The sequence below is a fragment of the Bradyrhizobium sp. KZN70725 genome (genome assembly GCF_055264925.1).
This window is the reverse complement of sequence record NZ_JBUYWT010000002.1, coordinates 113935-169078: the sequence shown is the minus strand read 5'-3', so window position 1 is coordinate 169078 and position 55144 is coordinate 113935. Positions and strand designations below refer to the sequence as shown.

54 protein-coding genes (2 of these 54 running past the window's edge) are annotated in these 55144 nt (G+C 64.8%); 32 read left to right on the top strand and 22 right to left on the bottom strand.

Annotated elements, in window-relative coordinates:
• Positions 1 to 496, bottom strand: partial view of an LOG family protein gene (locus ACZBJS_RS02675; protein WP_463438310.1) — the 5' portion only. It extends 110 nt beyond the left edge of the window; the window shows 496 of its 606 coding nt (coding positions 1–496); its start codon is at positions 494 to 496; the stop codon falls past the left edge of the window.
• A 213-nt stretch (positions 497 to 709) separates the two neighbouring features.
• Between ACZBJS_RS02675 and ACZBJS_RS02670 the strand changes: the two genes are divergently transcribed.
• The 4 genes from ACZBJS_RS02670 to ACZBJS_RS02655 all read left to right on the top strand — a co-directional run bounded on the left by ACZBJS_RS02670 (position 710) and on the right by ACZBJS_RS02655 (position 5536).
• On the top strand, positions 710 to 2698 hold the full coding sequence (locus ACZBJS_RS02670; protein WP_244558752.1) for an ABCB family ABC transporter ATP-binding protein/permease: 1989 nt from the start codon (positions 710 to 712) through the stop codon (positions 2696 to 2698).
• 53 nt (positions 2699 to 2751) lie between these two features.
• Positions 2752 to 3450 carry a phosphatidylserine decarboxylase gene (locus ACZBJS_RS02665; protein WP_463438309.1) on the top strand — a complete coding sequence of 233 codons (699 nt, stop codon included), beginning with the start codon at positions 2752 to 2754 and terminating at the stop codon, positions 3448 to 3450.
• 77 nt (positions 3451 to 3527) lie between these two features.
• Positions 3528 to 4409, top strand: a complete 882-nt coding sequence (pssA, locus tag ACZBJS_RS02660) for a CDP-diacylglycerol--serine O-phosphatidyltransferase (protein WP_463438308.1) — start codon at positions 3528 to 3530, stop codon at positions 4407 to 4409.
• 407 nt (positions 4410 to 4816) lie between these two features.
• Positions 4817 to 5536 (top strand): RraA family protein, encoded by a 720-nt coding sequence (locus ACZBJS_RS02655; RefSeq protein ID WP_463438307.1) that lies wholly within the window; start codon positions 4817 to 4819, stop codon positions 5534 to 5536.
• A gap of 63 nt (positions 5537 to 5599) precedes the next feature.
• On the opposite strand, the gene ACZBJS_RS02650 is transcribed toward ACZBJS_RS02655, so the two are convergent.
• Positions 5600 to 6232, bottom strand: coding sequence for a TerC family protein (locus tag ACZBJS_RS02650; RefSeq protein WP_076826466.1), 633 nt, complete (start codon positions 6230 to 6232; stop codon positions 5600 to 5602).
• A 179-nt stretch (positions 6233 to 6411) separates the two neighbouring features.
• The gene (locus ACZBJS_RS02645) at positions 6412 to 6705 is read right to left on the bottom strand and encodes a hypothetical protein (protein WP_076826731.1); all 294 of its coding nucleotides are present in this window, start codon (positions 6703 to 6705) and stop codon (positions 6412 to 6414) included.
• Positions 6706 to 7025: 320 nt separating this feature from the next.
• Here ACZBJS_RS02645 and ACZBJS_RS02640 point away from each other — a divergent pair, with 320 nt between their 5' ends.
• Positions 7026 to 7853 carry an SDR family NAD(P)-dependent oxidoreductase gene (locus ACZBJS_RS02640; RefSeq protein WP_057017274.1) on the top strand — a complete coding sequence of 276 codons (828 nt, stop codon included), beginning with the start codon at positions 7026 to 7028 and terminating at the stop codon, positions 7851 to 7853.
• On the opposite strand, the gene pdxR is transcribed toward ACZBJS_RS02640, so the two are convergent.
• Entirely contained in the window at positions 7831 to 9285 is a 1455-nt protein-coding gene (gene pdxR, locus ACZBJS_RS02635) for a MocR-like pyridoxine biosynthesis transcription factor PdxR (RefSeq protein WP_316394881.1), read from the bottom strand. The two genes, ACZBJS_RS02640 and pdxR, sit on opposite strands and share 23 nt — an antisense overlap.
• Before the next feature lie 88 nt (positions 9286 to 9373).
• On the opposite strand from pdxR, the gene ACZBJS_RS02630 reads away from it, so the two are divergent.
• Positions 9374 to 9781, top strand: a complete 408-nt coding sequence (locus tag ACZBJS_RS02630; RefSeq protein WP_316394883.1) for a cupin domain-containing protein — start codon at positions 9374 to 9376, stop codon at positions 9779 to 9781.
• The gene (locus ACZBJS_RS02625) at positions 9778 to 10248 is read left to right on the top strand and encodes a carboxymuconolactone decarboxylase family protein (RefSeq protein ID WP_168855732.1); all 471 of its coding nucleotides are present in this window, start codon (positions 9778 to 9780) and stop codon (positions 10246 to 10248) included. The genes ACZBJS_RS02630 and ACZBJS_RS02625 overlap by 4 nt, the downstream gene beginning before the upstream one ends.
• Positions 10249 to 10264: 16 nt before the next feature.
• Here the strand turns inward: ACZBJS_RS02625 and ACZBJS_RS02620 are convergent, their stop codons facing one another.
• Together ACZBJS_RS02620 and ACZBJS_RS02615 are read right to left on the bottom strand one after the other, a co-directional pair.
• Positions 10265 to 11605, bottom strand: a complete 1341-nt coding sequence (locus ACZBJS_RS02620; protein ID WP_316394886.1) for an MFS transporter — start codon at positions 11603 to 11605, stop codon at positions 10265 to 10267.
• A gap of 92 nt (positions 11606 to 11697) precedes the next feature.
• Positions 11698 to 12711 (bottom strand): methyltransferase, encoded by a 1014-nt coding sequence (locus ACZBJS_RS02615; protein ID WP_316394888.1) that lies wholly within the window; start codon positions 12709 to 12711, stop codon positions 11698 to 11700.
• Positions 12712 to 12736: 25 nt separating this feature from the next.
• On the opposite strand from ACZBJS_RS02615, the gene ACZBJS_RS02610 reads away from it, so the two are divergent.
• Positions 12737 to 13000 (top strand): hypothetical protein, encoded by a 264-nt coding sequence (locus ACZBJS_RS02610; RefSeq protein ID WP_316394890.1) that lies wholly within the window; start codon positions 12737 to 12739, stop codon positions 12998 to 13000.
• A gap of 79 nt (positions 13001 to 13079) precedes the next feature.
• The gene (locus ACZBJS_RS02605) at positions 13080 to 14693 is read left to right on the top strand and encodes a winged helix-turn-helix domain-containing tetratricopeptide repeat protein (RefSeq protein WP_463438306.1); all 1614 of its coding nucleotides are present in this window, start codon (positions 13080 to 13082) and stop codon (positions 14691 to 14693) included.
• Between the two features lie 110 nt (positions 14694 to 14803).
• Here the strand turns inward: ACZBJS_RS02605 and ACZBJS_RS02600 are convergent, their stop codons facing one another.
• The 3 genes from ACZBJS_RS02600 to ACZBJS_RS02590 all read right to left on the bottom strand — a co-directional run bounded on the left by ACZBJS_RS02600 (position 14804) and on the right by ACZBJS_RS02590 (position 17875).
• On the bottom strand, positions 14804 to 15400 hold the full coding sequence (locus ACZBJS_RS02600; RefSeq protein ID WP_076826478.1) for a DUF2889 domain-containing protein: 597 nt from the start codon (positions 15398 to 15400) through the stop codon (positions 14804 to 14806).
• A 194-nt stretch (positions 15401 to 15594) separates the two neighbouring features.
• Positions 15595 to 17151 carry an acyl-CoA synthetase gene (locus ACZBJS_RS02595; protein WP_076826479.1) on the bottom strand — a complete coding sequence of 519 codons (1557 nt, stop codon included), beginning with the start codon at positions 17149 to 17151 and terminating at the stop codon, positions 15595 to 15597.
• Complete coding sequence (locus ACZBJS_RS02590) at positions 17081 to 17875, bottom strand: TetR/AcrR family transcriptional regulator (protein ID WP_076826481.1); 795 nt, start codon at positions 17873 to 17875, stop codon at positions 17081 to 17083. The genes ACZBJS_RS02595 and ACZBJS_RS02590 overlap by 71 nt, the downstream gene beginning before the upstream one ends.
• A 95-nt stretch (positions 17876 to 17970) precedes the next feature.
• Here ACZBJS_RS02590 and ACZBJS_RS02585 point away from each other — a divergent pair, with 95 nt between their 5' ends.
• The 5 genes from ACZBJS_RS02585 to ACZBJS_RS02565 all read left to right on the top strand — a co-directional run bounded on the left by ACZBJS_RS02585 (position 17971) and on the right by ACZBJS_RS02565 (position 22222).
• A complete protein-coding gene (locus tag ACZBJS_RS02585) occupies positions 17971 to 19155 on the top strand; it encodes a lipid-transfer protein (RefSeq protein WP_463438305.1) in 1185 nt (394 codons plus the stop codon).
• A gap of 7 nt (positions 19156 to 19162) precedes the next feature.
• Positions 19163 to 19618, top strand: a complete 456-nt coding sequence (locus tag ACZBJS_RS02580; protein ID WP_076826485.1) for a MaoC family dehydratase N-terminal domain-containing protein — start codon at positions 19163 to 19165, stop codon at positions 19616 to 19618.
• A complete protein-coding gene (locus ACZBJS_RS02575) occupies positions 19615 to 20019 on the top strand; it encodes a MaoC family dehydratase (protein ID WP_076826486.1) in 405 nt (134 codons plus the stop codon). Before ACZBJS_RS02580 ends, ACZBJS_RS02575 begins: the two co-directional genes overlap by 4 nt.
• Positions 20020 to 20236: 217 nt before the next feature.
• Positions 20237 to 21064 (top strand): SDR family NAD(P)-dependent oxidoreductase, encoded by an 828-nt coding sequence (locus tag ACZBJS_RS02570; RefSeq protein WP_076826488.1) that lies wholly within the window; start codon positions 20237 to 20239, stop codon positions 21062 to 21064.
• 12 nt (positions 21065 to 21076) lie between these two features.
• Positions 21077 to 22222: an acyl-CoA dehydrogenase family protein gene (locus tag ACZBJS_RS02565; protein WP_057019698.1), complete on the top strand. Its 1146-nt coding sequence runs from the start codon at positions 21077 to 21079 to the stop codon at positions 22220 to 22222.
• A 151-nt stretch (positions 22223 to 22373) separates the two neighbouring features.
• Here the strand turns inward: ACZBJS_RS02565 and ACZBJS_RS02560 are convergent, their stop codons facing one another.
• On the bottom strand, positions 22374 to 23864 hold the full coding sequence (locus ACZBJS_RS02560; protein WP_063790157.1) for a methyl-accepting chemotaxis protein: 1491 nt from the start codon (positions 23862 to 23864) through the stop codon (positions 22374 to 22376).
• Between the two features lie 882 nt (positions 23865 to 24746).
• Here ACZBJS_RS02560 and ACZBJS_RS02555 point away from each other — a divergent pair.
• Both ACZBJS_RS02555 and ACZBJS_RS02550 read left to right on the top strand, forming a co-directional pair.
• Positions 24747 to 26408: a thiamine pyrophosphate-binding protein gene (locus ACZBJS_RS02555; protein ID WP_076826490.1), complete on the top strand. Its 1662-nt coding sequence runs from the start codon at positions 24747 to 24749 to the stop codon at positions 26406 to 26408.
• Between the two features lie 42 nt (positions 26409 to 26450).
• Positions 26451 to 27722 carry an NAD(P)/FAD-dependent oxidoreductase gene (locus tag ACZBJS_RS02550; protein WP_076826735.1) on the top strand — a complete coding sequence of 424 codons (1272 nt, stop codon included), beginning with the start codon at positions 26451 to 26453 and terminating at the stop codon, positions 27720 to 27722.
• 20 nt (positions 27723 to 27742) lie between these two features.
• Here ACZBJS_RS02550 and ACZBJS_RS02545 read toward each other — a convergent pair whose 3' ends face one another.
• Positions 27743 to 27976, bottom strand: coding sequence for a hypothetical protein (locus ACZBJS_RS02545; protein WP_057019701.1), 234 nt, complete (start codon positions 27974 to 27976; stop codon positions 27743 to 27745).
• A 42-nt stretch (positions 27977 to 28018) separates the two neighbouring features.
• On the opposite strand from ACZBJS_RS02545, the gene ACZBJS_RS02540 reads away from it, so the two are divergent.
• Positions 28019 to 28330, top strand: a complete 312-nt coding sequence (locus tag ACZBJS_RS02540; RefSeq protein WP_246786574.1) for a hypothetical protein — start codon at positions 28019 to 28021, stop codon at positions 28328 to 28330.
• Positions 28331 to 28336: 6 nt separating this feature from the next.
• Here the strand turns inward: ACZBJS_RS02540 and ACZBJS_RS02535 are convergent, their stop codons facing one another.
• Positions 28337 to 28525 (bottom strand): hypothetical protein, encoded by a 189-nt coding sequence (locus ACZBJS_RS02535; protein ID WP_016848414.1) that lies wholly within the window; start codon positions 28523 to 28525, stop codon positions 28337 to 28339.
• 296 nt (positions 28526 to 28821) lie between these two features.
• Positions 28822 to 29802 (bottom strand): NADPH:quinone oxidoreductase family protein, encoded by a 981-nt coding sequence (locus ACZBJS_RS02530; RefSeq protein ID WP_463438304.1) that lies wholly within the window; start codon positions 29800 to 29802, stop codon positions 28822 to 28824.
• Positions 29803 to 30176: 374 nt separating this feature from the next.
• Between ACZBJS_RS02530 and ACZBJS_RS02525 the strand changes: the two genes are divergently transcribed.
• The 7 genes from ACZBJS_RS02525 (at position 30177) to ACZBJS_RS02495 (ending at position 38661) form a co-directional block, all read left to right on the top strand.
• Complete coding sequence (locus ACZBJS_RS02525; RefSeq protein ID WP_016848416.1) at positions 30177 to 30950, top strand: motility protein A; 774 nt, start codon at positions 30177 to 30179, stop codon at positions 30948 to 30950.
• A 28-nt stretch (positions 30951 to 30978) separates the two neighbouring features.
• On the top strand, positions 30979 to 31809 hold the full coding sequence (locus ACZBJS_RS02520) for an OmpA/MotB family protein (RefSeq protein ID WP_028334286.1): 831 nt from the start codon (positions 30979 to 30981) through the stop codon (positions 31807 to 31809).
• 112 nt (positions 31810 to 31921) lie between these two features.
• The gene (locus tag ACZBJS_RS02515) at positions 31922 to 33820 is read left to right on the top strand and encodes a potassium transporter Kup (protein WP_038376908.1); all 1899 of its coding nucleotides are present in this window, start codon (positions 31922 to 31924) and stop codon (positions 33818 to 33820) included.
• 155 nt (positions 33821 to 33975) lie between these two features.
• Positions 33976 to 35901 (top strand): potassium transporter Kup, encoded by a 1926-nt coding sequence (locus ACZBJS_RS02510; RefSeq protein ID WP_057019704.1) that lies wholly within the window; start codon positions 33976 to 33978, stop codon positions 35899 to 35901.
• Between the two features lie 136 nt (positions 35902 to 36037).
• A complete protein-coding gene (locus ACZBJS_RS02505) occupies positions 36038 to 36367 on the top strand; it encodes a rhodanese-like domain-containing protein (RefSeq protein ID WP_016848419.1) in 330 nt (109 codons plus the stop codon).
• Positions 36368 to 36375: 8 nt separating this feature from the next.
• Positions 36376 to 37545, top strand: coding sequence for an aminotransferase (locus ACZBJS_RS02500; RefSeq protein WP_316394911.1), 1170 nt, complete (start codon positions 36376 to 36378; stop codon positions 37543 to 37545).
• A gap of 6 nt (positions 37546 to 37551) precedes the next feature.
• Complete coding sequence (locus tag ACZBJS_RS02495; protein WP_141340564.1) at positions 37552 to 38661, top strand: polyamine ABC transporter substrate-binding protein; 1110 nt, start codon at positions 37552 to 37554, stop codon at positions 38659 to 38661.
• 103 nt (positions 38662 to 38764) lie between these two features.
• Here the strand turns inward: ACZBJS_RS02495 and ACZBJS_RS02490 are convergent, their stop codons facing one another.
• The 6 genes from ACZBJS_RS02490 to ACZBJS_RS02465 all read right to left on the bottom strand — a co-directional run bounded on the left by ACZBJS_RS02490 (position 38765) and on the right by ACZBJS_RS02465 (position 43587).
• Complete coding sequence (locus ACZBJS_RS02490; RefSeq protein ID WP_057019707.1) at positions 38765 to 39700, bottom strand: lipid A biosynthesis lauroyl acyltransferase; 936 nt, start codon at positions 39698 to 39700, stop codon at positions 38765 to 38767.
• 17 nt (positions 39701 to 39717) lie between these two features.
• Positions 39718 to 40995 carry a beta-ketoacyl-ACP synthase gene (locus ACZBJS_RS02485; RefSeq protein WP_028344597.1) on the bottom strand — a complete coding sequence of 426 codons (1278 nt, stop codon included), beginning with the start codon at positions 40993 to 40995 and terminating at the stop codon, positions 39718 to 39720.
• A gap of 106 nt (positions 40996 to 41101) precedes the next feature.
• Positions 41102 to 42286, bottom strand: coding sequence for a beta-ketoacyl-ACP synthase (locus tag ACZBJS_RS02480; RefSeq protein WP_141340565.1), 1185 nt, complete (start codon positions 42284 to 42286; stop codon positions 41102 to 41104).
• A complete protein-coding gene (locus tag ACZBJS_RS02475) occupies positions 42279 to 42755 on the bottom strand; it encodes a 3-hydroxyacyl-ACP dehydratase FabZ family protein (RefSeq protein ID WP_141340566.1) in 477 nt (158 codons plus the stop codon). Before ACZBJS_RS02475 ends, ACZBJS_RS02480 begins: the two co-directional genes overlap by 8 nt.
• A gap of 9 nt (positions 42756 to 42764) precedes the next feature.
• A complete protein-coding gene (locus tag ACZBJS_RS02470; RefSeq protein ID WP_024582229.1) occupies positions 42765 to 43064 on the bottom strand; it encodes an acyl carrier protein in 300 nt (99 codons plus the stop codon).
• Positions 43065 to 43245: 181 nt separating this feature from the next.
• Entirely contained in the window at positions 43246 to 43587 is a 342-nt protein-coding gene (locus ACZBJS_RS02465; protein WP_057019710.1) for a hypothetical protein, read from the bottom strand.
• Between the two features lie 436 nt (positions 43588 to 44023).
• On the opposite strand from ACZBJS_RS02465, the gene ACZBJS_RS02460 reads away from it, so the two are divergent.
• Positions 44024 to 44650, top strand: a complete 627-nt coding sequence (locus ACZBJS_RS02460) for a ParB-like protein (RefSeq protein ID WP_057019711.1) — start codon at positions 44024 to 44026, stop codon at positions 44648 to 44650.
• Here ACZBJS_RS02460 and ACZBJS_RS02455 read toward each other — a convergent pair.
• The 3 genes from ACZBJS_RS02455 to ACZBJS_RS02445 form a co-directional block, all read right to left on the bottom strand.
• A complete protein-coding gene (locus ACZBJS_RS02455; RefSeq protein WP_316394916.1) occupies positions 44611 to 45123 on the bottom strand; it encodes an MgtC/SapB family protein in 513 nt (170 codons plus the stop codon). The two genes, ACZBJS_RS02460 and ACZBJS_RS02455, sit on opposite strands and share 40 nt — an antisense overlap.
• A gap of 8 nt (positions 45124 to 45131) precedes the next feature.
• Complete coding sequence (locus tag ACZBJS_RS02450) at positions 45132 to 45710, bottom strand: peroxidase-related enzyme (protein ID WP_076826497.1); 579 nt, start codon at positions 45708 to 45710, stop codon at positions 45132 to 45134.
• 98 nt (positions 45711 to 45808) lie between these two features.
• Positions 45809 to 47557: an ATP-binding protein gene (locus ACZBJS_RS02445; protein ID WP_137479616.1), complete on the bottom strand. Its 1749-nt coding sequence runs from the start codon at positions 47555 to 47557 to the stop codon at positions 45809 to 45811.
• A 398-nt stretch (positions 47558 to 47955) separates the two neighbouring features.
• On the opposite strand from ACZBJS_RS02445, the gene ACZBJS_RS02440 reads away from it, so the two are divergent.
• From ACZBJS_RS02440 to ACZBJS_RS02410, 7 genes are all read left to right on the top strand, one after another.
• Positions 47956 to 49848 (top strand): putative bifunctional diguanylate cyclase/phosphodiesterase, encoded by a 1893-nt coding sequence (locus ACZBJS_RS02440; protein ID WP_316394918.1) that lies wholly within the window; start codon positions 47956 to 47958, stop codon positions 49846 to 49848.
• Positions 49849 to 50028: 180 nt separating this feature from the next.
• On the top strand, positions 50029 to 50985 hold the full coding sequence (locus ACZBJS_RS02435; protein ID WP_463438303.1) for a catechol 2,3-dioxygenase: 957 nt from the start codon (positions 50029 to 50031) through the stop codon (positions 50983 to 50985).
• Between the two features lie 157 nt (positions 50986 to 51142).
• Positions 51143 to 51613, top strand: a complete 471-nt coding sequence (locus ACZBJS_RS02430) for a DUF1801 domain-containing protein (RefSeq protein WP_141340570.1) — start codon at positions 51143 to 51145, stop codon at positions 51611 to 51613.
• Positions 51614 to 51834: 221 nt separating this feature from the next.
• The gene (soxC, locus tag ACZBJS_RS02425) at positions 51835 to 53112 is read left to right on the top strand and encodes a sulfite dehydrogenase (protein WP_141340571.1); all 1278 of its coding nucleotides are present in this window, start codon (positions 51835 to 51837) and stop codon (positions 53110 to 53112) included.
• A 34-nt stretch (positions 53113 to 53146) separates the two neighbouring features.
• Positions 53147 to 53644 carry a c-type cytochrome gene (locus tag ACZBJS_RS02420; RefSeq protein WP_057020025.1) on the top strand — a complete coding sequence of 166 codons (498 nt, stop codon included), beginning with the start codon at positions 53147 to 53149 and terminating at the stop codon, positions 53642 to 53644.
• A 136-nt stretch (positions 53645 to 53780) separates the two neighbouring features.
• Positions 53781 to 54089: a BA14K family protein gene (locus tag ACZBJS_RS02415; protein WP_316394922.1), complete on the top strand. Its 309-nt coding sequence runs from the start codon at positions 53781 to 53783 to the stop codon at positions 54087 to 54089.
• 146 nt (positions 54090 to 54235) lie between these two features.
• A protein-coding gene (locus tag ACZBJS_RS02410; RefSeq protein ID WP_410469694.1) for an amino acid permease crosses the window boundary here: on the top strand, positions 54236 to 55144 show its 5' portion. 591 nt of this gene lie beyond the right edge of the window; only the first 909 of its 1500 coding nucleotides appear in the window; it begins with the start codon at positions 54236 to 54238; its stop codon lies off the right edge, out of view.

Sequence of the window (55144 nt, the reverse complement as noted above, 5' to 3'; positions counted from 1 at the left end):
CGTTGATCGGCAGCGTCGGGCGGATGAACTCGGTCATGCGCATGTGGTTGAGCAGCGAGAGCAGGGGCTCCCAGAAATTGTCGATGTTGGCGAGCAGGATCGGCTTGTGGTGACGGCCGAGCTGCTGCCAGGTCAATTGCTCGACCAGCTCTTCGAGCGTGCCGATGCCGCCGGGCAGCGCGACGAACGCATCCGAGCGCTCGAACATCAGGCGCTTGCGCTCATGCATGTCGGGCGTGACGATCATCTCCTGAACCGAGGTCAGCGCGTTCTCGCGCGCGCGCAGGAATTCGGGAATGATGCCGGTGACGGAGCCGCCGTGATCGAGCGTGGATTTCGCGACCGCGCCCATCAGGCCGATCGAGCCGCCGCCATAGACCAAGCGCACGTTGCTTTCGGCAAAGCTCTTGCCGAGTGCGACGGCAGCTTCAACGAAACGGGGATTGTTACCGGGGCCGGAGCCGCAATAAACACAGACAGTCTTGATTTGGTTCATACGTTCCTTGTGGCACTGCAGCGTAAACAGGGTCAAGACTCCCATATGGGGATGGAGAGCCAAAAAATCCCGTAAATTCCCGCGAATCGCGAACAATTTTCGTCATAAGCCTGTACGCCGCGTTCAAACGATCTATATGACGGGCACAATGGCAAACCGTGGAAAAGATGTGGCGGCGGACCGCCGCGCCGTAACCGCGCGGGCGGGCGGCTGATGGTGCCGCCGCAACAGAGTGTGACCGGCGCCGCGCAGCCCACGGCCACGTCGCCGGCCGCCGAGAAGGGGACGCTGCTCGGCACCCTCGTTCATCTGTGGCCCTATATCTGGCCCGGCGATCGCGCCGATTTGAAGACGCGCGTGATCTGGTCGGTGGTGCTGCTGCTGTTCGCCAAGCTTGCCACGCTGTCGGTGCCGTTCACCTTCAAATGGGCGATCGATGCGCTGAACGGCACCGGCTCGGCGCCGGTTGCGGCCTCGAACTGGGTGGTATGGCTGATCGCCTCGCCGGTGCTGATGACGATCAGCTACGGCGCGGTGCGCATCGTCATGGCGGTGCTGACGCAGTGGCGCGACGGCATCTTCGCCCGCGTCGCGATGCATGCGGTGCGGCGGCTCGCCTATATCACCTTCGTGCATATGCACGAACTGTCGCTGCGCTTCCATCTCGAGCGCAAGACCGGCGGCCTGACCCGCGTGCTGGAGCGCGGCCGCTCCGGCATCGAGACCATCGTGCGGATGGTGATCCTGCAGCTGATCCCGACCATCGTCGAGGTTGCGCTGCTGGCGGCGGTGCTGCTCTGGCAGTTCGACTGGCGCTACGTGCTCGCGGTGCTGCTCACCGTCGTCGTGTTCATGTACTTCACCTATATCGCGACCGAGTGGCGGATCGAGATCCGCCGCAGGATGAACGATTCCGACACCGAGGCGAACACCAAGGCGATCGACTCGCTGCTCAACTACGAGACGGTGAAATATTTCGGCGCCGAAGAGCGCGAGGCGCGGCGCTACGACCGCTCGATGGAGCGCTACGAGCAGGCGAGCGTCAAGACCTACACCTCGCTCGCCGTGCTCAACACCGGGCAGGCGATCATCTTCACCGCGGGGCTGACCGCGACCATGCTGATGTGCGCGTTCGGCATCCGCAACGGCACCCACACTGTCGGCGATTTCGTGCTGATCAATTCGATGATGATCCAGCTTTACCAGCCGCTGAATTTCATGGGCATGGTCTATCGCGAGATCAAGCAGGCGATCATCGACATCGAGAAGATGTTCGACGTGCTGGCGCGCGATCCCGAGGTGAGGGACATTCCGGGGGCCAAGCCGCTCGCGGTGTCATCCGGCAGCGTGCGGTTCGAGGATGTCCGCTTCTCCTACGAGGCGGACCGGCCGATCCTCAAGGGCCTGAGCTTCGAGGTGCCGGCCGGCAAGACGGTTGCGATCGTCGGTCCCTCCGGCGCCGGCAAGTCGACGATCTCGCGGCTGCTGTTCCGCCTCTACGACGTCTCGAGCGGCCGCATCCTGATCGACGGCCAGGACATCAAGACCGTGACGCAGGCCTCGCTGCGCTCGGCGATCGGCATGGTGCCGCAGGACACCGTGCTGTTCAACGACACCATCCGCTACAACATCCGCTATGGCCGCTGGGATGCCGGCGACGACGAGGTGGAGGAGGCGGCGCGCCTCGCGCAGATCGACGGCTTCATCCGGATGTCGCCGCAGGGCTATGAGACGCAGGTCGGCGAGCGCGGCCTGAAACTCTCCGGCGGCGAGAAGCAGCGCGTTGCGATCGCGCGCACGGTGCTGAAGGCGCCGCCGATCCTGGTGCTGGACGAGGCGACCTCCGCGCTCGACAGCCACACCGAGCACGAGATCCAGGGCGCGCTGGAGCGGGTCTCGCGCAACCGCACCTCGCTGGTGATCGCGCACCGGCTGTCGACCATCGTCGGCGCCGACGAGATCATCGTGCTGGACCAGGGCCGGATCGCCGAGCGCGGCACCCACGCGCGGCTTTTGGCCGCCGACGGCCTCTATGCCAGCATGTGGAACCGGCAACGCGAGGCCGAGGAGGCCCGCGAACGGCTCGCCCAGGTCGATGACGACGGCACCGCGCCGAATCGGCTGCCGCCGGCGGTCACCGAAACGTCGGAGGATTCCAGCCCTGATGCGGGTGAGAAACCCTTGCCGACCGCCGCGGAATAGTCGATTTAGGGCCTCTCCCGCCAAATGGGGCGGGGAAACGCAAGCGAGCTCTGATGTCGATCGCCAACTCCATCCGCGCGCAGATCCCGCCGATCCACCCCGAGGGCTATCCCTTTATCGGCGGCTTCGCTCTGGCGAGCCTGATCCTGTTCTGGATCTGGACCCCGCTGGGCTGGATCGGGACGCTGCTGACCGTCTGGTGCGCGCTGTTCTTCCGCGATCCGGTTCGCGTGACGCCGCTGCGCGACGGCATCGTGGTATCGCCGGCCGACGGCCGCGTCTCGATGGTGGTGCAGGCGCTGCCGCCGGCCGAGCTCGGGCTCGGCGACAAGCCGCTGCCGCGTGTCTCGGTATTCATGAGCGTGTTCAACTGCCATGTGAACCGCAGCCCGGTGGTCGGCCGCATCGACCGCATTGCCTACCGGCCCGGCGCCTTCATCAATGCCGAGCTCGACAAGGCGAGCGAGGACAATGAGCGCAATTCGCTCGTGATCTCGACCTCCAACGGGCGCATTGGCGTGGTCCAGATCGCAGGCCTCGTGGCGCGGCGCATCGTCTGCTTCGTCAAGGAGGGCCAGTCGATCGGCGCCGGCGAGCGCTTCGGCCTGATCCGCTTCGGCTCGCGGCTCGACGTCTATCTGCCCGAGGGCACAAAGGCGCTGGTCTCCGAGGGGCAGACCGCGGTCGCCGGCGAGACGATTCTGGCGGATTTCCGCAACGCCGATTCGGGCCGGACCTACCGCGCCGATTAACTCTGTTTCGCCAGCCCCAGCAGCCGGTTCCCGCCGCAATGGCGGAGCCGGGCGGCGCTTGCTATATTCATCAGGCCATGACGCCATTCGATCCGAATTCCAACGAGTATCGCCGCCGGCGGTTCCGCCCGATCCCGGTGCGGATGCTGGTGCCGAACATGATCACGCTGCTGGCGATCTGCGCCGGCCTCACCGCGATCCGGCTGTCGACGGAAGGGCGGATGGAGCTGGCGGTCGCCGCCATCGTGTTCGCCGCGATCCTCGACGGCATCGACGGCCGCGTCGCGCGCATGATCAAGGGCCAGTCGAAATTCGGCGCCGAACTCGACAGCCTCGCCGACTTCGTCAATTTCGGCGTCGCGCCGGGCCTGATCCTGTATTTCTGGCAGCTGCATGAATTGAACAATGGCGGCTGGATCGCCGCGATGGTGTTCGCGATCTCCGGCGGCCTGCGGCTTGCGCGCTTCAATGCCTCGATCGACGATCCGAACAAGCCGGCCTTCGCCGCCAACTATTTCACTGGCGTGCCGGCGCCTGCCGGTGCGATCACCGTGCTGCTGCCGATCTATCTCGCCTTCCTCGGCGTGCCGATGCCGCCGGCGACGCTGACGGCGTTCTACACGCTATTGATCGCCTTCCTGATGGTGTCGCGGCTGCCGGTGTTCTCCGGCAAGACCGTGAAGATGCGCGTGCCGCCGGAAATGGTGCTGCCGGTGTTCGTGTCGGTGGTGTTCATCGTCGCGCTGCTGATCGGCTATCCCTGGCATATCCTGTCGGCGGGCTCGGTGCTCTATCTGATCAGCCTGCCCTGGGGCTGGAAGTCCTACCGCGACCAGGAGCGCCAGCTTGCCGCGCAGACGCAAGCTGCGGGCGCGCCGGTGGCGGCGCGGGCCGCTGCTCCCTATACGGCGCCGGTCGCGGAGAGTGACCACGACGATCGTCCGACGCATCTGCACTGAGTGCGCCCTCGGTAGTCGACCGTCATCCTGAGGTGCGAGCCTTGCGGCGCAATTGCGCCGCCGGGCGAGCCTCGAAGGATGTACGGCCCGGCTCCTCCGAGATTGGGGCCGTCGACCCTTCGAGGGCCGCTGAAGAAGCGGCCACTTCCAGCGACAACGGTTTCGCCGTTGCGCGGGGGTGACGGTGATAGAGTGGTTTCATTCCAGCAAATATCAGCCATGAGCGTGCCTCGGTTGGGTTCGCCTGCGATCTCGGCTATAGGCTGAGAACGGCCCGCTCGAGCATGATCCGGAAAAGTGGAGACCGGTTTTCCGAAAAGATCATGCTCAAACAAAGAAATGAGATCATGATGCGTTTCCCTGGAAACGCATCATGATCTGACGCCAAAAATCAGGAGAGAAACGCCGTGACGACATCCGCTTCCGCCCCGCTTCCTGCTTCCGTCCTTGAAGCGTTGGCGCGCTACGACACGCCGACGATCTGCAACGCGATGGAGATCGTCGCGCCGGAGCGCCGTCTGATCGGCTACACCGTGAAGCCGCTGGTCTGCCCGTTCCCGACGCTGCCGCCGATGGTCGGCTACGCCCGCACCACGACGATCCGCTCGGTGCTGAAATCCGGCCTCTCGGCCGAGGAGCAGTCGAAGCGCCGCATCCAATATTACGAATATGTCGGCACCGGCTTCGGCCCGCGCATCTCTGTCATCCAGGACATCGACGGCCCGGACGTCGGCTATGGTGCGTTCTGGGGCGAGGTGCAGAGCAACGTGCACAAGGCGCTCGGCTGCCTCGGCGTCATCACCGACGGCTCGATCCGCGACATCCCGCAATGGGCGCCGGGCTTCCAGGCGCTGGCCGGCTCGATCGGCCCGTCGCACGCCTGGGTGCATGCCGAGAGCTTTGGCGGCGAGGTCCGCGTCGCCGGCATGACGGTGCGATCCGACGATCTGATCCACGCCGACAGCCACGGCGCCATCGTGATCCCCTATGAGGTCGCGGCGAAGCTGCCCGAGGCCGCCGAACTCTGCGGCCGCCGCGAGACCCCGATCCTGGACATCGCGCGCAGCAAGGATTTCTCACTGGAGAAGCTGAAGGACGCGCTGAAGCGTTCGGCGGAGATCCACTGAGGCAGCACGCGTTGTCGATTTGCAGAGCGGCGGGCCGGAGGGCCCGCCGTTTTGCTTTCGGTGTCAGGCCGGAGCCACCTTCGCGATCTCGTTCGCCCCGCGAACCGTCATGTCGATGGCGACATAGAGGATCACGGCGAGGCCGACATAGGCGATCCAGCGGTGGTTCTGCAGCAGCCGCGCGATGACGGAGGCCGCCGCGCCCATCATCGCGATCGAGAGCGCGAGGCCGAACACCAGCACGATCGGCTGCTCCCGCGCCGCACCCGCGACCGCCAGCACGTTGTCGAGCGACATTGAGACGTCGGCAACGATGATCTGCGTGGTGGCCTGCCACAGCGTCTTGCGCTGGCCCTTTGCGCCATCGGCGTGTTCGGCCGTGGTCTCGTGCGCGTCGGCGCGCAGCTCGCGCCACATCTTCCAGCACACCCACAATAGCAGGATGCCGCCGGCCAGCAGCAGGCCGACGATCTGCATCAGCTGCGTGGTGACCAGCGCGAACATGATGCGCAGCAGTGTCGCGGCACCGATGCCGATCAGGATCGCCTTGCCGCGCTGCTTCTCCGGCAGGCCGGCCGCGGCAAGGCCGATCACGACGGCGTTGTCACCGGCCAGCACGAGGTCGATGACGACGACCTGCAGCAATGCGCTGAGGGCGTCGAGTGAAAACAACTCGGGCGAAAATAGTTCGGACATGGGTCATGTTCCCCTTGAGGTCGGGGAGCGGACCCTTTCGACGAAACCGGCTCTTGCCGTCATGCGGACGGCAAATCCACCGCGACGCTTATCCGCGTCGCGGGTCGAAGCAGGGCCACTCCAACTGGGTTCCAGTCCGACATCGCAGCTTGTGGCTGCCAGAGGGGCCCGGCCTGGGATTACGGTCGTGACACCGGGCGCATTGCTGCTTCTTCCTCGAAGAACAGCGCCGCCTGATCCGGTTCGCCGAGGATCGCCGCCGCGCACCCCATGAAGGTGAACGCGCCGGCAAAATCCCACAGCGTGAGGTTCGCCACGCTTGTGCGCACGTGGATCACGCGCGCCGCAATCGCGGCAATGGCTGCCTGGACGAACAACAACAGGCTGAGCACGGGCAGCACGAGTGCGGGCTCAACCAGACGGAGCGTCAGGACGATCGGCAGCGCGGTCAGCGCGCCGAACAACAGCAGCATGCCGTACGGCTCCAGAGAGGGAGTCTTTCGCAGCATCGTGTCTGGAATGATCGAGGACATTCCGGTCCTTTACCGATCCTGACTTGTCGTTCACGTCGAGGATATCAGAACGCGATCTCCTTGACGCGCGACGCGGCGCCGCGCGACCGCCGGCCGCGCGACAAGATGTACGTATGCGGTTCCGGAGAAGGCCCGAGACCCTGGGGGTGATCTTGGACGCCATTTTGGCGCCGCCAGCGCGGTGGCATGCCATGGCAAAGTCCGCGCGGCGCCTTTATCTTTGCTGACAGCGCTGGGCGAACGATCGAAAGGCAATTTCGATGAATATGGCAGGCAAGACGGTGCTGATCACCGGTTCCACCGACGGCGTCGGCCGCTACGTCGCGATGAAGCTGGCGTCGGCCGGCGCCCGGGTCCTGATCCACGGCCGCGATACCAAGCGGGCGCAGACGCTCGCCGACGAGATCAAGCGCCTCAGCGGCCGCGAGCCGATGTTCTACCAGGCCGACCTGTCCTCGCTCGCCGAGGTCCGCGAGTTCGCCCAGCTGGTGCTCGACGACCAGGAACGCCTTGATGTGTTCGTCAGCAACGCGGGCATCGGTTCGCAAAACGAGGGGCCGGCGCGGCAGACCAGCAAGGACGGCCACGAGCTGCGCTTCGCGGTCAACTATCTCGCCGGCTTCCTGCTCGCGCATCTGTTGCTGCCGCGGCTCAAGGCGAGCGCGCCGGCGCGCATCGTCAATGTCGCGTCGCTCGGCCAGCACCCGATCGATTTCGGCGACGTGATGATCACGAAGAACTACAGCGGTGCGCGCGCCTATGCGCAGAGCAAGCTGTCGCAGATCATGTTCACCATCGACCTGGCCACGGAGCTGGAAGGCTCCGGCGTGACCGTCAACTCGCTGCACCCCGCGACCTACATGAACACCACCATGGTGCGCGCCAGCGGCGCGACGCCGATCTCGACCGTCGAGCAGGGCGGTGATGCCATCCTGCGTCTGGTCCAGGACGACGATGTGGCAGGCCGGAGCGGGCTGTTCTTCGACGGTAAGCGCGAGGCGCGCGCCCATGCCCAGGCCTATGACGCCGAGGCGCGCAAGCGGCTCAAGGCGTTGAGCCTGACGCTCACCGGGCTGCGGGCTTCCTGATCCGGCGCGAGACCGGCGCACTTTGGACGCGACCTTGGGCGCGGATCGCCTCGAACAGGCGCTTGCATGCGGCCGGAACGCCGCGATCCGGCACTGTTGCAATGCCGAGCAAGAGACCCGGCTGCGCGCGCTTCGGTGAGAAATACCAGGGCGAGAGCGGGGCGGGCGCCAGCCCGTGCGCGAGCAGTGCCCTGACGATCTCGACATCGGCGGTCTTGTCCGGCAGCGTCAGCATGACGGCGAGGCCGGCAACCCGCACATCGTTGCTCCAGCTCCGTAGCGCCGTCGTCAGCGCATCGCGCCTGTCGCAATAGGCCCGCTTGGTTCGCCTGAGATGGCGGATGTAGTGACCGTCGCGCATGAACTCCGCGGTGGACAGCTGCACCGCTGGGCCGGGAGCAGGGACCAGGCACGTCGCGACATCGGCGAACTGCGCCGCCAACGGCTCTGGCGCAACCAGGAAGCCGAGGCGCAGCGTCGGCGAGATCGTCTTGCTGAAGGAGCCGAGATGGATCACCCGGCCGGCGCGATCGAGCGAGGCGAGCGCCGGCGCGGCACGGCCATCGAGCTGCAATTCGCCGAGATAGTCGTCCTCGATGATGAAGGCTCCGGTTTGGGCGGCCCAGTCGAGCAGCTGCGCGCGACGTTGCGGCGACAGCGGCGGGCCGAGCGGCGCCTGCTGGCCCGGGGTCACGACCGCGAGCGCCGCGTCGGGGGCGTGCTTGAGACCGTGCTCGACATCGATGCCGTTGGCATCGACGGGGATCGGGACGACCTCCAGCCGGCCGAGATCGAGGCCCTTTCGCGTCAATGGAAATCCCGGGTTTTCCATCCAAGCGCGGCGGCCTTCGAGGCCGAGCACGCGCAGCGCGAGGCCGAGTCCTCCGCTGAATCCCGAGGTGATGACGATCTGCGCGGGCGAGCATTCGAGCCCGCGCGCGATCGCGAGATGCGCCGCGATCTCGCGTCTCAATTCGAGCTCGCCGCGTGGATCGACATAGCGCATCACCGCGCTCAATTCCGCCCGGACGGCGCGCGCGCGGATTCGCGCCAGCAGCTTGGCGGGGAGCCTATCCTGCGCGGGGACGCCCATCCGAAAGTGTCCCTGACCGCTCAGATCGCGAAACATCTCCACGACCGATCCGGGAGCGACCGGCGCATCGGGCTTGGCGGCCTTCCTGGGCCGCCTCGCGACGGTGGTGCCGCCCGCCTTCGACGACACGATGTGCTGGGCGTCCGACAGCTTGTCATAGGCCGCCCGCACGGTGCCGCGCGCAACGCCGAGCTGCGCGGCAAGGTCGAGCCACGATGGCAGCCGGGCGCCCGGCACCAGCACGCCGTTGTCGATCGCCGCCGCGATCGCCTTGCGGATCTGCTCGGAGAGCGGCGTCCTGGCCGACCGGTCGAGCGCGATGGGAAGCGGGTTGGGCATGGCTCGTGGTACACCAATTCGGTTCATTCTTGGTGCTTCTTTTTGGCCATGCGTGCCCGCATCTATCCGGTAGCAATGGAGGCACGAGATGAAGACCTTGATGACAACGCTGCTGGCCTGCGCGGCCCTTGCGACTCCGGCGATGGCGCAATCGGTGACGCCGAAGTTCGAGCATATGATCACGAACATTCCCGGCAAGTCGTTGATCGCGGTGGAGGTGAACTTCCCGCCGGGCGAGCCGTCGGCGCCGCATCATCACGCCAAATCGGCGTTTCTCTATGTCTACGTGCTCCAGGGCGCGATCGAGAGCCAGCTGGAAGGCGAGGCCGCGCATGTCTATCGGGCCGGCGAAAGCTTCTTCGAGCCGCCCGGCGCGCATCACGTGCTCGGGCGCAACGCGAGCGCGACCGAACCGGCGAAGCTGCTTGCGGTGTTCGTCGTCGACAGCAACGACAAGGCGCTGACTGTGTTCGACAAGGAAGGACACAAGCAATGAGCATGCGGATCGATTACAACAAGGTCGCCCCCGCGGGCATCAAGGCGCTCGGTGGCGTCTATGGCTACATCACGCAAAGCGGGCTTTCCGCGCAGCTCGTCGAACTGGTCTATCTGCGGATATCGCAGATCAACGGCTGCGCCTATTGCCTGGATTCGCATACCCGCAGCCTGCTGAAGATGGGCGTCAAGGTCGAGAAGCTTGCGGTGCTGCAGGTCTGGCGCGAGGCTGAGGCGCTGTTCGACGCCGAGGAGCGCGCCGCGCTGGCCTGGGCCGAAACCGTCACCCGCGTGGCGGAGACCGCGATTCCGGATGCCGATTACCAGGCGGCCCGCGAGGTGTTCAACGAGAAGCAACTGGTCGACCTGACCATCGCGATCGGCCTGATGAACACCTACAACCGCATCGCCATCGGCTTCCGCAACCCGCCGCAGGCTGTGGTCGAGCATTCCGCTGCGGCGGCTTGATCTTGGCAGGAATGGGTCAACTCCTGGACGGAAGCAACTCATTCGTTGCGGGCCGCATGCTCAGCAGCAGGAGTGCGCCGGAGAGCAAGTACAGCGCCATGACGAAGTACATGCCATAGATGTTGTCGCCGGTGTTCCGCACGATGAACCCGGTGATCGACGGGCTTACCGCCGGACCGAGATTTCCGAGGCTAGTGACGAGGGCAAGGCCGCCGGCCGCCGCGCCCGCTGAGAGATACTCACTGGTCAATGCATAGAAGAGCGGCGGCGCTGATACAAACCCGATGACGGCGAAGGAGAGAGCCAGGATCGAACCAACAAAAGTGCCGTGGAGCAACATGAGAAAGAACAAGCCGCCGGCGGCAATCGTGACGCAGGTCGCATAGTGCCAGCGGCGCTCATGCCGCTTGTCCGAATGACGACCGATCAGGATCATGCAGACGATACCCGCAGCGTTGGCTACTGCGTGATAGACGCCGACCAGTAGCGGATCCTTTACTCCCCAGCTATGGATCAGGGTCGGCATCCAGAATACCATCGTGTAGTTGGCGCCCAGCAGACAAAAACAGGCCAGCGACAACAGGTAGACCTTCGGGTCTCGCAGCAGCTGCCGGAACGTCCCCGAGGTCGCCTTCACGATGTTCTCTTCGTCATGCTGTAAAGCATCGTCCAGCAGCGCCTTCTCCCCCTTCGAGAGCCACGCGGCCTGGAACGGCTTGTCCTTGAGCAGGTAATACACGAGAACGCCGAGGATTGGCGCGGGCAAACCCTGGATCAGAAACAGCCATTGCCAGCCGTAAAGACCGCTGACGCCGTCGAAATACTTCAGGATCGAACCACACAGCGGACCAGCGATGAACATCACAATGGGGGGCGCCGACGCGAGGATCGCGATGACCTGCCCGCGCCTCACCGACGGGTACCAGTACGTCAAGTACAGCAGCACGCCCGGGGCGAAGCCGGCCTCAAAGACACCAAGAAAGAACCTCGCCGCATAGAACTGGAGCGGCGTCGATACAAACATCATGGCGGTCGCCGCCAATCCCCAGAGCACCATGATCCGCAACAGGGTTTTGCGCGCGCCGATCCTTTCCAGAAGAAGATTGCTGGGCACCTCAAACAGGAAATATCCGACGAAGAAGATGCCCGCGCCGAGCCCGTAGACTGCATCATCAAACGGTAGTGTCTGCTTCATCTGAAGCTGTGCGAAGCCGATGTTGATGCGGTCGAGAAAGGCGACCATGCTGGCGATCAGTAGCAAAGGCATAAGGCGCCAGTCGACCTTGGCGAACACGGCCTTGTACGCCGGGTTCTCCAATATCGGCGACGATGACTTGCTTGCAGCAGGCAGATGCATTCTTGTTCCTTCCAAAATATGCTTTTGCCTATGATGTCCTTCAAACCAGTCGCTGCTCCATTGCGCGCGAGTAATGGTCTGACCTCGAAAGCTCAGGTGACCTTTGCCTCGATGACGCTGAGACGCCCGGCCGGACAGGTCGCGGTGTGAGTAAAGCCGGATTCGCGAAACAGCCAGGCGTACTGCTTTTCCGTTCTTTCGAGACCGCCAGGACCGCGAAGCATGAGCAGATCGGTCAGCGTCTGTTCCCTGTGCGCATCGCTTACGCTCGGGAATTCCGGCATGACCCGTTCGATAAGCAGGAGCACGCCCCCTCCGGGGAGCGCCCTTCGACAGTTTGCGAGGATGACCATGCTGCGCTCATCGTTCCAATCGTGAATGATGTTCTTCATGACGATGGCATCCGCGATCGATGGAATCGTCTGGAAGAAATCGCCGGCCATGAATTCGATGCGATCACTGAGCCCGCTGCGCCTCAGATGGCCAGTCGCGGATTCGGCGCAGCGCGGAAGGTCGAAAATAGTCCCTCGGATATGCGGATGCTGCCCGGCTATGGCGCCAACGAGTTCGCCGGAGCCGCCGCCGACATCCATGAGATGAGCGAACGCACCGAAGTCGTAGGCCCCCAGGATATCCGGAATCGCCAGACGGGTCCCCTCCGTCATAGCCGCATTAAATATGCTGACCATCTCCGGATCGCGCGCCATCAGATCAAAGCTGTTTTCATGGTCAAGCAGTTGCGCGGCGGTCTTGCCGGTCATGATCGAGTCCAGCAACCCGGTCCACGATTCGGTCAGAAACCGGCCTTCAAAGATCGTCCAGTTCTTGAGGGACTGGGTTGCGGCCCCGTCAAGGCAAGCCCCCAGTTCGGTCAATGCGTATCGCTCTTCAGCGACCGTGCAAATGCCTATGGTCGAAAGCGCGGTCAGCAGGCGGCGGAGCGCCTGCTTGTTCGCGCCGGTTGCCTCGACGAGTTCGCCGAGGGGCCGCGATCCATCGCGCAGGAGCTCGGCGATCCCCAGCTTCGCGGCGACGTAGATGACCGCGGTCACGCGCTGCGACTGAATAAGGTGCAGCAATCTTGCGGATGCTTGGACAGAGGCCATCGATCATTCCCCCTCATGTTGCTAGTTGGTGCCGGTCCAGCACTCCCGGGCAAACCTGCTCAGGCTCGAAAGCGGCGCGCTGCGCGGCATTGATTGGCCGACCCTGATCTCGGTGTCGCTGACGCCGGGACCGCATCGCCGGTCCGTCCCCGCAATTGGGGAAGGGTTGAAACCTGAAATACTTAGCGCAGTATGGATGACAGAACTGATCATGGAGGCCTGCCTGGCGCTGACCGCTTTTGGTGGATCGCTGCTCGGGACGGTTTTGCTATCCCGCGCCGCAAGATGATGCTGTACAATTGCCGCCAGGTCCCGAAACCTCGCCGATATTCTGCCGATACTTTCCGAAATGGCCCAACGAGGCGTTCTTGCTTAAGTCATCGCAGCCTTCGATTGTGATCGGCGACCGGACCTTGGACCTAGCCCGCGAATTGCTGCTCGACGGGCGCGGCGACATCGTGCCGTTGCGTCCTCAAGCCTGGGCGGTGCTGCGGCTCCTCGCGCAACGCGTCGGGCGCCTGGTGCATAAGGACGAGATATTGGATGAGGTCTGGTCGGACTGCGAGGTCACGGAAGACTCGCTTGTCCAGGCCATCGGCGACATCAGGCAGGCCTTGGGAGGGGCGGGCCGATTGGCCCTGAGAACCTTGCCTCGCCGCGGCTACATGCTGGTCGTGGATGGCGAGCAGGCCGACCGCCCGGCTTCTGCCAGTGTCACGACCTCGTCGATGCCGGACAACGCCGGAAGGCCAGCGGGTTCATCTTCGATCCCACACCTGTCCATTGTTGTTCTACCATTCACAAATATTGGCGGCGATCTGGAGCAGGAATATTTTGTCGATGGCGTGACTCACAGTCTGACTACCGACCTGTCGCGCATCGCCGGCGCGTTCGTCATCGGCCGGGGCACTGCGTTCACCTTCAAGGGAAAGGCGGTGGACGTGAGGGAGATCGGTCGCGAATTGAATGTCCGTTACGCGCTGGAAGGGTCGGTGCAACGCGGCGGCAATCGCTTTCGCCTGAACGTTCAGTTGACTGACACGGAAACCGGAGCCCATGTGTGGGCCGAGCGCTTCGACAAGCCCGCTGCCGACTTGCTGGACATGCAGGATGAGATCGTATCCCGGCTCGCCAATACATTGAACGCCGAGCTTATCAAGGCCGAAGCACGACGGGCAGAACGGTTGCCCCAGCCGGACGCGATGGATCTCTATTTTCAGGGCAGGGCTGTCCTGAATAAAGGAATAGCGCCAGCGGTTATGGCGCGAGCAAGGGATTTCTTCATGCGCGCCCTCGCGCTTGATCCCGACAATATTGAAGCAGCGGTTGCCGCGGCTCAGGTCGATTTTGCGATCGGTTCTTCCTCCATGGCCGATGACGGACCGGCATATTTCAGGGCCGCGGAGAAGGCGCTGAATGGCGTGTTGTTGCGTGCGCCCAATCACCCCAGAGCCCACATGTTGCTCGGCGCGGTTCAAATTCGGACGCGCCGCGCTGCAAAGGGTATCGCTGAATGTCGCCAGGCGCTGGCGCTCGATCGGAATTTGGCCGATGCGCATGGGTTCATTGGCCTCGGGAAGCATGCGCTGGGGCGTGGTGAGGAAGTCGAGGGGCATATTCAAGAGGCGTTACGACTGTCCCCTCGCGATACGCGTGCCTTTCTCTGGATCATGGTTGTCGGGATGGCCAAGTTGATGTCCTGCACCAACGCAGACCTCGAGGCGCTGGACTGGCTTCGCCGGAGCATTGAGGCTAATCCCAATTTTGCGCTCGCTCACTTTCACTTGGCTGGCGCGTTGGCCATGATGGGAGACCTCGAGGAAGCACGATCCAGTGCCAAAGCCGGACTGGCACTCGATCCCAACTTCAGCATTCGTCGATACGACGTCAATGTCGTCTTCCTGTCCGACAATCCGGTATGGCTCGCCAAGCGTAAGCGCTTTTATGAGGGAATGCGCATGGCCGGCGTGCCGGAGAGCTAGTGCCGCGTTCGATCATCTGCGTGAATGGGATAGAGCTGCGACGAGGAGCTGCATTTGAGCTCCAGCAGCGGCGCACCATGCACTCGCCTTGGCCAGCGGCGGGGCACCGCTCACGAACTGTGCTTCGCCTCGGTCGACTTCTGCGCGAACTGCGGAAAGGTCTCGGCCACGACAGGCCCATCCAGCCGCCATGAATAGCAGCCGCCGACGAAGAATGGCGGCTCGGTGACATCGCGCTGGTGATCGAGCGCGCCGCGGCCCTGCGGGTCCTTGCCGGAGGTTGCGGTCTGGAACAGCGTCGTCACCGCCGGACCCAGCAGCTCGGCGAGATGGGTGCAGGTTTCGAGCTTGCCAATCTTGCGACGGACCAGTTCGCGCCAGCCCTTGCCGATGCGTTCGCCGACCAGGCGCTGCAAGATGCCCTCGACGTCGAGGCAGGACGGGTAGGGCGTTGAGGCCATCGTGGTGCCGGTCTCGCGGATCGTAAAACTGTCGTCGACCGCGAGCCGCAGGCGGATGTCGTGCACGGGATCGTCGGGCTGCTGCAGCCCGCGATGCTTGTCCTGTCGGGCATAGGGTTTGGTGTCGACCAGCTGCGCCTCGACTTCCCACAATCCGTCGTCACGGAGATAGCCGAGACATTCGACGGAGCGGCGGTGCATCAGGCGGCGGGGCTTGCCGTCGGTATTGGTATCGGGTGCGGACATCGGAACTCGCTGGATTGAATCTCGAACCGATCCAATCGGCCATGTGCTCCGATGTCAACGCTCGCGGTCGAATGGCGTCATGAGACATCGTCATTCCGGGATGGCGCGTTAGCGCCAGACCCGGAATCTCGAGATTCCGGGTTCGATGCTTCGCATCGCCCCGGAATGATGGGGGTGACGTTGAGAGCTGTCCCTCAGCTCACCCGCCGTTCGCGGTTCTCCCAATACGGCTTTCTAAGCTCGCGCTTTAAGATCTTGCCAGCGCCGGAGAGCGGCAGCGGCGTCGAGGTGATGTCGACGCTGCGCGGGCATTTGTAGCCGGCGATCAGCACCTTGCAGTGCTCCATCAGCTCTTCCGGCGTGGCGCTGGCGCCGCTCTTCATCACCACGACGGCGTGAACCTGCTCGCCCCAGCGTTCGCTCGGGATCCCGATCACGGCGCATTGCGCCACCGCCGCGTGCTGGGCGAGCGCGTTCTCGACCTCGGCCGAATAGACGTTCTCGCCGCCGGAGATGATCATGTCCTTGACACGGTCGACGACGTAGATGAAGCCGTCCTCGTCCATGTAGCCGCCGTCGCCGGTGTGCATCCAGCCGTCGATCACGGCGCGCGCGGTCTCCTCCGGACGCTCCCAATAGCCCATCATCACCATGTCGCCACGCACCGCGATCTCGCCGACGGTGCCCGTCGGTACGACCTTGTCCTCCGCATCGACGATCTTGACCTCGGCGCCAAGCGTCGCCCGGCCGGCGCCGCGGTGCCGGCCCTTGACGCGGCCGTCGCCGATATGCTCCTTCCAGTGCAGCAGGGTCGCGATCGGCGACAGCTCGGTCATGCCGTAGGCTTGCGTGAACTCGACATGCGGCAGCGCCTTCATGGCGCGCATCAGCACGGCGTCGCTGATCACGGAGGCGCCGTAGGAGATTCGCTTCAAGGACGACAGGTCGTAATTGCCGAGCGTCGGGTGGTCGACGAACATCTGGATCATGGTCGGCACGAGCAGCACGTCGGTGATGCGCTCCTTCTGCACGGCGGCTGCGACGCCGTCAGGCGTAAAGCCCTGGATCACGACGTTGGAGCCGCCGGACAGCAGCACCGAATACATCGCCGCGCCATTGGCGAGGTGGAACATCGGCGCCGCGTGCAGGTAGATCGTGCTGCTCGGCCACAAGCCTTCGCCGAGCGCGTTGAGCGCGTTGGCCATCAGATTGCCGTGGCTCAGCATCACGCCCTTGGAGCGGCCGGTGGTGCCGCCGGTGTAGAAGATGCCGGCAAGGTCGTCGCGGCTGCGCATCGCATCCGGAACAGGCGCGCTGCGCGCGATGAGCGTCTCGTAATTCTCCATGCCGGCAGGCGTGTCGCCCTCGTCGGCATAGACCAGCCGCAGGCCGGGGACGGCGCCTGCCAGCGCCGTGCCGACCGGCGCAAACGCCCTGTCGACGAACAGGATCGTTGCGCGGCAGTCGCGCAGCGCGTCCTCGTTCTCGATCGGAGACCAGCGGATGTTGAGCGGCACGATCACGGCGCCGGCCCAGCCGACGGCGAGGTAGAGCTCGAGATAGCGGTCGGAGTTCAGCGACAGGATCGCGACGCGGTCGCCGTCCCGGGCGCCGAGGCCGCGGATCGCGGCGGCGAGGCGGGCGACGCGTTCGCCGACCTCGCGCCAGTTGCGCCGCCGCTCACCGCAGACGACTGCGAGCCCGTTTGGATTGACCTGCAGCGCGCGCCGCAGTCCGTGTGTGATGTTCACTCGTCTCCTCCCTTGATGCGTTTCCCCTGCGAGGCGGTTTGTCCGCCTTCTCGTGCGCCGTTGTCTTGCGCGTTGATGTCATTTGCGTTGTTGTTTTGGCGATGCCTTCGGTGAGGCGGATCGCGAACTCGTCGGCGACGGCGCGTCCGCTCAGCTCGCCGCCCGGCTGGAACCAGTGGCCGATCCAGTTCAGCGAGCCGGCGATCGCGAAAGCCGCGAGCTTCGGGTCGCACGGCTTCACCGAACCGTCCGCGACGCCCTGTGCGATATAGTCGCGGAAGGCGCGGTCGATCCGCCGCTTCGCCGTCTGCACGATCTTGCGATTGTCCTTGCTGAGGTCGCGGATGTCGAACCGGACCAGGCTCTTGCCGTAGTCCGCGGTCATCAGCTCGGCATAGCGGACGGTGAGCTTGCGCAGCTTGTCGAGCCCTGAGCCGCCGCCCGCCGACGTCTCGGCAATGCATTCGTCGACCAGCTCATTGCCGATCGACCAGCACTCGAACAGGATCTCGTCCTTGCCGCGGAAGTAGTTGTAGAGCGCCGGCTTGGTGATGTTGAGCCGCTTGGCGACGTCGTTCAGCGTGGCACGGTGATAGCCCTGTTCAAGGAACAGGGCTACGGCCGTGCGCAGCACTGCCTCGCGCTTCTCGTCGCGGGCGCGGCGCCGGCTTTCGAATGGCAGCCATGGCGACTCGTTGCTGGAAGAGGGGGAGTGGGCGTCCATCGCGTCGGCTGTTGTCGCATTGACTCCGGAAGATCGCCCGTATATTACCCATGGGTAATAAATAGTCCAGTGGGTAATTTCCGGGAGGACACGCGATGACGTCACGCACCTATATTGCCGGGGTCGGCAATCTCCCGTTCGTCAAGCCCGGCGCCAATGCGCCGTATCACGTGATGGGCGCCGAAGCGGCGAAGCTGGCGCTCGCCGACGCCGGGCTCGACTACGGCCGCGTGCAGCAGGCCTATGTCGGCTACGTCTATGGCGACTCCACCTGCGGGCAGCGCGCGCTCTATCCGGTCGGCATGACCGGCATCCCGATCGTCAACGTCAACAACAACTGCTCGACCGGCTCGACCGCGCTGTTCCTGGCGCGGCAGGCGATCGAGTCAGGCGCGGCCGATTGCGTGATGGCGCTCGGCTTCGAGCAGATGAAGCCCGGCGCGCTCGGGGCCGTGTTCACCGACCGTCCCAGTGCGTTCGACGATTTCGACGCCGCGGCCGACAAGCTGGTCGACGCGCCCGGCGTGCCGCTGGCGCTGCGCTATTTCGGCGGCGCCGGCCTCAGCCACATGAAGAAATACGGCACGCCGCTCTCCGCCTTTGCAAAAGTGCGCGCCAAGGCGAGCCGTCATGCCAAGAACAATCCACTGGCGCTGTTCCGCAAAGAGGTCACCGCCGACGACGTGATGAACGACCAGGTGATCTGGCCCGGCGTGATGACGCGGCTGATGGCGTGCCCGCCGACCTGCGGCGGCGCCGCCGCGATCCTGGTCTCGGAGAAATTCGCCGACCAGCACGGCCTCAACAAGCAGGTCCGCATCGCGGCGCAGGCGATGACGACCGACACGCCCTCGACCTTCGGTGCGTCAGACATGATGCAGGTGGTCGGCTACGACATGGCGCGGGATGCCGCGCGCAAGGTCTATGAGGCCGCCGGCATCGGGCCTGATGATCTCGACGTCGTCGAGCTGCACGACTGCTTCGCGCACAACGAGCTGATCACCTATGAGGGGCTTGGCCTGTGCGGCGAGGGCGAGGCCGCGAAATTCATCGACGACGGCGACAACTCCTATGGCGGCAGGATCGTCACCAACCCGTCCGGCGGGTTGCTGTCGAAGGGCCATCCGCTCGGCGCCACCGGGCTTGCGCAGTGCTATGAGCTGACGCGGCAGCTGCGCGGCACCGCTGCGGCGACGCAGGTGGAGGGCGCGCGGATCGGCTTGCAGCACAATCTCGGCCTCGGCGGCGCCTGCGTCGTGACGCTCTACGAACGCGCTTGAGGTCGTCATGGTCGATCAATCCGCTGTCGGGCGTACATTTACGCCCGTGACCGCGCGCGTCGAGCCGGGGCGGCTGCGCTTCTTCCTCGATACGCTCGGCGAGACGAATGCCGTCTATCGCGACGAGGCGGCCGCGCAAGCGGCCGGCTTCACGGCGGCGCCGGTGCCGCCGACCTATCTGTTCTGCCTCGAGATGATGGATGCGCCGGACCCGTTCGAGTTCCTCACGGCGCTCGACATCGATCTGGCGCGCGTGCTGCACGGCGAGCAGCGCTTCGACTATCATGCGCCCGTCGTGGTCGGCGACACCTTGACCTTCCGCCCGCGCGTCACTGGCGTGACCGACAAGAAGGGCGGGGCGATGACGCTGATCGTGGTCGACACCCCGGTCACCAACCAGAACGGTGTCCATGTCGCCGATGTCTCGCGCACCGTCGTGGTACGCAATGCGAGGCCGTCATGAGCAGCTCTCCCTCTGTCGGCGACCGCATCGTCCACAAGGAGTTTCCACCGATCACCCGCCATCGCCTCGCGCTGTATTGCGGCGCCTCCGGCGATCACAATCCGATCCATGTCGACATCGATTTCGCGAAGGCGGCCGGCTTCCCCGACGTGTTCGCGCACGGCATGCTGGTGATGGGCTATCTCGGCCAGGCGCTGACCGACGCGGTGGCGCCGTCGCGCATCCGCTCGTTCTCGACCCGCTTTGCGGCGATCACCCAGCTCGGCGCGAAGCTGACCTGCGAGGGCACGGTGACCGAGCTGGTCGAGCAGGGCGGTGAGAGGCGCGCAATACTCGCGCTGACCACCAGGGATCAGAACGGCGAGATCAAGCTCGCCGGCGAGGCGGTTATCGCGCTGTAGTGCGAAAGGTCTCGCCACGAGGGATTGTGCGCTCCCTCGCCCCGCTCTTGCGGGGAGAGGGTTTGGGTGAGGGGCTGCTTCCGCGCACTCTGGAGGTGGTGAGACCTGTACCCCCTCACCCGGAACGCATCTGACAATGCGTTCCGACTTCTCCCCGCAAGCGGGGCGAGGTGAGGCGGGCATACCGCAAAGATCACGTTGTTTGAGGGAGGTTTGAATGTCAAAGCTGCAAGGCAAAGTCGCGCTCGTCTCGGGCTCCGGCCGCGGCATCGGGCGCGCGATTGCGCTGAAGCTCGCGAACGAGGGCGCGCGCGTCGTGGTCAACGACCTCGATGCCGAGCCGGGCGATGCGGTCGTCGCGGAGATCAAGGCCATGGGCGGCGAGGCGATCGCGGTCAATGGCAGCGTGACCGAAGCCGGCTTTGCCGATCGCTTCGTCGGCGCCGCGATCGAGCGGTTCGGCGGTCTCGACATCATCGTCAATAATGCCGGGTACACCTGGGACTCGACGATCCAGAAGATGACCGACGAGCAGTTCCAGGCGATGCTGGACGTCCATCTGGTCGCCCCGTTCCGCATCATGCGCGCGGTGTCGGAGCCGATCCGAGTGATGGCGAAGAGGGAGGCCGAGGCGGGCCGCGAGGTGTTCCGCAAGGTCGTCAACATCTCCTCGATCGCGGGCCTCTACGGCAATGCCGGGCAGGCGAGCTATTCGTCCGCCAAAGCATCGCTGATCGGGCTGACGCGCACGATGTGCAAGGAGTGGGGCCGCTACAAGGTCAACGTCAATTGCGTGGCGTTCGGCCTGATCAACACCCGCCTGACCCAGCCGATCGAGACCCAGCAGAAAACCATCGACGTCGCCGGCCGCGACATCAAGGTCGGCGTCCAGCCGCAGATGCTGGAGGCGATGGGCCGCATGATCCCGCTCGGCCGCGGCGGCACGCCGGAGGAGGCGGCCGATGCGGTCTATCTGTTCTGCGCTCCGGAATCGAATTACATCAGTGGTCAGGTGATCGTCGCCGGCGGCGGTCTTCTGATTTAATACGAGGGCAGAATGCACTACCGATCGTCCTGGATGACCGAGGAGCTGGACACCTTCCGAGACCAGTTCCGCAAATTCCTCGCCAAGGATCTGGCGCCGCACGCCGAAAAATGGCGCGAGCAGAAGCTGGTCGATCGCTCGGCCTGGCGCGCGCTCGGCGAGATGGGCGCGTTGCTGCCGAGCGTGCCCGAGGCCTATGGCGGCTTAGGGGCCAGCTTCGCCTATGACGCCGCCGTGCTCGATGACCTCGAGAGCACGGTGCCGGAGCTGACCACCGGCGTCTCCGTGCACAGCGCGATCGTCGCGCATTACATCGTCAACTATGGCTCGGAGGAGCAGAAGAAACGTTGGCTGCCGAAGATGGCGTCGGGTGAGATGGTCGGCGCCATCGCGATGACCGAGCCCGGCACCGGCTCGGATCTGCAGGCCGTCAAGACCACGGCGAAGAAGCAGGGCAATTCCTACGTCATCAACGGCCAGAAGACTTTCATCACCAACGGCCAGGCCGCCGATCTCGTCATCGTGGTGGCGCGGACCGGGGCTCCGGGCGCCAAGGGCATCTCGCTGATCGTGGTTGAGACCGCGGGCGCCGAGGGGTACCGGCGCGGGCGCAACCTCGACAAGATCGGGCTGCACGCATCAGACACGTCGGAGCTGTTCTTCGATAACGTCACGGTGCCGCCGGAGAACCTGCTCGGCGCCGAGGAGGGCAACGGCTTCGTACAGCTGATGCAGCAATTGCCGCAGGAGCGGCTGTCGCTCGCGATCGGCGCGGTCGCCTCGATGGAGCGCGCGGTCAGGATCACCGCCGAATACACCAAGGAGCGCACCGCGTTCGGCAAGCCGCTGCTCGAATTCCAGAACACCGCCTTCAAGCTTGCCGAGCGCAAGACCGAGGCGATGATCGCCCGCGTGTTCGTCGACTGGTGCGTCGAGCGCCTGGTCGCCGGCGACCTCGACACCGTGACGGCGTCGATGGCGAAATGGTGGTGCTCGCAGAAGCAGGTCGAGACCGCCGACGAATGCCTGCAGCTGCATGGCGGCTACGGCTACATGCAGGAATATCCGATCTCGCGCATGTTCATCGATTCCCGCATCCAGAAGATCTATGGCGGCACCAACGAAATCATGAAGCTCCTGATCGCGCGTTCGCTGTAGGCGGGCGCATCTTTGGCCGTCGTTCCGGGGCACGCGAAGCGTGAACCCGGAATCTCGAAGTTGCGGCTTGAGATTCCGGGTTCGATGCTCGCGCATCGCCCCAATGACGCGGAGGGGTGAGTGCGCGCTCATCTCCTTCGGCCGTGCGCCGCTACATCGCCCGTACGTTCTTGAGGAACTTGTCGACCTGAACTTCCAGCTCTGAGGCGTTGCTGGCGAGCTCTCCGGAGGCCGCCAGCACGTTCTCGGCGGCCTTGCTGGCATCGTCGATCGCCTTGGTCGTGCCGTTGATGTTTGCGGTGACCTCCTTGGTGGCCGCGGCCTGTTCCTCGACCGCGCTGGCGATCACGGTCGAGATCTCGCTGATCTGGACGATGACCTGCGAGATCGCCTTCAGCGCCGTGGCGGTGTTGCCGGTCGCGGCCTGCATCTCGTTGATCTGCGCCGAAATGTCTTCCGTGGCCTTGGCGGTCTGGTTGGCCAGCGCCTTCACCTCGGAGGCGACGACGGCGAAGCCGCGTCCGGCCTCACCGGCCCGCGCGGATTCGATGGTTGCGTTGAGCGCAAGCAGGTTGGTCTGGCCGGCGATTTGGCTGATCAGGGCGACGACGTCGCCGATCTTCTGCGCCATGGTCACGAGACCCGCGACCAGCTTGTCGGACTTCTCGGCTTCGTCGACCGCCATGCGGGCAATGCGGCTCGCCTCGGCCACCTGGCGGCTGATCTCGTTGACCGAGGACGACAGCTCCTCGGACGCGGACGCCGCGCTCGCCGAGCGCTGATTGACGAATTCGGCGGTCGTCGTCAGCGATCGCGCAGTGCCCTGCATTTGCGTCGACGCCGACGCCAGCATCCCGGCAAGGCCCTTCACGTCCTTCTCGAAATCGTCCGCCAGCTTCACATTGCCTGTCACGACCGACCAGCTCAGCATCGCGCCGGTGTAGTTGCCGCGCTTGTCGGTCAGCCCGGAGACCCGCAGGTCGAGCGTTTCCGGACCGAGCTTGATCTTGGCCGCATGCGGCAGGTTTTTGGGATCGCCGACGATGCGGCGCTGGTGCGCCGGGTTCTTGTGGAAGATGTCGAACGAGTTGCCGAGGATCTTGTCCGGCGCCACCGGAAGCAGGTGCTTCACGGTGTCGAGCGTCTTGAGGCTGGTCTGGTTGATGTAGGTGATGTTGAAATCGGTGTCGCACATCATGATGTTGATCGGCATGTTGTCGAGCATCTGCAACAGCCGTTCGGTCTGCGTTTCAAGCCGCGCCTTCTCGGTCGCGAGCTCCCAGGTCAGCATCGGGCCGGTGTAGCGGCCGCGCGAATTGGTCATAGCCGTCACGGTGAGATCGAGCGTCTCGCCGCCGATGGTGATACGCGCCTTGTGCGGCAGGTTCTTCGGGTCGGACAGCAGCCGGCGCTGATGCTGCGGGTTCCTGTGAAATATATCGATCGATTGCCCGATCAGCGCGTCGACCTTTACCGGCAGCACATGCTCGATCTTCTTCAGGTTCTGCCGCGTCGACTCGTTGATGTAGGTGATTTTGAAATTGTCCAGCTCGCAGAGCATGACACTGATCGGCATGTCGTCGAACAGCCGGTACGAACTGTCCGAGCCGATCACGCTTGCGACGCTCTTCATCCCCAACATGCATTGCCTCCAGCCTTGATAATGATCTTGGTGAATTGAAACGGTGCACCTGATCGGCAGCGGAATGCCTTCCACCGCCGGCCCCACGCAGGTGCGTTACACGATTTACAATTTCTGACTGTGTGGAACGGTAAGCGATTCGAATTCCACCAAGAAGGGCACGCAATGCGCCGCGTGCGATCGCACAAGGTCGAACGCGCGATGCTCGCGATGAGCGCAGCCGAAAACGTCGCACAACACCGCGATTTGCCGTGAAATCCGCGCGATCCGGCGACGAAGATGTGAAGCGGCCGATCGCTGCACCGTAATCTTACGGAAGCACACGCGTGCGCTCCTAATGATTGTTATCGTGCACATAACGTGTGGCTCATGCAGATTGTGCCACGCCATCGCGCGCAGCGGAGAGCTCTTGACTGCAATCGTCTCGGCGGCCACGCGCTGTCGGTCTTGGCGATGCGGCGTGCGAGCATTCTTTCGCCTGCGCTCTGTTGAGTCGATCGGCGCCTCGTGATGACAGGGCGGCCGCATCGTCGATGCGGGTGTTCATGAAAGAAGCCCGCGCAGGTTGATCATGCCGCGCGAGACCCGATCGGGGTCACGGACCGGCGTCGTGGTCCCGCGCGAGCGCAACGAGATCGCCCTCGAGCCGGACGATCGTGACCTGCGTTGCTTGCCGGCCGGCGGCTTCAATCCTGCCGGCGATCGTCCGCTCTGCGGAAATCGATGACGAAACGGCGTTGCCCATTGCCTACCGCATGGCTTGGCGCCGCTGCGCGCGGGAGACGCAGCTTCGGCCTTGCACCCTATTTCCGTCTATCATACCCCGTGGGACCACGATCCGCGCGAAGCTCAAACGCGCGCCAGTACTTGCAGGGAGCCCTCATGACCAAAAGCAATGCCCGCACCGGAGGCCAGATCCTGATCGACCAGCTGGTCGCGCAAGGGGTGGAGCGCGTCACCTGCGTGCCGGGCGAGAGCTATCTGGCGGCGCTCGACGCCTTGCACGACAGCGCGATCGACGTCGTGATCTGCCGCGCCGAGGGCGGGGCCGCGATGATGGCGGAGGCCTATGGCAAGCTCACGGGACGTCCGGGCATCTGCTTTGTCACCCGCGGTCCGGGCTCGACCAATGCCGCCCATGGCGTGCACATCGCGATGCAGGACTCCACCCCGATGATCCTGTTCGTCGGCCAGGTCGACACCGGCATGCGCGAGCGCGAGGCATTCCAGGAACTCGACTACAAGGCGGTGTTCGGCACGATGGCGAAATGGGCGGTCGAGATCGATCGTCCGGATCGCATTCCGGAACTGGTCGCGCGCGCCTTCCGCGTCGCGCTGCAGGGCCGGCCCGGTCCGGTGGTGATCTCGCTGCCGGAGAACATGCTGACTGAAACCGCCGCGGTCGCCGACGCGCCGAAGGTCGAGCCTGCGGCGACCTGGCCTGCGCCGGCCGATCTCGAGCGCCTCGGCAGCATGCTCGCCGGCGCCAAGGCGCCGATCGTGGTGCTCGGTGGCTCGGCCTGGACCGCGGAGGCCGCCAAGGGCATTGCGCGCTTCGCCGAGCGCTTCGACCTGCCGGTTGCCACCTCGTTCCGCCGCGCCTCGCTGTTCGACGCCGACCACTCGCATTATGCCGGCGATCTTGGCATCGGCCCGAGTCCGAAGCTCAGGGATCGCATCACCGGCGCCGACGTCATCCTCCTGATCGGCGGCCGCATGTCGGAAATGCCGTCCTCGTCCTACACGCTGCTCGACATTCCGGTGCCGAGCCAGAAACTGATCCATGTCCATCCCGGCGCCGAGGAGCTCGGCCGTGTCTACCAGCCGGCGCTGGCGATCCAGGCGACGCCTGCGGCCTTTGCCGCCGCGGTCGAGACCATGATGCCGGCGGCAGTGCCGGCCTGGAAGGGCGAGGCGGCCAAGGCGCACGCGGATTACCTCGCCTGGACCGACAAGCCGCGCGAGCTGCCGGGCAGCTTCCAGTATGGCGAGGTCGTGACCTGGCTGCGCGATCGCCTGCCGAAGGATGCCATCGTCTGCAACGGCGCCGGCAATTATGCCGGATGGATTCACCGCCACCATCGCTTCCACGCTTTCGCCGCGCAGCTCGCGCCGACCTCGGGCTCGATGGGCTACGGCGTGCCGGCGGCTGTGATGGCCAAGCGGCATCATCCGGACCGGGTCGTCGTGGCGTTCGCCGGCGACGGCTGCTTCCTGATGAACGGGCAGGAGTTCGCCACCGCCGTGCAGTATGACGCGCCGCTGATCGTCGTCGTCATCGACAACGCGCAATACGGCACCATCCGCATGCATCAGGAGCGCGACTATCCGGGCCGCGTCGTCGGCACCCAGCTCAAGAACCCGGACTTCGCGCTTTACGCCAAGGCGTTCGGCGGCCATGGCGAGCGGGTCGAGCGCACCGAAGACTTCGCGCCCGCGTTCGAGCGCGCGCTGGCCTCCGGCAAGCCCGCGATCCTGCACTGCCTGGTCGATCAGCGTGCGCTGTCGGTCGGCAAGGATTTTGCGCCGCAGGCCACGCGCTAGGGCATGATCCGGAAAAATGCGAAGCGGTTTTCCGAGGAGATCATGCCCAAACAAAAGTCCCGTCACGTCGCGATCATCGGGGCCGGCGCGGTCGGCGTCATCAGCGCCATCGAGGCGCTGCGTGCGGGCCACAGCGTAACCTTGATCGATCCGGGCGAGCCCGGCGGCACCCAGGCGGCGAGCTACGGCAATGCCGGTTGGCTGTCGTCGCATTCGGTGATCCCGCCGGCCGAGCCGGGCACCTGGAAGAAGGTGCCGGGCTATCTGATGGATCCGCTCGGGCCGCTGGCGATCCGCTGGTCGTATCTGCCGAAGGCCTTGCCGTGGCTGGTCAAGTATCTGCTGTCGAGCCGGACCGAGGCGCAGGTCGAGGCCACCGCGCGGGCGATGCGCGATCTCCTGAAGGATGCACCGCTGCTGCACCGGCAACTCGCCGAGGAAGCCGGCGTGGGCGAATTGATCGAGCGGCGCGGGGTGATGCATGTGTTTCCCTCACGCGCGCCGTTCGACCGCGATCTCGGCTGGCGCATCCGCAAGCGCGTCGGCATCGAATGGCTGGAGCTCGATGAAGACGAGATGCGCCAGCGCGAGCCCGATCTGCATCCGCGCTACAAATTCGGCGTCGTGGTGGAGGAGGCGGGCCGCTGCCGCGATCCCGGCGCCTATGTCGCGGCGCTTGCCGCGCACGCCGTCGCGAACGGCGCCGAACGCGTCGCCGCCAAGGCAACGGGCCTCAGGCTCGCCGGTGACAGGCTTGTCGCTGTGATCACCGAGAGCGGCGAGATTGCCTGCGACGCCGCCGTCGTCGCCGCGGGCGCGCGCTCCAGGCAATTGACCGCCTCGATCGGCGATCCGCTGCCGCTGGAGACCGAGCGCGGCTATCACGTCATGATCGAAAATGCGGAATCCGGCCCGCGCAATTCGATGATGGCCTCCGATGCCAAGATGGTCGTCAACTGGACCGATAAGGGCCTGCGCGCCGCCGGCACGGTGGAGATCGCGGGGCTTGACGCCGCGCCGAACTGGAAGCGCGCCGAAATCCTGCGCAAGCACCTCTTCAATATGTTCCCGAAGCTGCCGACGGATATTCCGCCATCGCGGATCAAGACCTGGTTCGGCCATCGGCCGAGCATGCCGGACGGGCGCCCCTGCATCGGTTATGCCCGTGCCACGCGCGATGTGGTCTACGCCTTCGGCCACGGCCATGTCGGCCTGGTCGGATCGGCCCGGACCGGCCGGCTGGTCGCGCAACTCCTGAGCGGCAAGGCGCCGGAGATTCCGCTCGCCCCGTTTGCGCCCTCGCGCTTCCTGTAGGAAGCAACGGCGGCGAAGCCTCAGCTGTCGCCGGCCCAGGCCGTGATCGCGGCCGGTGCGATCACGCGTCGCGGTGCGTGCGGATTGATCGTTCCGGCGCTGACGTCCTGCGTCTGAACGAGCAGCGTGCGCGCAAACGCCTTGGCGTCCTGCTCGGTCGTGAAGGTACGGGTCTGGCGCGCGAAGCGGTGATGTCCGGCGTCAGGATTTCGCATGGCGAACGAGACGTACCAGATGGCCTTGTCGGTCTTCATCGCGCCTCTTTGGTGGTAATCCGCCCGCGCGATCGCGACGTGATGCTCGATGCTCGATGTGCAAAAAGTGCCAAGACAAAGAATCCTGAAATACAACACATTGCGGCGAATAGGCTCCTCGGCGAACCAGCAATGCTACAGCATCGGCACGTCTACCGATACTGGCGGCATATTACCTGTCAACCGATGGGTGAAATGACAATGCGCCGTTGCGACGTTGGTTCCATCCGGCAAATTGTCATGTCGGACGAGGCGCTGGTCGCGGTCCGCGAGGGCGAAGCGGCGGCCCTGAAGCCCGTGAACTGGTGGCGAGCCGTCACGACAAGTGTCGATACTTTCGAACGCTCGACGTAGGCCTCGCTAAATGACTTGGTCCTCCTTGCGGGCTGCGTTGATGGTTTCCTCCACCTCGGCGGCAAGGGCCGTGAGATGTTCGGCGAGCTTGCTGAACAACTCGCGCTTGCGCATGTCAGTCGCCAGGTCTCGGATCAACGCACATTCCGCCGCGTCGCGGCGAAGCTTTTCGAGATGCGTCAGCATGTCCTGCATTTTTCGTCCCCGAATGCCGTACTCCGCAACGCTAAGGCGGCACAGAACCGCGTAACAATAACCTGTGATAATTTTCGCGAACCTTGGCGAGGGTCGCGTATTTTTCTGACCCTCAAGGCAAGCTTGGCTTGCGACATTCAGTGTCGTCCCTGCGAAAAGCAGGGACCCATAACCACAAGCGCTGATTGGTGTGCTTCGCTGGAATGACCAGCTTTGTTCACAACATCCGCCGCGGCGTATGGGTCCCTGCTTTTCGCAGGGACGACAGCGAGGATGAGGCGATAGCGCTGCCTCTCTCACGACCCGATCCGCACCACCATCTTGCCGAGCGCCGCACGGGTCTGCATGGTGGTGAAGGCCGCGCGAAAATCGTCGAATGCGAACACCTTACCGACAACAGGCGTCAGTCGGCCATCGTTCAGCCATGCCGACAATTGCGTCATCACGCGCGCCTGCGCCTCGGGCTCGCGCCGCGCGATCTGGGCGGCATCGACGCCGATCAGGAGGCCGCCTTTCAGGAGCGGCAGATTGAACGGCAATGCGGGAATGCTGCCGGCCGCGAAGCCGACCACGACATGGCGGCCGTTCCAGGCGATCGAGCGGAACGCCTGCAGCGAGACCTCGCCGCCGACCGGATCGAAGATCACGTCGGCGCCGTGGCCGCCGGTCGCGTTCTTCAGCGCGTCGCGCCAGTCGGGCTTCGTGTAGTCGACGACAGCGTCGGCACCGAAGCTTGCGGCGAAGTTGCGCTTCTCCTCCGTCGAGGCCGCGGCGACGACGCGCGCGCCGAGCAGCTTGCCGACTTGAATGGCGGCGATGCCGGTGCCGCCGGCGGCGCCGAGCACCAGCAACTGCTCGCCGGCCTTGAGCGAGCCGCGCTCGCCGAGCGCATAGAGCGCGGTGAGGTAATTGGTGCGAAAGGCCGCGGCGGCCTCCATCGACAGTCCGTTGGGCATGATCTCGACGGCGTCGGGCGGCACCACGATGTGCTCGGCCAGCGCGCCCGAGCGCGCCGCGCCCATCACCCGCATGCCCGGCGCGATGCCGGCGACGTCGCCTGCGACCGCATCGACCACGCCAGCGAATTCCGCGCCCGGCGTAAAGGGCAGGGCATCCTTGGTTTGGTAGCGGCCCTCGACCTTCAGCCCATCGACGAAGCCGATGCTCGCGGCGTGGACCTGGACTCGGATCTGTCCGGGGCCGGGTTCGGGGGTGGCGATCTCCCTCAGCCCGATCTGATCGATGGGCGCGTATTGCTCGACGACGACGGCCTTCATCCTGTCCTGCTCATTGGTTGGTTTCCTCGAGAGCCTTTTCCGCTCCGATTGAATCGGAACGGAGCCCCGGATTCTTGTATTGACGCGTCTTCTTCACGCGAGCCGGTAGCCAGTTCGCGCGAATACGCTTCCGGCAAACCTATCCCATGTCCGTTGTTCTACGGGGAGGGGATTTGCGCATGCGACGGCAGGCTCGCATGCGGAAAGCCAGCATCTTCAACGACATCGCGAAAAGACCGGCGTTTACCCGTTGTTATCCCTACCAAATTCGGTAACGCGTCCTTAATGGCGTTAACGTTAGGGTTTTCCACGCGGCCCGCCTTGGGCTGCGCGCCGTCCAGGACGGGCAGGTTGCGTACGCGTTGGAGTCTCCTATGGATATCATGACTGGCGCCGGGCTGTTGGCTGGCATCATCGTCATCGCGGTGATGATGTTCATGGGCGGCGACCTGCACATGTTCATCTCCGAACACGCCATGATCATCATCTTCGGCGGCTCGATCGCGGCGACGATGATCCGCTTCCCGCTGGGCGTGATGCTGCATGGGCTGCCGCTCGGCGCCAAATTCGCCTTCACGATGAGCCGGCTGTCGGCCCGCGACCTCGTCGACGAGCTCGCCCGCATCGCCGAGATCGCCCGCAAGCAGGGGCCGGTCGGCCTGGAAAAGGTCGAGACCGACGAGCCGTTCCTCGCCAAGGGCATCCGTTACGTCGCCGACGGTTACGACCTCGAATTCATCCGCGACAACATGGAGCGCGACCGCGACAACTTCCTGATGCACCTCGACGAGGGCAGCAAGATCTATCGCGCGATCGGCGACTGCGCTCCGGCGTTCGGCATGATCGGCACGCTGATCGGCATGGTGCAGATGTTCGCCAACATGACCGACCCCTCCAAGCTCGGCCCGTTCATGGCGACCGCGCTGCTCGCGACGCTGTACGGCGCGCTGGTCGCCAATTTGTTCTGCCTGCCGATTGCCGACAAGCTGCACGGCAAGCTGCTCGACGAGGAGACCAACCGCACGCTGATCATCGACGGCATCCTGATGATCCGCGACTCCAAGAGCCCGGCGCTGGTGCGCGAGATGCTGCTGGCCTATCTGCCGGAGAAGCATCGCCAGGAGGAAGGCGAGCCGGTTCCGGCCTGACCGGACCGCGCTTTCGGGAAACGCAGCGATGGCCAAGAAAAAGCGCGGCGACGCCCATACCGGAGGTCACGGCTGGTTCGTGACCTTCGCCGATTTGATGGGCCTGATGATGAGCTTCTTCGTGATGCTCGTCGCGTTCTCCACCATGGACAACAACAAGCTGAAGATCGTCGCCGGCTCGATGCGCGATGCGTTCGGCGTGCAGACCAATGTGCGCTATTCCGGCATCGTCGAGTCCGACGGCCTGCCGACCCGGCCGAAACTGAAGAACGTCGAGCACATCTCGCCGGAAGAGTCCTCCGCCAATCCGACGCCGGACGAGAAGGAGCGCAGCCAGATCAACGGCGCGCGGCTGAAGATAGACCGCGAATTCGCTCTCGCCTCGGCCTCGCTTCGCCAGGCGCTGCAGGACATGCCGGAGCTGACCGAGATCTCCAAGAACATCATGTTCGAGGAGACCAAGGAGGGGCTCAATCTCGAGATCGTCGACCAGGATGGCCGCTCGATGTTCGCCGACGGCTCCAGGGAGCCGTATGACCGCACCCGCCGGCTGATCCAGAAGCTGGCCGCGCCGCTGAAGGCGACGCCGCTGCGGGTTGCGATCGTGGGGCATACGGCCGCAGGCTTCGTGCCGGCGCGCAGCGATTATGACGGCTTCGACCTGTCCGCGGACCGCGCCAACGCGGTGCGGCAGATCCTGGAGCGGGAAGGGCTGCCGCCGTCGCATATTTTCGCGGTTTCAGGCAAGGCCGACGGCCAGCCGCTGTTTCCCGACGATCCGACGCTGCCGGCCAACCGTCGCGTGACCATCACGTTGATGCGGGAAAATCCGCCGCTGCCGCCGGATCTGAAGCCGTAGCTCTGGGTTACCATACTACCGTCAACTACCATTGTTGCGCGGTTGACACGCGATGCGGAAGCGTCGATAGCCGCGCGGATCAAATCAACCGATCGGGCGTTCCAACCTCGCCATGGCTGTCAGCGTCTCATCTACCGAAGCTCAGGAAGGACAACCGACCTCCAGCTTCTGGGCCCTGACACTCGGCAGCATCGGGGTGGTGTTCGGCGATATCGGAACTTCGCCGCTCTACGCATTCCGTGAGGCGGTCGGCGGCGCCGCGCACGGCCAACCGGTCACCCGCATCATGGTGCTGGGCGTGCTCAGCCTGATCCTGTGGGCGCTGTTCACCGTCGTCACCGCGAAATACGTGCTGTTGCTGCTGCGCGCCGACAACAATGGCGAGGGCGGCACGCTCTCGCTGATGGCGCTCGGCCAGCGCGCGATCGGTCGGCGCAGCTGGCCGCTGCTCGCGCTCGGCGTGGTCGGCGCCTCGATGTTCATCGGCGATTCCATGATCACGCCGGCGATCTCGGTGCTGTCGGCGGTCGAAGGCCTCAAGCTCGCCACCCCGCATCTCGAGCACTATGTGGTGCCGCTGACGATCCTGATCCTGGTCGTGCTGTTCTCTGTGCAGAGTTCTGGCACCGCGCGCGTCGCTTCCGCCTTCGGTCCGGTGATGGTGGTGTGGTTCGCCTCGCTGGCGGTGATGGGGCTCGTTCACATCATGGACGACCCGTCGGTGCTGGCGGCGATCAATCCCTATTACGCGCTCCAGTTCATGCTGACCCACGGCACCATCGGCCTGGTGACGCTGGGCGCGGTATTCCTCGCGGTGACCGGCGGCGAGGCGCTGTATGCCGATCTCGGGCATTTCGGCCGCAAGCCGATCCAGTCCGGCTGGCTGTTCTTCGTGCTGCCGTCGCTGCTGCTGAACTATTTCGGGCAGGGCGCGCTTGTGCTGTCCGATCCCAGCGCGATCGAGAACTCGTTCTACCGCATGGTGCCCGACGTGCTGCTGCTGCCCCTGGTCGGGCTAGCCACCGCCGCGACGGTGATTGCAAGCCAGGCGGTCATCACCGGCGCCTATTCGCTGATCAGCCAGGCGGTGCAGCTCGGGCTCTTGCCGCGCTTCGAGGTTCGCTACACCTCGGAGACCCATGCCGGTCAGATCTATCTGCCGCGCGTCAACCGGCTGCTGCTGATCGGCGTGCTGCTGCTGGTGCTGCTATTCCGCACCTCGAGCGGGCTGGCGTCGGCCTATGGCATCGCCGTCTCCACCACGATGGTCGCCGACGGCATCATGGGCTTCATCGTGATCTGGAAGCTGTGGAACTGGCGCGTGGCGTCGGCGGCGGCATTGATCCTGCCGTTCGTGATCGTCGACATGACCTTCTTCAGCGCCAATCTCCTGAAGCTGTTCGAGGGCGCGTGGGTGCCGCTGCTGTTCGGCGTCGTGATGGCGACGATGATCTGGACCTGGCGCCGCGGCGCCGCCATCCTGGTCGCCAAGACCCGACGCATCGAGGTGCCGCTGCGCGACCTGATCCACAGTCTGGAGAAGCGGCCGCCGCATATCGTCAAGGGCACCGCGGTGTTCCTGACCAGCGATCCGAGCTTCGTGCCGACCGCGTTGCTGCACAATCTCAAGCACAACAAGGTGCTGCACGAGCACAACGTGATCCTGACCATCGAGACCGCACCGACGCCGCGCGTCGATCTATCCGAGCGCGTCAACATGGAGAAGGTGAGCGACAAGTTCACCGCGGTGCGGCTGCGCTTCGGCTACATGGAATCGCCGAACGTGCCCAAGGCGCTGGCGGTCGCGCGCAAGCTCGGCTGGCAGTTCGACATCATGTCGACCTCGTTCTTCGTGTCGCGCCGCTCGCTGAAGCCGTCGGCCCAGTCCGGCATGCCGCAATGGCAGGACCACCTGTTCATCGCGATGAGCCGGTCCGCCAATGATGCCACCGACTATTTCCAGATCCCGACCGGCCGGGTGGTTGAAGTGGGTACCCAGGTAACTATCTGACCGGGCGCAGGATTCTGACATTGATCGGCCGTGACCCATGCGTGATGTGCATGGCGGAGGCCTGAATCCGGGCTAACCTATGCATTCCTGCCGGGAGTATAGCGCTGCGACCCAGCATTGTGCGGTGCGGCAGAAGACAGAGGCACAGCTTCCCCATGTCATCCGAGAGTGCGATCACCGCGGCGGAAACGCCGGCGGCAAACGGCAATGGTGAGGCGCATTCAACCGCCACCTTCAAGGCCCTGATGCTCGGCAGCATCGGTGTCGTCTATGGCGACATCGGCACCAGCCCGCTTTACGCCTTGCGCGAGGCCGTCGTTGCCGCCGCCGGCGGCGAGGGCGCGGTGACGGCGCATGCGGTGCTCGGCGTGCTCTCGCTGATCCTCTGGGCTTTGATCGTCGTCGTCACGCTGAAATACGTCGTGATCCTGCTGCGCGCGGACAACAATGGCGAGGGCGGCACGCTGGCGCTGATGGCGCTGGCGCAGCGCGCGGCGACCAAGGGCGGCGCCGCGATCGTGCTGCTCGGCATCATCAGCGGCGCGCTGTTCTATGGCGACGCCGTCATCACGCCGGCGCTCTCGGTGCTGTCGGCAATCGAGGGCATCAAGCTCGTCACCTCGACATTCGATCCCTATGTCGTGCCGCTCACGGTGGTGATCCTTGTCGTCCTGTTCGCGGTGCAGTCGCGCGGCACCGCGCGCGTCGCGGCCTTCTTCGGCCCGGTGATGTGCGTATGGTTCGCCCTGATCGCGGTCGCGGCGCTGCCGCAGATCGCGCGGCATCCCGAAGTGCTATACGCGCTCAATCCGATTCTCGCGGTGTCGTTCATGCTGCATCACGGCGTGATCGGCTTCATCACGCTCGGTGCGGTCTTCCTCGCGGTGACTGGCGCCGAGGCGCTCTATGCCGACCTCGGCCATTTCGGCAAACGCCCGATCCAGACCGCGTGGCTGTTCATCGTGCTGCCGTCGCTGGCGCTGAACTATCTGGGGCAGGGCGCGCTCCTGATCGGCAATCCCAAGGGCATCGAGAACCCGTTCTTCCTCATGTTCCCGGACTGGGCCTTGATCCCGATGGTTGCGCTGGCGACCATGGCGACCGTGATCGCGAGCCAGGCCGTCATCACCGGCGCGTATTCGCTGACGCGGCAGGCGATCCAGCTCGGCCTGTTGCCGCGGTTCGAGATCCGCCACACCTCGGAGGCGCATTCCGGGCAGATCTACATGCCGCGCATCAACCGTTTCCTGTTCATCGCGGTCATCGTGCTGGTGCTGATGTTCCGCTCGTCGAGCGCACTGGCGTCGGCTTACGGCATCTCGGTGACCGGCACCATGGTGGTGACGGCGATGATGGGCTTTGTCGTGATCTGGAAGGTCTGGCGCTGGTCGCCGATCGCGGCCGCCGCGCTGGTCGCGCCCTTCCTGTTCCTGGACATCACCTTCCTGGCCGCCAACCTGCTCAAGGTGTTCGAGGGCGGCTGGGTGCCACTCGCGCTTGGCGGCGCCATGATCGTGGTGATGTACACTTGGCGGCGCGGCAGCCGGCTGTTGTTCGAGAAGTCGCGCAAGCTGGAATTCCCGCTCGCCGATCTCGTCGCGATGTTGGAGAAGCGGCCGCCGCAGCGTGTCACCGGCACCGCGGTGTTCCTGACCAGCGACCCCGTCAGCGCGCCGACCGCGCTGATGCACAGCCTCAAGCACTACAAGGTGCTGCACGAGAAGAACGTCATCCTGACCATCGAGACGGCGCCGACGCCGCGGATCGATCCGTCCGAGCGGGTGCGGATGGAGCAGCTGAGCGAGACCTTCTCCAAGGTGACGCTGAAGTTCGGCTTCATGGAACAGCCGAACGTGCCGAAGACGCTGGCGATCGCCCGCAAGCTCGGCTGGCAGTTCGACATCATGTCGACCTCGTTCTTCCTGTCCCGCCGTGCGCTGAAGCCGGCGGCGCATTCGGGCATGCCGAGCTGGCAGGACCATCTGTTCATCGCGCTGAGCCGCTCCTCGAACGACGCCACCGACTATTTCCAGATCCCGACCGGGCGGGTGGTCGAGGTCGGCACGCAGGTCACGATCTAGCGGTCCTGCCAGTCACATCCTGCGAGTCATCTAACCCGTTTCGGACGCTTGATTTTCTCTGCGCAAGAGGCGACTTTGCGGCCCGGAACGGCGGGCCGCGCGACGCTCGCCAAGCTGATATCGGGAGGATATTTCCGTGGCGGACCACAAGGTGGAAGATTTGTTTCCGGACGAGGTGTCGAAGGGCATAGCGGAAGGCCGCTATCTGCTGGTCGACGTCCGCGAGCCCAACGAGGTCGCCGTCGAGGCCTATCCCGATGGAGTCGTAGTGCCGCTGTCGACGTTCGATCCGGCGGCGATTCCCGATCCGCAGGGCAAGCAGGTGGTGTTCGCCTGCCGCTCCGGCAAGCGCTCGGTGACGGCTTCGCTGGCCGCCCAGGCCGCGGGCCTGCCCTACGACAAGCACCTGGCGGGCGGCATCATCGGCTGGAAGGCGGCGGGACTGCCGACCAAGACCGGCGGCTGATCCCTGACATGACCTCCATGAACAAGGTCTTCGCGGACCTTCCTGTCACCATCTTCGAGGCGATGTCGCAGGCCGCGCGCGACAACAACGCCATCAATCTCGGCCAGGGCTTTCCCGACGATCCCGGTCCGGAGGACATCCGCCGCGCCGCCGCGGACGCCTCGATCAACGGCTACAATCAATATCCGTCGATGATGGGCATCCCGGAACTCCGTCAGGCGATCGCATCGCATTACGGCCACTGGCACGGACTCAAGCTCGATCCGATGACCGAGGTGATGGTCACCTCCGGCGGCACCGAGGCGCTGACCGCCTCGATCCTCTCCGTGGTCGAGCCCGGTGACGAGGTGGTGTGCTTCCAGCCGGTCTATGATTCCTATCTGCCGATCATCCGCCAGGCCGGCGGCATTCCGCGGCTGCTGCGGCTCGAACCGCCGGAGTGGCGGCTGAGCGAGGAGATGCTGCGCAGCGTCTTCAATCACAAGACCAAGGCGGTGCTGTTCAACAATCCGCTCAATCCGGCGGCGGTGGTCTATCCGCGCGAGGACCTCGAACTGCTGGCGCGGTTCTGCCAGGAATTCGACGCGGTCGCGATCTGCGACGAGGTCTGGGAACACGTGGTGTTCGACGGCCGCGAGCACATCCCCCTGATCACGATCCCGGGCATGCGCGACCGCACCATCAAGGTCGGCAGCGCCGGCAAGATCTTCTCGCTGACCGGATGGAAGATCGGCTTCGTCTGCGCCGCGCCGCCGCTGCTGCGCGTCGCGGCGAAGGTGCACCAGTTCCTTACCTTCACGACGGCGCCCAATCTGCAGGCGGCGGTGGCATATGGCCTCGGCAAGCCCGACGACTATTTCCTCGACATGCGCAAGGACATGGCGCGGAGCCGCGACCGCCTGACCAAGGGGTTGAAGAGCATCGGCTTTCCGGTGCTGAAGTCGCAGGGGACCTACTTCCTCACCGTGGACCTGTCGCCGCTCGGGCTCAACGAGACCGATGCCGAGTTCTGCTGGCGGATCGTGCAGGACTACAAGGTCGCGGCGATCCCGGTGTCGGCGTTCTACGAGCAGGATGCGGTGACGTCGGTCGTGCGCTTTTGTTTCGCCAAGAAAGACTCAACGCTCGACGCCGCGTTGGAGCGGTTGTCGGACGCTGTCCACCGCCGCAAGAGGTAAGCCAGAATGCGAGAGCAGAACCGTCGTCTCGTCAGCTTCGTCGGCGCGGTCGCGACGGTCCTGCTGCTCTCGGCGTCCGCCGACGCCGGGGAGCGCACGGTCAACTTCTACAACTGGTCGAACTACATGGCGCCGGGAGTCCTCGAGGACTTCACCAAGGAAACCGGCATCAAGGTCGTGTACGATACATTCGACGCCAACGAGACGCTGGAGACGCGGCTGCTCGCCGGCAAGTCGGGCTACGACGTCGTGGTGCCGACCGGCTACTTCCTGCAGCGCCAGATCACCGCGAAGGTGTTCCTCAAGCTCGACAAGTCGAAGCTGCCGAACCTCGCCAATGCATGGCCCGTAGTGACGAGCCAACTTGCGACTTACGATCCCGGCAATAGCTACGGCGCCAACTACATGTGGGGCACCACCGGCATAGGCTACAACGTCAAGATCGCGCAGAAGATTCTCGGTCCCGACGCGAAGATCGACAGCTGGGACATGGTGTTCAAGCCGGAGAACCTCGCCAAGTTCAAGGATTGCGGCATCCACATGCTGGATTCCGCCGACGACATCCTGCCGGCGGCGCTGAGCTATCTCGGCCTCGATCCGAACTCGACCAAGCAGGCCGACCTCGAGAAGGCCGCCGATCTCGTCATCAAGATCCGGCCCTATGTGCGCAAATTCCACTCGTCCGAATATCTCAGCGCGCTGGCCTCTGGCGAAATCTGCTTCGTGGTCGGATGGTCGGGCGACATCATGCAGGCGCGCAGCCGGGCGGCGGAAGCCAACACCGGCGTCGAGATCGGTTACACGATCCCGAAGGAGGGCGCGCAAATGTTCTTCGACAATCTCGCGATCCCCGCGGATGCGAAGAATGTCGCTGAGGCCTATGAGCTGATCAACTACCTCTACCGTCCCGAGGTCGCGGCGAAGAACTCGAACTTCCTGTCCTACGCCAATGGCAATCTGGCGAGCCAGAAGCTGATCGACCCGAAGATCTTCAACGACAAGAATATCTATCCCGACGAAGCGATGCAGAAGAAGCTGTTCGTGATCACCGCGCGCGATCCGGCGACGCAGCGGATCATCAATCGCCTGTGGACGCGGGTGAAGACCGGGAAGTAGGTCTATCCGTCATTGCGAGGAGCGAAGCGACGAAGCAATCCATCGCTCCGTATGCTCGGAGAAATGGATTGCTTCGCTTCGCTCGCAATGACGAGTGTCGGGCCTACCGCCAGCGCCGGTGCAGCCAGAGCCATTGATCGGGATACTCACGGACCCAGCCCTCGACGACGTCGGTGATCGCCTGCATGGTGCCCTGGATATCGATCTGGCCGGATGCGTCGAACACCGGCTTGACTTCCTCGGTGACCTCGCCGCGGAAGCGGCCGTCGGGCAGGCGGATGATCCGCGTGCCGTGGATTGGGCAATCGATCTGCCGGCGCAGGCGCGCCAGCAGCGGATTCGCGGTGGTCTTGCGGCCGAAGAAGGTGACGGGAACGCCGTTGGTCAAATACTGATCGACCAGCATCGCGACGTGCTGGCCGTTCTTCAGCGCCTGCGCCAGCTTGAGCGGCGCGTCACGGCCGGCCGGCACCAGCGTGCCCAGATTGACCGCGCGGATGCGTTCGATGGCGCGGTCGGCGGCTTCGATGTTCGGCCGGCGAAACAGGATGGTGGCGTCGAGCCCATGCGCTGCGGCGGCAATTGGAGAGAGCTCCCAGTTGCCGAGATGTGCGGCGAAGAACAGTGCCGGCTTGCCGTCGTCACGCAACTGATCGAACAGCTGCTTGCTGCGCGCCGAGAATTCGACGCGACCCGGCTTGTCGGGATTCTGGGGATCGTGGTCCCAGATGCGGTCGATGTGCGCGAATTCAGCGCCGATGCGTCCAAGGTTGTGCCAGACGCCCGTCAGGATCTCCTCGATCTCCTCCGGTGACTTTTCCGGGAAGGCGGCCTTGAGGTTCTCGCGGCCGATGCGATCCTCGCGCAGCCGGCGGCCGATGAAATGCGCGGCGCGGCCGAAGAATCTTGCGGTCTTCTCGGGATCGAAGTAGCGCGTCGTACGCAGCAGGCCGATCGTCAGCCCGCCGATCGCCGCGTCGGTCACGGGCTTCGCGGCGTCACGCAGGTGCGCCCTGGTGCGAAGGAGCAGGCGTTTCATCTGATGAGGCGAGGGCGCTAGGCCGGCTCGCGCGTCAGGATCAGTGAGGCGTTCTGCCCGCCGAACCCGAACGAGTTCGACATCACGGCGGTCACCTTGGCATCGCGCGCCTTGTTGCCGACCACGTCGAACGGGATCGCGGGATCAGGCACCTCGTAGTTGATCGTCGGCGGAATCCGCTGATGCTCGAGCGTGAGCAGCGAGAAGATCGCCTCGACTGCACCGGCGGCCGAGATGGTGTGGCCGACCATCGACTTGTTCGACGACACCGGAATGTTTTTGGTGTGTTCGCCAAACACGGCCGACGTCGCAAGATACTCCATCTTGTCGTTTTCCGGCGTCGAGGTCCCGTGCGCGTTGATGTGATCGATTTGCTCGGGCTCCATTCCAGCATCGGCGAGTGTCTTGCGCACGCAGCCGATCGCCGGCTTGCCGTCCGGGGCCGAGCGGGTGCGATGGAAGGAATCGGTGAGCTCGCCGCAGCCGGCGACGACGCCGAGGATGCGCGCGCCGCGGGCCATCGCGGCCTCGTAGCTCTCGAGCACCAGCGCGCCGGCGCCTTCGGCCATCACGAAGCCGTCGCGGTTCTTCGAGAACGGTTTCGAGGCGGCCTGCGGCGGGTCGTTCTGGGTGGAGAGAGCCGACAGCAGCGAGAAGCGCACCATGGCTTCCGGGTTCACCGAGCCGTCGGTTGCGACGCACAGCGTCGCATCGGTTTCGCCGCGGCGGATCGCCTCGACGCCGAGCTGGATCGCGGTCGCACCGGAGGCGCAAGCCGTCGACAGCGAAATCGGGGACCCTTTGGTACCGAAGGTCTCGGCGAGGTTGAGCGCGACGGAGCCGAAGGTGAAGCGCCGGTGAAAGTGCGCGAACTTCCCGCCGCTACAGGTCGCCAGGTATTCGATGATTCCAAAGTCCTTGGTCGGAACCTCGCGCGCGACTTCGAGCCGTTGCGGCCACTCGGTCTCGATCGGGGCGACTGCCAGAAACAGCGGGCCGGGAAAGTCGCCCTTGCTGCCGATGCCGGCTTGCTCGAGCGCTTCTTCGGTCGCGATCTCCGCCAGACGCTGCGATAGGCTGGTCGACGAGAACGGGTCGACGGTGACGAAATCGACGGCGCCGGCCATCGTCGTCTTCATACTGTCGAGCGGGAAGCGTGTCACGGTCTTGATGCCGGACTCACCCGCGGTGAGGCGCTTCCAATTGTCGGTTTTGCCGCCGCCGAGCGACGTCACGATTCCCATGCCGGTCACGACAACGATCGGTCGGCCGAATTTATCGCGTGGTGCTGTCATGGTTTCCCCGTCGGTGCTTGCGCCGGACTTAAAGTGCGATGAGCTTCATCGCACCCTAGTTGTTTGTTCGAGCATGATGTTCGGAAACAATTTTCCGGATCATGCTCTAACTGACGGCCTCGACCAGTGCCATGCCTTCGCCCTGCCAGTGGCCGACCCCCAACACCACAATCTGGGTTGGCGCTTCGGTCTTTTCAACCTCCAGCCCGGTCGGGTCGTTGGCCGGATAGAGCGCGCCGCGCGAGATCGACAACGCGGCCAGCGCGAGCCCAAGCGGGAATTGCGCCTCCATAGTGTGGCCGAAGGTCGTTCCGGTGGCGCGGACGGCAAAGTCGGCATGCTGGCTGAGGAATGCGCGCTCTTCGGCGGTCGCAGGCTCGGCGCCGGTCGCGCCCGTGATCAGGATACCGTTGTCGCCGCTGACACCGAGCTGCGGCCACAACGCCTGCAGCGATTTCGTCACGGCGCCCGGCTCCTTGCGTCGGGCAAGGTCGGCGACAACCTTGGTCAGCTTGGCGTACGGCTTTGCGCCGCGGGCCTCGGCATGTTCGCGCGATTCCATCACGAGGAAGGCGCCGGCGGAGCCGATGGCAAAGCCCGGGTTGTTCCTGCGGGCCCAGACCGAGCTATGCTGGTCCTTGAGGGCGAGATCGCCGAATGCATAGAGCATCAAGAGGTCGCCGCGATCGCCGTTATGAGCGGCGCCGACCAAGGCGATGTCACTCTGGCCGGCTCCAATGCGCGCGACCGCGATCCGTGCCGCGTCGATGCTTGAGGCTTCCTCGCCCATGAAGGTGCGCGAGGTCCCGCACACGCCGTGAACGATCGCGATGTTGCCGGCGAGCAGGTTGGAGAGCTGCGCCAGGAACAGCGTCGGGCGCAGCTCGTTCATCAGCTTCTCGTTGAGGAGGGCTGGCGGCAACTTGCCCTGTGCGTCGGCGTTCATGATCGCGAGGTCGACAGTGAGGTCACGCTCGCCGCCACCGGCTGCGATGATCATGTCCATCCGCGACAGGATTTCCTGATTGCCTTTGACGCCGGCGGAATCGAGCGCCAGCCCGGCGGCATAGGTGCCGATCCGCTGCCAGGTTTCCATCTGACGCTGATCGCCCTTCTTCGGGATCTGGGCGTCGAAGCTGACGGGAGCGATCGGATGGATGACGTATGGCGCGAGACGCTTCTCGTCGGCATTGACGCGCCGGGCGCCGAGCGCCTCCCAATGCGCATCCAGTCCCTCGCCAAGCGAGGAGAGCAGGCCTACGCCGGTGATCCAGACTTCCTTCTCAGCCATTACTCAGTGCCTGCTGCGGAAACCCGATCTTGGCGGCCATCGCATCCATGTGCACGCGCAAGTCCGGGCTGGGGAAGGGGATGTGACGGAAGGTCAGCTCGGCATTGCACTTGAGCTCCTTGCCGACGCGAACCTTCGCCGAGGTCACGGCGAAGCCTGAACCTTCGTGCTCGATCTTGGCCTCGATGGTCAGGACCGAGCCGGGGCTGACGAAGCCGCGCATCTTGGCTTCCTTGACCATGGCGAGGAAGGGCATGCGCTCGAACTTGGTCAGACCAAGGATCAGCCAGCCCGAGCTCTGGGCCATTGCTTCGGTCAGCAGCACGCCGGGCATGATCGGGTAGCCCGGGAAGTGCCCCGCGAACACCGAATGGCTGTCGGGCGGAACATCCGCCTCGACGACAATGGTCCTTGCGTCGAGGTTGAGGTCGACGATCCGATCAATCAGCTGAAAGATCTCGAGCTGCATGATGGGCGATTACGAGCCCGTGCCCGTGCCCGCGTTCTTGGCTGCAACCAGCTCGTCGATGCGGTCGGCGAGATTCTTCAACACGAAATACTGCTCCGTCGTGGCCTTGCCGTCGTTGACCTCCTGGGTCCACTTTTCGAGCGGCATCTTGATCCCGAAGGCCTTGTCGATGGCAAAGGCGATGTCGAGGAAGTCGAGGCTGTCGATCCCCAGATCGTCGATCGCGTGGCTCTCCGGCTTGATCGTGTCGCGCGGGATGTCGCAGGTCTCCGCGATAATGTTGGCGATCTGCTCGAATGTGGAGGACATCATTAAGCCTTTGATATATTGAAGGTAATTCCGGGTCGGCTCAGAGGAGGCGGGCGCGTTGCCCCGGAATGCCCGATTGCTGGTGCCGGAGTCGTGTGCCCGTATATCGGAGCAGGGCCGTTAGTTCAATGGAGCTTGGCCGGCATCGCAAGGACGGTTTTTGGGCAGGGTTCCGGCCAGCCTAGCTGCGCGGCATCACCGTAATCTTCGCGCAATCCCGGCGGCCCATCAGCACGCAATCCTGGGTCTTGCGCAAATCGGCGATGCTCATGGCAAGCCAGATGCCGATCGCGGTGAGCGCCACCGTGAAGGCGAAGGCGGCGATGTTGGCGAGCATGCGCTGGCGGAAATCGTCGGGCTCCTCGCGCGGCTTCTCATAGCGAGAGAGATCGTTGGCAACGGAAGCCGGGCGCGTCGTTCGGTGCGGCTCCTCGCGCTTGCCGGGCGGCTGCGCCGAGGTACGCGGCCGGAATTTGAGCACCACGTGCTCGGCATCCGAGGAGATTGGCCGCTGCGTCTTCACTGTTTGTCAGTCCGGTCGCGTCGCCGGTTATGTTTAGCATGTTCGCTGCACTTCACACCTAAAATCTTGGTGCGCGCAGAGGTGGTATTCATGCGTCGATCACCTCCAGGAACTGGCTTGCCGTCGAGGCGGCTGCTGCGGAGCGCGGGATGCTCGGCATTGCGATGACCAAGCCGATGTCGACACGCTCGTTCGACCTTCGCGCATGCACAGTTTGCGCTGCAACGCCGTCACGGAGGTTGAGGCTGCGCGCCCGGGCATTGGCAGCCCGGGCATTGACAGCCCGGGAGCATCGACAGCCGAGAGCGGACCATCCGGCCATCGGCCCCCACCGCTTCGTGAAGCCATTCCGGCACACCGGACTCTTTCACCCGCCTGCGGGCTCATGACATAGTGGAACCCGTTCCGGAATGCCGGTCAAAAGGGAGCATAAATCATGGCCCACACGCGCGAGCCTTACGTCAAACCGGTCCCGATCCTGTCGCTGCGGCCGACCCAGATGACGGTCGGCATGCAGGAGGTGACGGAGAAGCGGAAGCGCTGGCGCGAGCACAAGTCGGACAAGAAGCGCGCCGAACTGCTGGGCAAGCACATGATCCCGGTAGTCCATGGTCCCGACGATCGCTACTACGTGGTCGATCACCATCACATGGCGCGGGCGCTGCACGACGAGGGCGTCAAGGACATCCTGGTCACGGTGATCGGCGATCTCACGATGGTCGAGCGTGACGTGTTCTGGGGCGTGATGGACAACAAGCGCTGGGTCTATCCCTACGATTCCAAGGGCGAGCGCCGCCACTTCAAAGACATTCCGAAATCGATCAAGGACCTCAGGGACGATCCGTTCCGCAGCCTCGCCGGCGAGATGCGCCGGGCGGGCGGCTTTGCCAAGGACACGACGCCGTTCAGCGAATTCCTGTGGGCCGATTTCCTGCGCCGCCACATCCCGCGCAAGACGGTGGAGAACAATTTCGCCAAGGCGCTGGAGAAGGGACTGGCGCTCGGCCGCAGCAAGGACGCGGTCTATTTGCCCGGCTGGTGCGGGCCGGCATCTGACGACTGATCTGCCGCGACCGCCGGCCCGTGTTGATCCTCCCTGCCGCCGAGCAAGTGGTGCAGCCACCGCTCGGTCCGCTTGCCGAAGGTCAACAGCAGGAACGCCAGCGCGACGGCGGTGACGACGATCGGCCAATGTCCGGCGCCGCAGACGATGCCGACGCAAGCGGCGAAGAAAGCGCATGCGGCGCTGGTCAGGCCGCGGACCTGGAAGCGGTCGCCCTGCCGCACGATCACGCCGGCGCCGAGGAATCCGATGCCGGTCAGCACGCCCTGGATCACGCGGCTCACCGCGTCGGTGAATTTGCCGGGCTCGACGGCCTGCAATGCCAACAGCACGACCATGGCCGTCGAAAGGCTGACGAGACCCAGCGTCTTCAGGCCGATCGGCTTGCCGCGCAGGTCACGGTCGAGCCCGATCGCGCAACCGGTAAGGGTAGCCGCGCCGAGACGCAGGACGATCTCGCTCCAGTCCGCCAAGGCGTCCTCTATTTCGGCTGCCGGCCGAGCATGTAGAACTCGCTGTTCGGCCGCATGCCGGTGACGTTGGCGAGCCGGTTCGACAGCGCGAAGAATGCCGCAACCGCGGCGATGTCCCAGACGTCGTCGTCGCTGAAGCCGTGGGCCGCAAGCGTGGCGAAGTCCGCCTCCGAGACTTCCTCAGCGGCGCGGCTCACCTTCATGGCGAAGTCGAGCATCGCGCGCTGCCGCGGCGTGATGTCGGCCTTGCGGTAGTTGACCGCGATCTGGTCGGCGATCTCCGGATTCTTGGCGCGGATGCGCAGGATCGCGCCGTGGGCGATCACGCAATACTGGCACTGGTTGGCGGCGCTGGTCGCCACCACGATCATCTCGCGCTCGGCCTTCGAGAGGCCGGAGTCCTTTTCCATCAGCGCGTCGTGATAGGCGAAGAAGGCGCGAAACTCGTCGGGGCGATAGGCCAAGGTGAGGAAGACGTTCGGCACGAAGCCGGATTTCTCCTGCACCGCCAGGATGCGGGCGCGGATGTCCTCGGGGAGCTTGTCGAGAGCGGGCGTCGGGAAGCGTTTTGCGGTCGGCTGCGTCATGAGATGGTTCCGGCGTGCCGCCTGGATGCGGCGTCACGCGAGACCATAGTGGATGACGCCTTGGGCGCAAGGCGCATCGGCGCCTTGGCGGAATTCGGCTAACGCAGCGGCTTCTTCAGCAGCGAGAAGCGGTCCGGATCGAGGCCGAGCGAGGGCTGCAGCATCGGCGCCTCGGCTGGCGCCATGGTGCGCGCCGGCGCCGGAGAGTTGAAGTTGGCGTCGCCGCTCGGGCTATCGCGATGCGAGGTGGCGCCGCGCCAGCGCTCCAGCACGGCGCTGACGAAATGCATGTCATGGCCGGCGGTGACCGACGGTACCGTGGCGATGGTGGCCTCGCCGCGCGGCAGCTGGTGCGGCGGCACCTCCTTGAAGCGCAGCCGGGTCGGCAGCGCCACGCCTTCGCCGAACGCCAGCACCTCGCGGGTGCCGAGCGAGGGCACGAAGGACAGCAGGTTGGCGGCGGCATCCGAGACCGCGGAGCGTAGCAGCGCCTGGTCGCGGTCGTTGGCGAGGCGCATTGTGAACAGCGTGTTGCACTGAGAGATGATGGTCGCGTCGAGCTCGGCCGGACGCTGGGTGATCAGGCCGAGATAGACGCCGTATTTGCGGCCTTCCTTGGCGATGCGCGACACCGCCTTGCGGGTCGGCCCGAAGCCGATATTGCGGTCGGCCGAGGCGTAGCGGTGCGCTTCCTCGCAGACGAACAGCATCGGCGAGACGCCGTCGCTCCACAGCCCGAAATCGAACGCCATGCGGCACAGCACCGACACCACGGAATCGACGACTTCGGCGGGGAAGCCGGCGAGCTGCATGATCGTCATCGGCTTGCCGTTGGCGGGCAGGCGGAACAGATGGCTGATCACCTCGGCCATTGTATCGCCGCCGACATTGGCATTATCGAACATGAAGGCGTAGCGCGGATCGTTGCGCACCGCGTCGATGCGCGAGATCAGCTTGTGATAGATGATGCGCGAAGAGCGGTTCTCCAGCTTGCCCATGCGCTCGTCGATCAGCGAGATCAGGTCGACGAGGCGATAGGGCACCGGCGTATCGACGGTGTAGCCGACCTGCTTGGGGTCGATGCGCTTCAGCCCGAGACCGACCCGGTCGGAGTTCTGGTACTGGGTGTAGATGCCCTTCGCCATCGGGATCACTTCGGCGAGAATGTCGAGCTCCTCGGGCACGCCGGGCCGGCCGCCGAACAGCACGTCGACGATCTCTTCGAAGTTGAACAGCCAGAACGGCAGCTTCAGGTTCCGCGGGTTGAGCACCTGGGCGCGCTCGCCGAAGCAGCGGCCATATTCGTTGTGCACGTCGAGCAGGAAGATGCGCAGGTTCGGCCGCGACTTCAGGATCTCGTTGAGCAGCAGCGACACGCCGGTCGACTTGCCGACGCCGGTCGAGCCGAGCACCGCGAAGTGCTTGGACAGCATCTCCTCGACGTCGACATAGGCGATGACAGAACGATCCTGCTGCAGCGTGCCGACATTGATCTGGTCCGAGCCGCTCGGCGCATAGACCGTGCGCAGCTCCTGGTTCGTGATCAGATCGGTGCTGTCGCCGATGGTCGGATAGTGGGTGACACCGCGCTGGAATTTCGGGCGGTCGCCGCCCAGGATCTCGCCCAGCAGGTCGACCGAGGCGGTCGCCATGTATTCGTCGGACGCCGGCAGGTTCTCGCACGTCACTTCGGTGATCATAGCGACAATGACCGAACTCGCGCAGCGGATACTGACGAACCGGCCGACGGTCGCTCGCATTTCCGAAAGTTGCATCTGGCCGCCCGCCAGCAGCCCAACCCGGGCCTGCGAGCCGCGCACAGAGATCACACGTCCGAAGGGTGTCACAGTTCCAGCCTGGCTCGTTCTCAAAATCTAAATGTCCGGACCAATATGCCCGCCCGGGATTGGAAAAACCGTTAAATCGCCGGGGTTCCGCATCGGCTAAATCTACACCTTCCCGGTGACGATTTGTTTCTATCGTACCGGGAGATTACGCGCTGTCGCGCGCATCGGCGGCGGAATCGTCGCTTTCCGGCACAGCCGCGTTTGTTTCCCGGTTTTTCCGTTAAGGCGGGATTCACCATCTCTGAGGAGTGCATCGGCAGCTCCGTTGGTTTACGGGGCATTGGGCGCGATTTGTCATACCCTGTCGCCCGGTATCGCGTAACCGATTGCTAACTGCGAGTTGTAACGACCTTTCCATTTGTGCTGCGTAACGATGCCGCGCCCTGGGAGAGATCAGCGTGCGCATCGAACACCGCAATTCATCGTCAGGAAATGCCGATGCTGGCTCGACCAAGGGGCTGGCGTTCTGTGCCGGCCTGTTGGTCGGCAGCCTGCTCGGAAGCGCGACCGCGCAATGGAGTGAGCGCGAAGGCCTGCTGATGGCGGCATTCGCGATCATGGCCGTGATCGTCTTCCTGTTGCTCAAGCGGCACGAAATCTCCGACGAGCGGCTCGCCAGCGAACGCCGCAATCTCATGACCGCCGTGAACAACATTCCGCAGGGCCTCGTGCTCTACGATGCATCGGCGCGCATCATCATCTGCAACCGCCCCTACATCGAGATGTTCGGGCTTTCGCCCGACGTCGCCAAGCCCGGCTGCACGATGCACCGGCTGATTGCGCATAGACAGGAGACGGGCTCGTTCGACGGCGATGTCGACGACTTCTGCGACGCCATCATCGGCAACGTGAAGCTTGGCCGCGCCACGCGTCAGCTGACGCAGGCGCCGGGCGGGCGCGCGATCGAGATCGTCAACAAGCCGCTGCCGGAAGGCGGCTGGGTGGCGACCATCCAGGATGTCACCGAGCGTGCGCGCACCGAGAACAAGATCGCCCACATGGCGCATTATGATGCGCTGACCGACCTGCCGAACCGCGTGCTGTTCCGCGAACGCCTGGAGCGGGCGCTGAAGGCGATCCGGCCGGATCAGCAGCTCGCGGTCATGTATATCGACATCGACGAGTTCAAGGCCGTCAACGACGCGCTCGGCCATCAGATCGGCGACGAATTGCTCAGGGCGATCGCCGACCGCCTGCGCGGCTGCGTTGGGGACACCAACGTCGCGGCGCGGCTCGGCGGCGACGAGTTTGCCGTGATCCAGACCACCGTCCGCGATCAGACCGAGACCATGCAGCTCCTCGCTGCGATCTATCAGTCGATCCGCCGGCCGATCGACTGCAGCGGGCATCTGATCACCACCGATGCCAGCATCGGCATCGCCGTTGCGCCCGCCGACGGCCTCGACATCGATCAATTGCTGCGCAATGCCGACCTCGCGCTCTACGGGGCCAAGAGCGACGGCCGCCGCACCTACCGGTTCTTCGAGACCGGCATGGATGCACGCGCCAAGGCGCGGCGCAGCCTCGAGCTCGAGCTGCGCCAGGCGATCGCCGACGGCAGCTTCGAGCTGCACTATCAGCCGCTGCTCCATCTCGAGGAGGGGCAGGTCAGTTGCTGCGAGGCGCTGGTGCGCTGGCGTCATCCCGAACGCGGCACCATCTCGCCGGCGGATTTCATCCCGATCGCCGAGGACACCGGCCTGATCAACGATCTCGGTCACTGGGTGCTCAACACCGCGTGCCGCGAGGCGATGAACTGGCCGGAGCATGTTCATGTTGCGGTCAACGTGTCTCCGATCCAGTTCAAGAGCCAGACGCTGGCACTCAACGTCGCCGCCGCGCTCGCCGCGACAGGTCTGGCACCTTCGCGGCTCGAGCTCGAGATCACCGAGGCGGTGCTGATCCGCGACGACGAGGCTGCGCTCGATATCCTGCATCAGCTGCGCGAACTCGGCGTCCGTATCGCGCTCGACGATTTCGGCACCGGCTATTCCTCGCTGAGCTATCTGCAGCGCTTCCCCTTCGACAAGATCAAGATCGATCGCGCCTTCATCAAGGATCTCGCCGGGACCGGCGCGTCGTCCACGATCGTCCAGGCCGTCGTCAACATCGCCGCTGCCAGCGACATGACCACGACCGCGGAGGGCGTCGAGACCGAGCAGCAGCGCAACCTGCTGCGCATCCTCGGCTGCACCGAGATGCAGGGCTATCTGTTCAGCCGGCCGGTGTCATCGGCTGAAATCCGCAAGCTCCTGTCGTCGGATCACGAGAAGGCTGTCTCGGTCGCCTGACGCCTGCCTTGACCGCTTTCACGAGGTGATTCCGGCCATGGAATGCCCTGCGAGCGCAATTGCCGTCGCCAGTAATTTGTTGACGGGACCTAATCATTTGTACACTAGTACAAATCGGCGCGCCGCTCACTGTCCAACCGCAAGTCGTCGATCCGGCGTCGTCGCGGAGGGAGACCGTCCATGCAGCCGGAACCGATCTTCGATCTCGCGCATCTCGGGCACATGGAGCTTTTGACGCCGAAGCCGGACGAGAGCCTGAAATTCTTTGTCGACGTCATGGGCATGACCGTCAGCGGCCGCAAGGGCAAGTCGGTCTATCTGCGCGGCTGGGACGATTACGAGCGCTATTCGCTGAAGCTGACGGCGTCGAAGACTTCGGGGATGGAGCACATGGCGCTGCGGGCGCGCAGCCCGCAGGCGCTCGAACGCCGCGCTGCCGCGCTGAAGGGCTCGGGCTTCGATATCGGCTGGATCGACGGTGACATGGGGCAGGGGCCGGCATTCCGCTGCCGCGATCCCGACGGCCATGTCATCGAGCTCTATTACGAGACCGAGTGGTACGAGGCGCCGGCCGAGCTGAAGCCCGCGCTGAAAAACCAGGCGCAGCGCTTTCCGGCGCGCGGCGTCAATGTCCGCCGGCTCGACCATCTCAATTGCCTCGCGGTCGACATCAAGGCCAACCGTCTGTTCTTCGAAGACTACCTCGGCTGCCGCACCACCGAGCAGATCGTACTCAACGACGGCACGGAAGCCGCGATGTGGATGACGATGTCGAACAAGAGCTACGACTTCGCCTATACGCGCGACCATTACGGCAAGCGCGGCCGGTTTCACCATGTTACCTACGCGCTCGACAGCCGCGAGGAGATCCTGCGTGCTGCGGATATTTTTCTCGAGCACGGGGTGCATATCGAGACCGGGCCGCACAAGCACGCGATCCAGCAGACCTTCTTCCTCTATGTCTATGAACCCGGCGGCAACCGCGTCGAGGTCGCCAACGCCGGCGCACGCCTGATCCTTGCGCCGGACTGGAAGCCGATCGTGTGGACCGAGGAAGAGCGCAGGAAGGGACAGGCGTGGGGGTTGAAGACGATCGAGTCGTTTCACACCCACGGCACCCCGCCCGTGATCGACTAGATGCGAGACCGCCGCACGAAGGCCGCCCGAGCGCGTCGATACGCCGCCGCGAACACCCGCGGTCGCTGACGACAGCGCCGACGCGCAACCGATATGATCCGGTTCGCGGCGGCGGACGCTGCGCCGCGCGAAATTTGAACCGGTGAGAGCGGGCACAATGGCTGGCAAGACGCGAAAGACGTCGGCGAAGGGGGCGAAAAAGAGCGCCGCGAAGCGTGGCTCGGCAAAGCCGCGTCTGCTCGCGGGCGGCAATCCGCAGATCGCAAAAGGCTATGGCGATGCTCCGGTGCAAGCCTATATCGCCGCGATGCCCGGGTGGAAGCGCGACGTCGGGCGCAAGCTTGACGCGCTCATCGTGCGTGCCGTCCCCGGCGTGCACAAGGCGGTGAAGTGGAACTCGCCGCTCTACGGCATGGAAGGCGACGGCTGGTTCCTCGGCATCCATGTCTTCACGCGCTACGTCAAGGTGGCTTTCTTTCGCGGTGCGTCGCTGCATCCGGTGCCGCCGGGCGAGTCCAAGCAGCAGCACACGCGCTATCTCGACATTCACGAGAACGACGAGCTCGACGAAGCCCAGTTCACCGCGTGGGTGAAGCAAGCCAGTCAATTGCCCGGCGAACGGATGTGAGTGGCAACGCAGGTCAGGACCGGTAAGCAGCGGCCACGACGCGCTGTCGATGCAGCTCTGCGCGATAGAGCATTGCCTCGCCTCAGCCCTTTGGTGTTAGGCTGCGCCAAAGCCCGATGAATCGCCATCGCGCTTTGGATTGTTGTCCTGGCATGATCTTTTCGGAAAACCGCTTCGCACTTTTCCGGATCATGCTCTGGTAACGTCAGAGGAAAACGTCGATGAGCGAACACACGACGGACAAGCGCGTGCGAGAGGCGTCTCGCAGGCGATTCCTTCAGGCCGGCGCAGCACTGGCCGGTGGCTCCGCCATATCGGGAGTTGCGGGTTCTACCGCGCTTGCCGAACAGGGGAATAATCTTCCGCCCAATGTGCCGGAATGGATGAAAGCGCCCGGCGACCCGATGGGAAGCCAGCCCTATGGCACGCCGTCGGTTCACGAGAAGGCTGTCGTCAAGAACATCTCGAAGACGCTGCCGCAATACATCTCCGCTTCGGGCCGCACGCCGCTGCAGGAGCTCGACGGCATCATCACGCCGAACGGTTTGTTCTACGAACGCCACCATGGCGGCGTGCCGACCATCGACCCGGCCGAGCACCGGCTGGTGCTGCATGGCATGGTCGATCGCCCGCTGGTGTTCACGATGGAGGACATCCGCCGCTTTCCGTCGCAGTCGCGCATCCACTTCCTCGAGTGCTCCGGCAATCCGGTCTACACCAAGCCGTACGGCAAGACGGCCTCCGACCTCGTCGGCCTGCTGAGCTGTGCGGAATGGACCGGCGTGCCGCTCAAGACGGTGTTGGACGAAGCGGGCCCGCAGACCGGCGCCAAATGGATCGTGGCCGAAGGCGCCGACGCCGCTGCGTTGACGCGCTCGATCCCGATCGAGAAATGCCTCGACGACGCCATGCTGGTCTACAGCCAGAATGGCGAGCGGCTGCGCCCGCAGCAGGGCTACCCGCTGCGCCTGTTGCTGCCCGGCTTCGAGGGCAACATGAACGTGAAGTGGCTGCGCCGGCTCAAGGTCGTCGCCGAGCCGGCCTATTCGCGCGAGGAGACCTCGAAATACACCGACCCGATGCCTGACGGCACGTCGCGCGAATTCACCTTCTACATGGAAGCCAAGTCGATCATCACACGGCCGTCCGGCGGGCAGAAGCTGACTGCGCAGGGCTTTCACGAGATTACCGGCATCGCGTGGAGCGGTCACGGCAAGATCAAGAGCGTCGAGGTCTCGCTCGACGAGGGCAAAAGCTGGCAGCAGGCCGAATTGCAGGAGCCGGTGTTGACGCGCGCGCTCACGCGCTTTCGCTTGCCCTGGCATTGGGACGGCAAACCTGCCGTGATCCAGAGCCGCGCCATCGACGAGACCGGATACGTGCAGCCGACGCTGGCGGAATTGGTCAAGGTGCGCGGTCTCAACTCGTTCTACCACAACAACGCGATCTGGCCCTGGCGCATCGATGCGAATGGTGAGGTGAGCAATGGCCAGGCGTAAGCTCAAGACGGCGTTCGTTGTGAGTGCGATCGCGATGCTCGCCACTGCCGGGCAGGCCGAGGATCGCTTTGGCATCGGGCGTGCGGCGACGCCTGCCGAGATCGCCGGCTGGAACATCGATATCGGCCGTGACGGCTCCAACCTGCCGCCGGGCAGCGGCAGTGTCGAGCACGGCCGCACGGTGTTCAGCGAGCAATGCGCTGCGTGCCATGGCGACAGCGGGCAGGGCGGCATCGGCGATCGCCTGGTCGGCGGACAGGGCACGCTGGCGAGCCCAAAACCGATCCGCACCGTCGGCAGCTATTGGCCCTATGCCCCGACGCTGTTCGACTACATCCGCCGCGCGATGCCGCAGAACGCGCCGCAGTCGCTGAGCAATGAGGACGTCTACGCGGTGTCCGCCTACATCCTCAGTCTGAACGGCATCGTGCCGGCCAATGCGGTGCTCGACGCCAAGTCGCTCGCCGCCATCAAGATGCCGAACCGCGACGGCTTCGTCTCCGACCCGCGGCCCGACGTGCACAACCACTGAGCGGCAGGCACGGCCGGGTGGCTCGCAGCATCGTGACGTCGTGGCCCCTGTGCCCGGAGGATTGCCGTCCCTATGTCCGTTTGGGGGCGGCTCGGCCGTCATCCGGCACACGTTTATGATCGATAGGAGAGGCCGCATGACCAGGTCATGGGCAGTCGCAGCCGCCATGCTGCTCGTGGGAATGACGTTCACGCCGGTCGCGGCCCAGATGTCGGAGCCGGCATATTTCGACGCGCAAAATCCAGGACGCAGCGCGATCAACGGCGGCGCCCTGACGCCATGGGGTGAGGCCCAGGAGGCCGTGCAGCGCCGCGGCAATCCGGCGAACGCCTACGCCGCCATGCCTGCGGTGGAGCCATCTTCCGCCTGCGCGCGTTACCGTTCATTCGATCCGGCGTCCAGCACCTTCCTTGGCCGCGACGGCCGCCGCCATCCCTGCCGATAAGGCCCTGCACCGCGCTTGGCGGTGGATAAGGGCGCCGGCATTCGCCCGGCGCGCGAACGACTGGACGTTAGGCGCGTTATAGTCCGCCGATCGTGTCGGGTCCCGCCGGACCCGAGCAGCGGAGGACACCCGGCGTGACCGACGCTCTGGCCGGTTTCTGGGACCGAAAGTCGACCTCGGACCTGTTGCGGGAGGCGGCGCGGGCCGATGGCGACGCGGAGACGCCGATCTTCAGGCGCTCGCTGTCGGCGTTGCAACTGGTCACGCTCGGCATCGGCGGCATCATCGGCGCCGGCATCTTCGTGCTGACGGGCCACGCGGCCGCCGCCAATGCCGGTCCCGCGGTCACGCTCTCCTTCATGCTTGGTGCGGTGGCCTGCGCCTTCGCCGGCCTGTGCTACGCCGAGATGTCGTCGACGGTGCCGATCTGCGGCAGCGCCTACACCTATGCCTACGCCACGCTCGGCGAGCTGATCGCCTGGATCATCGGCTGGGACCTGATCCTCGAATACGCGGTCGGCGCGATCGCGGTCTCGGTCGGGTGGTCCGGCTATTTCGTCAGTCTGATGCGCGATTTCGGCATCAACCTGCCGCAGCAATTCACCTCGGCGCCGCTCGCTTACGACGTCAACACCGGCGCGTGGTCATCGACCGGTGCGGTCATCAACATCCCGGCGATGGTGATCATCGCCTTCGTGACCACGCTGCTGGTGGTCGGCATTCGCGAGTCCGCGCGCTTCACCAGCTTCGTCGTCGTGGTCAAGCTCGTTGTGATCGCGCTGTTCCTCGCTACCGCGGCTTCCTCGGTGACCCTGGCGAACTGGGTAACGGCGAGCAACCCGGAGGGCGCGCTGATCCCGCCGAATGCCGGTCCTGGCGTGTTCGGCTGGTCCGGCGTGGTCCGCGGCGCGGCGGTGGTGTTCTTCGCCTATATCGGCTTCGACGCGATCTCGACCGCGGCGCAGGAAGCGAAGACGCCGGAGCGCGACATGCCGATCGGCATTCTCGGCTCGCTCGTGATCTGCGCCGCGCTCTATGTCACGGTCGGATTCGTG

What these genes read in the sequence shown, in the direction of transcription:
- ACZBJS_RS02670 (WP_244558752.1), top strand. Translation starts at nt 710, where the DNA reads ATGGTGCCGCCGCAACAGAGTGTGACCGGCGCCGCGCAGCCCACGGCC.
- ACZBJS_RS02665 (WP_463438309.1), top strand. Translation starts at nt 2,752, where the DNA reads ATGTCGATCGCCAACTCCATCCGCGCGCAGATCCCGCCGATCCACCCC.
- pssA (WP_463438308.1), top strand. Translation starts at nt 3,528, where the DNA reads ATGACGCCATTCGATCCGAATTCCAACGAGTATCGCCGCCGGCGGTTC.
- ACZBJS_RS02650 (WP_076826466.1), bottom strand. Translation starts at nt 6,232, where the DNA reads ATGTCCGAACTATTTTCGCCCGAGTTGTTTTCACTCGACGCCCTCAGC.
- ACZBJS_RS02645 (WP_076826731.1), bottom strand. Translation starts at nt 6,705, where the DNA reads ATGCTGCTGTTGTTCGGCGCGCTGACCGCGCTGCCGATCGTCCTGACG.
- ACZBJS_RS02640 (WP_057017274.1), top strand. Translation starts at nt 7,026, where the DNA reads ATGAATATGGCAGGCAAGACGGTGCTGATCACCGGTTCCACCGACGGC.
- pdxR (WP_316394881.1), bottom strand. Translation starts at nt 9,285, where the DNA reads ATGCCCAACCCGCTTCCCATCGCGCTCGACCGGTCGGCCAGGACGCCG.
- ACZBJS_RS02630 (WP_316394883.1), top strand. Translation starts at nt 9,374, where the DNA reads ATGAAGACCTTGATGACAACGCTGCTGGCCTGCGCGGCCCTTGCGACT.
- ACZBJS_RS02625 (WP_168855732.1), top strand. Translation starts at nt 9,778, where the DNA reads ATGAGCATGCGGATCGATTACAACAAGGTCGCCCCCGCGGGCATCAAG.
- ACZBJS_RS02620 (WP_316394886.1), bottom strand. Translation starts at nt 11,605, where the DNA reads ATGCATCTGCCTGCTGCAAGCAAGTCATCGTCGCCGATATTGGAGAAC.
- ACZBJS_RS02615 (WP_316394888.1), bottom strand. Translation starts at nt 12,711, where the DNA reads ATGGCCTCTGTCCAAGCATCCGCAAGATTGCTGCACCTTATTCAGTCG.
- ACZBJS_RS02600 (WP_076826478.1), bottom strand. Translation starts at nt 15,400, where the DNA reads ATGTCCGCACCCGATACCAATACCGACGGCAAGCCCCGCCGCCTGATG.
- ACZBJS_RS02590 (WP_076826481.1), bottom strand. Translation starts at nt 17,875, where the DNA reads ATGGACGCCCACTCCCCCTCTTCCAGCAACGAGTCGCCATGGCTGCCA.
- ACZBJS_RS02585 (WP_463438305.1), top strand. Translation starts at nt 17,971, where the DNA reads ATGACGTCACGCACCTATATTGCCGGGGTCGGCAATCTCCCGTTCGTC.
- ACZBJS_RS02580 (WP_076826485.1), top strand. Translation starts at nt 19,163, where the DNA reads ATGGTCGATCAATCCGCTGTCGGGCGTACATTTACGCCCGTGACCGCG.
- ACZBJS_RS02575 (WP_076826486.1), top strand. Translation starts at nt 19,615, where the DNA reads ATGAGCAGCTCTCCCTCTGTCGGCGACCGCATCGTCCACAAGGAGTTT.
- ACZBJS_RS02570 (WP_076826488.1), top strand. Translation starts at nt 20,237, where the DNA reads ATGTCAAAGCTGCAAGGCAAAGTCGCGCTCGTCTCGGGCTCCGGCCGC.
- ACZBJS_RS02565 (WP_057019698.1), top strand. Translation starts at nt 21,077, where the DNA reads ATGCACTACCGATCGTCCTGGATGACCGAGGAGCTGGACACCTTCCGA.
- ACZBJS_RS02560 (WP_063790157.1), bottom strand. Translation starts at nt 23,864, where the DNA reads ATGTTGGGGATGAAGAGCGTCGCAAGCGTGATCGGCTCGGACAGTTCG.
- ACZBJS_RS02555 (WP_076826490.1), top strand. Translation starts at nt 24,747, where the DNA reads ATGACCAAAAGCAATGCCCGCACCGGAGGCCAGATCCTGATCGACCAG.
- ACZBJS_RS02550 (WP_076826735.1), top strand. Translation starts at nt 26,451, where the DNA reads ATGCCCAAACAAAAGTCCCGTCACGTCGCGATCATCGGGGCCGGCGCG.
- ACZBJS_RS02545 (WP_057019701.1), bottom strand. Translation starts at nt 27,976, where the DNA reads ATGAAGACCGACAAGGCCATCTGGTACGTCTCGTTCGCCATGCGAAAT.
- ACZBJS_RS02540 (WP_246786574.1), top strand. Translation starts at nt 28,019, where the DNA reads ATGCTCGATGCTCGATGTGCAAAAAGTGCCAAGACAAAGAATCCTGAA.
- ACZBJS_RS02535 (WP_016848414.1), bottom strand. Translation starts at nt 28,525, where the DNA reads ATGCAGGACATGCTGACGCATCTCGAAAAGCTTCGCCGCGACGCGGCG.
- ACZBJS_RS02530 (WP_463438304.1), bottom strand. Translation starts at nt 29,802, where the DNA reads ATGAAGGCCGTCGTCGTCGAGCAATACGCGCCCATCGATCAGATCGGG.
- ACZBJS_RS02525 (WP_016848416.1), top strand. Translation starts at nt 30,177, where the DNA reads ATGGATATCATGACTGGCGCCGGGCTGTTGGCTGGCATCATCGTCATC.
- ACZBJS_RS02520 (WP_028334286.1), top strand. Translation starts at nt 30,979, where the DNA reads ATGGCCAAGAAAAAGCGCGGCGACGCCCATACCGGAGGTCACGGCTGG.
- ACZBJS_RS02515 (WP_038376908.1), top strand. Translation starts at nt 31,922, where the DNA reads ATGGCTGTCAGCGTCTCATCTACCGAAGCTCAGGAAGGACAACCGACC.
- ACZBJS_RS02510 (WP_057019704.1), top strand. Translation starts at nt 33,976, where the DNA reads ATGTCATCCGAGAGTGCGATCACCGCGGCGGAAACGCCGGCGGCAAAC.
- ACZBJS_RS02500 (WP_316394911.1), top strand. Translation starts at nt 36,376, where the DNA reads ATGACCTCCATGAACAAGGTCTTCGCGGACCTTCCTGTCACCATCTTC.
- ACZBJS_RS02495 (WP_141340564.1), top strand. Translation starts at nt 37,552, where the DNA reads ATGCGAGAGCAGAACCGTCGTCTCGTCAGCTTCGTCGGCGCGGTCGCG.
- ACZBJS_RS02490 (WP_057019707.1), bottom strand. Translation starts at nt 39,700, where the DNA reads ATGAAACGCCTGCTCCTTCGCACCAGGGCGCACCTGCGTGACGCCGCG.
- ACZBJS_RS02485 (WP_028344597.1), bottom strand. Translation starts at nt 40,995, where the DNA reads ATGACAGCACCACGCGATAAATTCGGCCGACCGATCGTTGTCGTGACC.
- ACZBJS_RS02480 (WP_141340565.1), bottom strand. Translation starts at nt 42,286, where the DNA reads ATGGCTGAGAAGGAAGTCTGGATCACCGGCGTAGGCCTGCTCTCCTCG.
- ACZBJS_RS02475 (WP_141340566.1), bottom strand. Translation starts at nt 42,755, where the DNA reads ATGCAGCTCGAGATCTTTCAGCTGATTGATCGGATCGTCGACCTCAAC.
- ACZBJS_RS02470 (WP_024582229.1), bottom strand. Translation starts at nt 43,064, where the DNA reads ATGTCCTCCACATTCGAGCAGATCGCCAACATTATCGCGGAGACCTGC.
- ACZBJS_RS02460 (WP_057019711.1), top strand. Translation starts at nt 44,024, where the DNA reads ATGGCCCACACGCGCGAGCCTTACGTCAAACCGGTCCCGATCCTGTCG.
- ACZBJS_RS02450 (WP_076826497.1), bottom strand. Translation starts at nt 45,710, where the DNA reads ATGACGCAGCCGACCGCAAAACGCTTCCCGACGCCCGCTCTCGACAAG.
- ACZBJS_RS02435 (WP_463438303.1), top strand. Translation starts at nt 50,029, where the DNA reads ATGCAGCCGGAACCGATCTTCGATCTCGCGCATCTCGGGCACATGGAG.
- ACZBJS_RS02430 (WP_141340570.1), top strand. Translation starts at nt 51,143, where the DNA reads ATGGCTGGCAAGACGCGAAAGACGTCGGCGAAGGGGGCGAAAAAGAGC.
- soxC (WP_141340571.1), top strand. Translation starts at nt 51,835, where the DNA reads ATGAGCGAACACACGACGGACAAGCGCGTGCGAGAGGCGTCTCGCAGG.
- ACZBJS_RS02420 (WP_057020025.1), top strand. Translation starts at nt 53,147, where the DNA reads ATGCTCGCCACTGCCGGGCAGGCCGAGGATCGCTTTGGCATCGGGCGT.
- ACZBJS_RS02415 (WP_316394922.1), top strand. Translation starts at nt 53,781, where the DNA reads ATGACCAGGTCATGGGCAGTCGCAGCCGCCATGCTGCTCGTGGGAATG.